The sequence below is a fragment of the Streptomyces sp. NPDC016309 genome (assembly GCF_043077235.1).
Taxonomy (GTDB): Bacteria; Actinomycetota; Actinomycetes; order Streptomycetales; family Streptomycetaceae; genus Streptomyces.
This window is the reverse complement of the sequence record NZ_JBIBSG010000003.1, coordinates 1-56,382: the sequence shown is the minus strand read 5'-3', so window position 1 is coordinate 56,382 and position 56,382 is coordinate 1. Positions and strand designations below refer to the sequence as shown.

General features: G+C 73.3%; 53 protein-coding genes and 1 riboswitch (1 of these 54 only partly in view). Of the genes, 20 read left to right on the top strand and 33 right to left on the bottom strand.

What is annotated here, in order from left to right:
• The 3 genes from ACF068_RS08110 to ACF068_RS08100 all read right to left on the bottom strand — a co-directional run.
• A protein-coding gene (locus ACF068_RS08110) for a DedA family protein (protein WP_392273849.1) crosses the window boundary here: on the bottom strand, positions 1-601 show its 5' portion. The gene continues 56 nt to the left of window position 1, outside the view; only the first 601 of its 657 coding nucleotides appear in the window; its start codon is at positions 599-601; its stop codon lies off the left edge, out of view.
• Positions 602-664: 63 nt separating this feature from the next.
• Positions 665-3,130: a beta-glucosidase gene (locus ACF068_RS08105; protein WP_392273336.1), complete on the bottom strand. Its 2,466-nt coding sequence runs from the start codon at positions 3,128-3,130 to the stop codon at positions 665-667.
• A 166-nt stretch (positions 3,131-3,296) separates the two neighbouring features.
• Positions 3,297-3,749, bottom strand: a complete 453-nt coding sequence (locus ACF068_RS08100) for a DUF4442 domain-containing protein (protein ID WP_392273335.1) — start codon at positions 3,747-3,749, stop codon at positions 3,297-3,299.
• A 106-nt stretch (positions 3,750-3,855) separates the two neighbouring features.
• Between ACF068_RS08100 and ACF068_RS08095 the strand changes: the two genes are divergently transcribed.
• Entirely contained in the window at positions 3,856-4,923 is a 1,068-nt protein-coding gene (locus ACF068_RS08095; protein ID WP_392273334.1) for a hypothetical protein, read from the top strand.
• Between the two features lie 57 nt (positions 4,924-4,980).
• Positions 4,981-6,297 carry an MFS transporter gene (locus ACF068_RS08090; RefSeq protein ID WP_392273333.1) on the top strand — a complete coding sequence of 439 codons (1,317 nt, stop codon included), beginning with the start codon at positions 4,981-4,983 and terminating at the stop codon, positions 6,295-6,297.
• On the opposite strand, the gene ACF068_RS08085 is transcribed toward ACF068_RS08090, so the two are convergent.
• Both ACF068_RS08085 and tuf read right to left on the bottom strand, forming a co-directional pair.
• The gene (locus ACF068_RS08085; RefSeq protein ID WP_392273332.1) at positions 6,259-7,104 is read right to left on the bottom strand and encodes a spermidine synthase; all 846 of its coding nucleotides are present in this window, start codon (positions 7,102-7,104) and stop codon (positions 6,259-6,261) included. The two genes, ACF068_RS08090 and ACF068_RS08085, sit on opposite strands and share 39 nt — an antisense overlap.
• Positions 7,105-7,205: 101 nt before the next feature.
• A complete protein-coding gene (tuf, locus tag ACF068_RS08080) occupies positions 7,206-8,393 on the bottom strand; it encodes an elongation factor Tu (RefSeq protein WP_392273331.1) in 1,188 nt (395 codons plus the stop codon).
• A 419-nt stretch (positions 8,394-8,812) separates the two neighbouring features.
• On the opposite strand from tuf, the gene ACF068_RS08075 reads away from it, so the two are divergent.
• A complete protein-coding gene (locus tag ACF068_RS08075; protein WP_392273330.1) occupies positions 8,813-9,517 on the top strand; it encodes a TVP38/TMEM64 family protein in 705 nt (234 codons plus the stop codon).
• Between the two features lie 95 nt (positions 9,518-9,612).
• Here ACF068_RS08075 and ACF068_RS08070 read toward each other — a convergent pair whose 3' ends face one another.
• Positions 9,613-10,782, bottom strand: coding sequence for a thiolase family protein (locus tag ACF068_RS08070; RefSeq protein ID WP_392273329.1), 1,170 nt, complete (start codon positions 10,780-10,782; stop codon positions 9,613-9,615).
• 162 nt (positions 10,783-10,944) lie between these two features.
• On the opposite strand from ACF068_RS08070, the gene ACF068_RS08065 reads away from it, so the two are divergent.
• From ACF068_RS08065 to ACF068_RS08055, 3 genes are all read left to right on the top strand, one after another.
• A complete protein-coding gene (locus tag ACF068_RS08065) occupies positions 10,945-11,400 on the top strand; it encodes a winged helix-turn-helix transcriptional regulator (RefSeq protein ID WP_392273328.1) in 456 nt (151 codons plus the stop codon).
• A 245-nt stretch (positions 11,401-11,645) separates the two neighbouring features.
• The gene (locus ACF068_RS08060; RefSeq protein ID WP_392273327.1) at positions 11,646-12,521 is read left to right on the top strand and encodes an undecaprenyl-diphosphate phosphatase; all 876 of its coding nucleotides are present in this window, start codon (positions 11,646-11,648) and stop codon (positions 12,519-12,521) included.
• A gap of 124 nt (positions 12,522-12,645) precedes the next feature.
• Entirely contained in the window at positions 12,646-12,825 is a 180-nt protein-coding gene (locus ACF068_RS08055) for a hypothetical protein (RefSeq protein WP_392273326.1), read from the top strand.
• 113 nt (positions 12,826-12,938) lie between these two features.
• Here the strand turns inward: ACF068_RS08055 and ACF068_RS08050 are convergent, their stop codons facing one another.
• Positions 12,939-14,966, bottom strand: a complete 2,028-nt coding sequence (locus ACF068_RS08050; protein ID WP_392273325.1) for a protein kinase — start codon at positions 14,964-14,966, stop codon at positions 12,939-12,941.
• An 82-nt stretch (positions 14,967-15,048) separates the two neighbouring features.
• Here ACF068_RS08050 and ACF068_RS08045 point away from each other — a divergent pair, with 82 nt between their 5' ends.
• The 4 genes from ACF068_RS08045 to lnt all read left to right on the top strand — a co-directional run bounded on the left by ACF068_RS08045 (position 15,049) and on the right by lnt (position 18,458).
• Positions 15,049-15,642, top strand: a complete 594-nt coding sequence (locus ACF068_RS08045) for a TetR/AcrR family transcriptional regulator (RefSeq protein ID WP_392273324.1) — start codon at positions 15,049-15,051, stop codon at positions 15,640-15,642.
• 368 nt (positions 15,643-16,010) lie between these two features.
• Positions 16,011-16,226, top strand: a complete 216-nt coding sequence (locus tag ACF068_RS08040; RefSeq protein ID WP_392273323.1) for a hypothetical protein — start codon at positions 16,011-16,013, stop codon at positions 16,224-16,226.
• 122 nt (positions 16,227-16,348) lie between these two features.
• Positions 16,349-16,807 carry a nuclear transport factor 2 family protein gene (locus ACF068_RS08035; RefSeq protein ID WP_392273322.1) on the top strand — a complete coding sequence of 153 codons (459 nt, stop codon included), beginning with the start codon at positions 16,349-16,351 and terminating at the stop codon, positions 16,805-16,807.
• A 55-nt stretch (positions 16,808-16,862) separates the two neighbouring features.
• Entirely contained in the window at positions 16,863-18,458 is a 1,596-nt protein-coding gene (lnt, locus tag ACF068_RS08030) for an apolipoprotein N-acyltransferase (RefSeq protein ID WP_392273321.1), read from the top strand.
• Here the strand turns inward: lnt and ACF068_RS08025 are convergent.
• Positions 18,379-19,287, bottom strand: a complete 909-nt coding sequence (locus tag ACF068_RS08025) for a Gfo/Idh/MocA family protein (protein ID WP_392273320.1) — start codon at positions 19,285-19,287, stop codon at positions 18,379-18,381. The two genes, lnt and ACF068_RS08025, sit on opposite strands and share 80 nt — an antisense overlap.
• Positions 19,288-19,297: 10 nt before the next feature.
• Positions 19,298-20,527 (bottom strand): FAD-dependent monooxygenase, encoded by a 1,230-nt coding sequence (locus ACF068_RS08020; RefSeq protein ID WP_392273319.1) that lies wholly within the window; start codon positions 20,525-20,527, stop codon positions 19,298-19,300.
• Between the two features lie 81 nt (positions 20,528-20,608).
• Here ACF068_RS08020 and ACF068_RS08015 point away from each other — a divergent pair, with 81 nt between their 5' ends.
• Together ACF068_RS08015 and ACF068_RS08010 are read left to right on the top strand one after the other, a co-directional pair.
• Complete coding sequence (locus ACF068_RS08015; protein WP_392273318.1) at positions 20,609-21,214, top strand: TetR/AcrR family transcriptional regulator; 606 nt, start codon at positions 20,609-20,611, stop codon at positions 21,212-21,214.
• Between the two features lie 63 nt (positions 21,215-21,277).
• Complete coding sequence (locus ACF068_RS08010) at positions 21,278-21,748, top strand: hypothetical protein (RefSeq protein ID WP_392273317.1); 471 nt, start codon at positions 21,278-21,280, stop codon at positions 21,746-21,748.
• A gap of 94 nt (positions 21,749-21,842) precedes the next feature.
• On the opposite strand, the gene ACF068_RS08005 is transcribed toward ACF068_RS08010, so the two are convergent.
• From ACF068_RS08005 to ACF068_RS07975, 7 genes are all read right to left on the bottom strand, one after another.
• On the bottom strand, positions 21,843-22,253 hold the full coding sequence (locus ACF068_RS08005; RefSeq protein ID WP_392273848.1) for a hypothetical protein: 411 nt from the start codon (positions 22,251-22,253) through the stop codon (positions 21,843-21,845).
• Between the two features lie 244 nt (positions 22,254-22,497).
• On the bottom strand, positions 22,498-23,181 hold the full coding sequence (gene ung / locus ACF068_RS08000) for a uracil-DNA glycosylase (protein WP_392273316.1): 684 nt from the start codon (positions 23,179-23,181) through the stop codon (positions 22,498-22,500).
• A gap of 318 nt (positions 23,182-23,499) precedes the next feature.
• Complete coding sequence (locus ACF068_RS07995) at positions 23,500-25,077, bottom strand: ABC transporter substrate-binding protein (RefSeq protein WP_392273315.1); 1,578 nt, start codon at positions 25,075-25,077, stop codon at positions 23,500-23,502.
• Between the two features lie 119 nt (positions 25,078-25,196).
• Positions 25,197-25,964, bottom strand: coding sequence for an SDR family oxidoreductase (locus ACF068_RS07990; RefSeq protein ID WP_392273314.1), 768 nt, complete (start codon positions 25,962-25,964; stop codon positions 25,197-25,199).
• A 16-nt stretch (positions 25,965-25,980) separates the two neighbouring features.
• A complete protein-coding gene (gene fabG, locus ACF068_RS07985) occupies positions 25,981-26,742 on the bottom strand; it encodes a 3-oxoacyl-ACP reductase FabG (RefSeq protein ID WP_392273313.1) in 762 nt (253 codons plus the stop codon).
• 145 nt (positions 26,743-26,887) lie between these two features.
• A complete protein-coding gene (locus ACF068_RS07980; protein WP_392273312.1) occupies positions 26,888-27,271 on the bottom strand; it encodes a DUF3037 domain-containing protein in 384 nt (127 codons plus the stop codon).
• A complete protein-coding gene (locus ACF068_RS07975) occupies positions 27,268-28,125 on the bottom strand; it encodes a HipA family kinase (RefSeq protein ID WP_392273311.1) in 858 nt (285 codons plus the stop codon). The genes ACF068_RS07980 and ACF068_RS07975 overlap by 4 nt, the downstream gene beginning before the upstream one ends.
• 34 nt (positions 28,126-28,159) lie before the next feature.
• Here ACF068_RS07975 and ACF068_RS07970 point away from each other — a divergent pair, with 34 nt between their 5' ends.
• Together ACF068_RS07970 and ACF068_RS07965 are read left to right on the top strand one after the other, a co-directional pair.
• Positions 28,160-30,292, top strand: coding sequence for a prolyl oligopeptidase family serine peptidase (locus ACF068_RS07970; RefSeq protein WP_392273310.1), 2,133 nt, complete (start codon positions 28,160-28,162; stop codon positions 30,290-30,292).
• A gap of 72 nt (positions 30,293-30,364) precedes the next feature.
• On the top strand, positions 30,365-30,841 hold the full coding sequence (locus ACF068_RS07965; protein ID WP_392273309.1) for a Rieske (2Fe-2S) protein: 477 nt from the start codon (positions 30,365-30,367) through the stop codon (positions 30,839-30,841).
• A 148-nt stretch (positions 30,842-30,989) separates the two neighbouring features.
• Here ACF068_RS07965 and ACF068_RS07960 read toward each other — a convergent pair whose 3' ends face one another.
• Positions 30,990-31,895 carry a LysR family transcriptional regulator gene (locus ACF068_RS07960; RefSeq protein ID WP_392273308.1) on the bottom strand — a complete coding sequence of 302 codons (906 nt, stop codon included), beginning with the start codon at positions 31,893-31,895 and terminating at the stop codon, positions 30,990-30,992.
• Between the two features lie 75 nt (positions 31,896-31,970).
• Between ACF068_RS07960 and ACF068_RS07955 the strand changes: the two genes are divergently transcribed.
• Positions 31,971-33,020 carry a DMT family transporter gene (locus ACF068_RS07955; protein ID WP_392273307.1) on the top strand — a complete coding sequence of 350 codons (1,050 nt, stop codon included), beginning with the start codon at positions 31,971-31,973 and terminating at the stop codon, positions 33,018-33,020.
• Between the two features lie 69 nt (positions 33,021-33,089).
• Here ACF068_RS07955 and ACF068_RS07950 read toward each other — a convergent pair whose 3' ends face one another.
• A complete protein-coding gene (locus tag ACF068_RS07950) occupies positions 33,090-34,424 on the bottom strand; it encodes an aminotransferase class I/II-fold pyridoxal phosphate-dependent enzyme (protein WP_392273306.1) in 1,335 nt (444 codons plus the stop codon).
• 23 nt (positions 34,425-34,447) lie between these two features.
• Between ACF068_RS07950 and ACF068_RS07945 the strand changes: the two genes are divergently transcribed.
• Positions 34,448-35,125 (top strand): pyridoxamine 5'-phosphate oxidase family protein, encoded by a 678-nt coding sequence (locus ACF068_RS07945; protein WP_392273305.1) that lies wholly within the window; start codon positions 34,448-34,450, stop codon positions 35,123-35,125.
• Positions 35,126-35,197: 72 nt separating this feature from the next.
• Here the strand turns inward: ACF068_RS07945 and ACF068_RS07940 are convergent, their stop codons facing one another.
• The gene (locus tag ACF068_RS07940) at positions 35,198-36,181 is read right to left on the bottom strand and encodes a DMT family transporter (protein ID WP_392273304.1); all 984 of its coding nucleotides are present in this window, start codon (positions 36,179-36,181) and stop codon (positions 35,198-35,200) included.
• 259 nt (positions 36,182-36,440) lie between these two features.
• Entirely contained in the window at positions 36,441-37,052 is a 612-nt protein-coding gene (locus tag ACF068_RS07935; protein WP_392273303.1) for a PadR family transcriptional regulator, read from the bottom strand.
• Between the two features lie 169 nt (positions 37,053-37,221).
• Between ACF068_RS07935 and ACF068_RS07930 the strand changes: the two genes are divergently transcribed.
• The gene (locus ACF068_RS07930) at positions 37,222-38,031 is read left to right on the top strand and encodes a PhzF family phenazine biosynthesis protein (protein ID WP_392273302.1); all 810 of its coding nucleotides are present in this window, start codon (positions 37,222-37,224) and stop codon (positions 38,029-38,031) included.
• Positions 38,032-38,106: 75 nt separating this feature from the next.
• Here ACF068_RS07930 and ACF068_RS07925 read toward each other — a convergent pair whose 3' ends face one another.
• Both ACF068_RS07925 and ACF068_RS07920 read right to left on the bottom strand, forming a co-directional pair.
• The gene (locus ACF068_RS07925; protein ID WP_392273301.1) at positions 38,107-38,886 is read right to left on the bottom strand and encodes a CPBP family intramembrane glutamic endopeptidase; all 780 of its coding nucleotides are present in this window, start codon (positions 38,884-38,886) and stop codon (positions 38,107-38,109) included.
• 101 nt (positions 38,887-38,987) lie between these two features.
• Entirely contained in the window at positions 38,988-40,514 is a 1,527-nt protein-coding gene (locus tag ACF068_RS07920) for a glutamate-cysteine ligase family protein (RefSeq protein ID WP_392273300.1), read from the bottom strand.
• A gap of 520 nt (positions 40,515-41,034) precedes the next feature.
• Between ACF068_RS07920 and ACF068_RS07915 the strand changes: the two genes are divergently transcribed.
• Positions 41,035-41,628, top strand: a complete 594-nt coding sequence (locus tag ACF068_RS07915; RefSeq protein WP_392273299.1) for a hypothetical protein — start codon at positions 41,035-41,037, stop codon at positions 41,626-41,628.
• Positions 41,629-41,877: 249 nt separating this feature from the next.
• The gene (locus tag ACF068_RS07910) at positions 41,878-42,084 is read left to right on the top strand and encodes a DUF5999 family protein (RefSeq protein WP_392273298.1); all 207 of its coding nucleotides are present in this window, start codon (positions 41,878-41,880) and stop codon (positions 42,082-42,084) included.
• Positions 42,085-42,143: 59 nt separating this feature from the next.
• Here the strand turns inward: ACF068_RS07910 and gcvP are convergent, their stop codons facing one another.
• A complete protein-coding gene (gcvP, locus tag ACF068_RS07905; RefSeq protein ID WP_392273297.1) occupies positions 42,144-45,029 on the bottom strand; it encodes an aminomethyl-transferring glycine dehydrogenase in 2,886 nt (961 codons plus the stop codon).
• A 183-nt stretch (positions 45,030-45,212) separates the two neighbouring features.
• Positions 45,213-45,312, bottom strand: a riboswitch (glycine riboswitch).
• Between the two features lie 115 nt (positions 45,313-45,427).
• Between gcvP and ACF068_RS07900 the strand changes: the two genes are divergently transcribed.
• Positions 45,428-45,793 (top strand): PRC-barrel domain-containing protein, encoded by a 366-nt coding sequence (locus ACF068_RS07900; RefSeq protein ID WP_392273296.1) that lies wholly within the window; start codon positions 45,428-45,430, stop codon positions 45,791-45,793.
• On the opposite strand, the gene ACF068_RS07895 is transcribed toward ACF068_RS07900, so the two are convergent.
• The 10 genes from ACF068_RS07895 to ACF068_RS07850 form a co-directional block, all read right to left on the bottom strand.
• Positions 45,721-47,286, bottom strand: coding sequence for a DNA polymerase IV (locus ACF068_RS07895; protein ID WP_392273295.1), 1,566 nt, complete (start codon positions 47,284-47,286; stop codon positions 45,721-45,723). The two genes, ACF068_RS07900 and ACF068_RS07895, sit on opposite strands and share 73 nt — an antisense overlap.
• Positions 47,287-47,346: 60 nt before the next feature.
• Positions 47,347-48,012 carry a MerR family transcriptional regulator gene (locus tag ACF068_RS07890; protein WP_392273294.1) on the bottom strand — a complete coding sequence of 222 codons (666 nt, stop codon included), beginning with the start codon at positions 48,010-48,012 and terminating at the stop codon, positions 47,347-47,349.
• Positions 48,013-48,358: 346 nt separating this feature from the next.
• The gene (locus ACF068_RS07885) at positions 48,359-48,832 is read right to left on the bottom strand and encodes a bifunctional nuclease family protein (protein ID WP_004002801.1); all 474 of its coding nucleotides are present in this window, start codon (positions 48,830-48,832) and stop codon (positions 48,359-48,361) included.
• Between the two features lie 53 nt (positions 48,833-48,885).
• The gene (locus ACF068_RS07880; protein ID WP_392273293.1) at positions 48,886-49,638 is read right to left on the bottom strand and encodes a MerR family transcriptional regulator; all 753 of its coding nucleotides are present in this window, start codon (positions 49,636-49,638) and stop codon (positions 48,886-48,888) included.
• A 17-nt stretch (positions 49,639-49,655) separates the two neighbouring features.
• Positions 49,656-50,588 carry an FHA domain-containing protein gene (locus tag ACF068_RS07875; RefSeq protein ID WP_392273847.1) on the bottom strand — a complete coding sequence of 311 codons (933 nt, stop codon included), beginning with the start codon at positions 50,586-50,588 and terminating at the stop codon, positions 49,656-49,658.
• A gap of 166 nt (positions 50,589-50,754) precedes the next feature.
• Entirely contained in the window at positions 50,755-51,600 is an 846-nt protein-coding gene (locus tag ACF068_RS07870) for a DUF881 domain-containing protein (RefSeq protein WP_392273292.1), read from the bottom strand.
• Positions 51,601-51,605: 5 nt separating this feature from the next.
• Positions 51,606-51,938 (bottom strand): small basic family protein, encoded by a 333-nt coding sequence (locus tag ACF068_RS07865; protein WP_031069011.1) that lies wholly within the window; start codon positions 51,936-51,938, stop codon positions 51,606-51,608.
• Entirely contained in the window at positions 51,935-52,864 is a 930-nt protein-coding gene (locus ACF068_RS07860; RefSeq protein ID WP_392273291.1) for a DUF881 domain-containing protein, read from the bottom strand. The genes ACF068_RS07865 and ACF068_RS07860 overlap by 4 nt, the downstream gene beginning before the upstream one ends.
• A 110-nt stretch (positions 52,865-52,974) precedes the next feature.
• Positions 52,975-55,470: a sugar phosphate nucleotidyltransferase gene (locus ACF068_RS07855; protein WP_392273290.1), complete on the bottom strand. Its 2,496-nt coding sequence runs from the start codon at positions 55,468-55,470 to the stop codon at positions 52,975-52,977.
• Positions 55,471-55,586: 116 nt separating this feature from the next.
• Positions 55,587-56,195 carry a CDP-alcohol phosphatidyltransferase family protein gene (locus ACF068_RS07850; RefSeq protein ID WP_073755560.1) on the bottom strand — a complete coding sequence of 203 codons (609 nt, stop codon included), beginning with the start codon at positions 56,193-56,195 and terminating at the stop codon, positions 55,587-55,589.
• Positions 56,196-56,382 lie beyond the last annotated feature (187 nt).

Below are 56,382 nucleotides of genomic sequence, written 5' to 3'. Positions count from 1 at the left end.
CCGCCTTCTTGGCGCGGTTCTTCAGGACCAGCAGCGACGTCAGGCCCACCAGGACCGCGAGGACCAGGCCCAGCCAGGAGAAGCGCTTCAGCCAGGCCTCGGCCACCACACCGACCGAGTAGATGACGGCCGTGGTGCCGCCCGCCCAGAGGATGCCGCCGAAGACGTTGGCGACGAGGAACTTCCAGTACGGCATGCGCAGCACGCCCGCGAGCGGCCCGGCGAAGATCCGCAGCAGGGCCACGAACCGCCCGAAGAAGACGGCCCACATGCCCCACTTCTCGAACGACCGCTCCGCCACCGCGATGTTGGCCTCGCCGAAGTGCTTGGGGAACTTGCCGCCCAGCCAGGCCAGCAGGGGCCGGCCGCCCTTGCGGCCGATGGCGTAGCCGATGGAGTCACCGATGATGGCGCCCGCCGTGGCGCACGCGCCCAGGACGTACGGGTTGATGTCGCCGTGCTGGGACGCGAGCAGGGCCGAGCTGACGAGGACGATCTCGCCCGGCAGCGGGATGCCGAGGCTCTCCAGCCCGATCACCACCCCCACCAGGATGTAGATGCTGACCGCGGGGACGGTCTCGAGCCACTCCTGGACGTGCAAAGCCGGTCCCTCCGTCGTCGTTCCGTGCTGCCCGGCGTGGCGCACGCCGGGCAGCCTACCTCTTCACGCCGGGAGGACCTCCGCCCGAGCGGTCAGCCGCAGGTCCCTGGCGGAGGTGCCCAGCCGGACGGTGCGGGTGCCCGTCCCGAGCACCCAGGCGTGCCGTGCCGGGTCCCAGGAGGAGAGCGTCCGGGCGGCGATGGGCACCGTGACGTGGCGGACCTGGCCCGGGCGCAGCTCGACGCGCCGGTAGCCGGCCAGGACGCGCTCGGGCTGGTCGAGGGCCAGGTCGGGCGAGGGCCCGGCGTAAAGCTGGGCGACGGTGACGCCGGTGCGCCGCCCGGTGTTGCGGACGGTGAAGCGGGCGGTGAGGCCGCCGCCGGGCGCGGGGGTCACGGCGAGCCCGGCGTAGGCGAAGGTGGTGTACGACAGGCCGTGCCCGAAGGGGAAGAGCGGCTCGACGCCCTCGGCGTCGTACCAGCGGTGGCCGGTGCGGATGCCCTCGGAGTACTCCTGGACGCCGCCGGCCCCGGGGTAGCGGCGCGGGTCGCCGGCGGTGGGGTGGCGGGTGTCGGAGACGGGGTAGGTCTGGGTGAGGCGGCCGCCGGGGTCGGCGTCGCCGAAGAGGACGGCGGCGGTGGCGGCGGCGCCCTCCTGGCCGGGGTAGTACATCTGGAGCACGGCGCCGGTGCGGTCCAGCCACGGCATGGTGACGGCGGAGGACGTGTTGAGGACGACGGTCGTCCGGGGGTTGGCGGCGGTCACCGCCTCGATGAGCGCCTCCTGGTGGCCGGGCAGGGCGAGCGTGGTGCGGTCGCGGCCCTCGGCGGCGTCCTCGTAGGCGAACAGCACCACCCCGTAGGCGGCGCGGGCCACGCGTACCGCTTCGGCGACGTCGGCGGCGCGGGTGGCGGCGGTGATGTGGCGCAGCCGGAAGAGCTGGCCCGCGTCCCCGCCGGGGGCGGTGACGCGCAGGGTGTGGCGTCCGGCGGCGAGGTGGAGGGTGCGGCGGCGGACCTTGAGGCCGTCGGGGGCGGTGGAGACGAGCCCGAAGCCGGCGAAGAGCTCGGCCTCGCGGTCCTGGGCGGCGAAGAGTTCGTTGCCGTCCACGTGGACCGTGGGGCGGGTGCCGCCGTAGTGGACGACGAAGGTCCACTCGTCGGGCGCGTCGAGGGTGAGCGTCCCTTCGTAGGTGTAGGTCTTCCCGGGGCGGACCCGCTGTCCCTCGAAGGACGCGCCGCGGACCGGGAGGGGCTTGCCGTAGAGGTCCTCGCCGAGGGCGTGGGTGACCCGGGCGTCGTCACCGGCGCGGGCGGTGAGCGCCCGGAGCGGGCTGTCGGCGCGGTCGGGGACGACATGGGCGCTGCCGCCGCCGCTGACGAACGGCACGGAGGCGGTGGGGCCGATGACGGCGACGGATCGGGCGGCGGGCCCGGTGAGCGGCAGCGTGGCGTGCTCGTTGCGCAGCAGGGTGGCGCCGGCGACGGCGACCCGGTACGCGAGGCGCGCCCCGGCGTCCCGGTCGCGGGCGGCGGGGCGGGCGGGCGCGGTGCCGTCGAGGAGGCCGAAGCGGTCCATGACGGTCAGGACCCGGTGTACGGAGCGGTCGACGGCGTCCTCGGGGACGGTGCCGTCCCGCACGGCCCGCCGGAGGGCGTCGCCGAACCAGCGGCCGGCGGGCATCTCCATGTCGAGGCCGGCGGTGAGGGCCGGGGCGGTGCTGTGGGTGGCGTCCCAGTCGCTCATGACGAAGCCGTCGAAGCCCCACAGGTCGCGCAGGACGCCGGTGAGCAGGTTCCGGTTCTCGCAGGCGTGGACGCCGTCGACCTTGTTGTAGGCGCCCATGACGGCACCGGTGCCGGCGGCGACGGCGGCCTCGAAGCCGCGCAGTTCCGTCTCGTGCAGGGCCTGTTCGCCGATGCGCACGTCGACGGTGGTGCGGTCCTTCTCCTGGTTGTTGAGGGCGAAGTGCTTGACGGTGGCGATCAGGCCCTCGTCCTGGATGCCGCGGATCTCCTCGGCGACCAGATCGGAGGTGAGGAGGGGATCCTCGGAGAAGGTCTCGAAGTTCCGTCCCGCGTACGGGGTGCGGATCAGGTTGACCATGGGCGACAGCAGGACGTCCTGGCCGAGTGCCCGGCCCTCGTGGCCGATGACGCGGCCGTACGCGTGGGCGAGGGCGGGGTCGAAGGCGCTCGCCAGCATCACGGGGGCGGGCAGGGCGGTGGCGCGGGCCCGGACGCGGACGCCGGCGGGGCCGTCGGCGAGGCGCAGTGGCGGGATGCCGAGCCGGGGCACACCGGGGATCCAGCCGGCCTGGCCGAGGCCGTTCGGGTCCTTGGCGCCGTGCAGGAAGGTGAGCTTCTCGTCGAGGGTGAGCCGGGCGAGCAGGTCGGCGGCGCGGTCACCGGCGCCGGGGGTCGCGGCGGCGCGGGCCCGGGCGGGCGGGGGGCCGGTGGTGGCCGCCGCGGCGGCGGCCGCTCCGGTGAGCAGGCGGAGCGTGGTCCTCCGCGAGACGTTTTCTGACATAGCCGCACTATGCGCCGCATATGGGGTTTTTCAGGCGACGTACGGCGGAACCGGGCCGCCCCCGCACCCGAAGAGGGGTGCGGGGGCGCCCTTCCACGCGCGCGTCCGACCACGCGCGCGTGCGACCGGGGCGGTGCGCGTCAGTACGCGACCGGGGCGGTGCGCGTCAGGAGTGGGGGCGCAGCGTCCAGGTGATGGTCATCTCACCCGTCACCGCGCCGTCCTCGCGGGTGATCGCGATGTGCACCGGGAACTCGGGGCGCTGTCCGGCGTCCAGTTCGGCGACGACCTCCGCCTTGGTGCGGCCGAGCGTGGCGGTGGCGGTGACGGGGCCCATGGCCAGCTTCTTGTAGCCGATCTCGGCCTTGACGGCGAGCGGTACGGCCCGGTTCATCTGGTCGCCGAACGCGCCGATGACGATGGCGCCGCTGGCGGACTCACCGAGGGTGAACATCGCGCCGGCGTGCGGGCCGCCGACGTGGTTGTGGAAGGCGTCCTGGTCCGGGAGGCGGAGCACCGCGCGCTCGGCGGTCGCCTCGAGGACCTCCAGGTTCAGGGTCTTGGCCATGGGAACGGTGGCCAGCAGCATGTCGCCGATGTTCGGCTGGGTCTCGGACATGAGCCGAAGTTACCAGGCAGTAGTAAGCGCGGGAACCCTCCCCCGGAGCCGGGCGCCGGGGGGCGGACGTGGCACCCGTCACCCCGTCCCTCTATGGTTACTCGCCATGTGGCCAGGACAGCAGCCGCCCGGGGGCGAGCAGAACCCGCAGGACCAGAATCCGTACCAGCAGCCGGGGTACCAGCAGCCCAACCCGTACCAGCAGCCCGGTACCCCGCCGCCGAGCGCTCCGCCGCAGCAGCCCGGGTACCCGGCGCAGTCCGGCCAGCAGCCGGGTTACGCCCAGCCCAACCCGTACCAGCAGCCGACGGCCCCGATGTACGGCGTGCCCGGCCCGCCCGTACCGCCGCAGCGCGACGCCGACGACAAACGGAAGACGACCGTCGTCGCGATCGTCGCGGCGACCGCCGTGATCGTCGCCGCGGGCGTCACCGGGTTCCTGGTGCTCGGGGACGACGACGAGAAGAAGACGACCGTCGGCGGGGATCCCAAGCCCTCGCAGACCACCGCCACCTCCTCCGCGCCCGCCCCGTCGCCGAGCGACAACCCGCGGGCCGGCTCCGCCGCGGCCAAGCCCACCGTCCCGGGCTGGAAGGTCGTCTACAACCCCAAGCGCAGCACCCAGTTCGACGTGCCCGCCGACTGGGAGGTCATCGGCGCGGGGACGAGCGTCGTGTTCGAGGACCAGAAGAAGAAGGACGGCAGCTCGGTAGAAGTGATGTCCGCACCGGCCGAGTACAAGGGCAAGTGGTGCACCGAGGACGCCAACAAGGACGGCCGCCAGGAGGAGACCGGGCTGGCCGTGGTCGGCACCAAGGGTGCGCAGGGGGCCAAGGACACGGCCGAGGCGGCATACACCACGGCCGGCAACTGGGTGTGGGCGGCCTACGCCCAGACCGAGCCCAAGGGGACCGTCAAGGTCACCAAGGCCGTCCCGTACACGACGAAGTCGGGGCTGACCGGGCACGTCGCCACGGCGACCGCCCTGAACACCAAGAAGGAGGGCAAGTGCGACACGGACGGCAAGTCCATCGCCTTCTCCTTCAAGAACTCCAAGGGCGACTTCGTGAGCTGGGTCCTGTACGGCGCCACCGGTGTGTCCGGCGAGCTGGACGACGCGACGATCCAGAAGATCCTCGGCACCGTGCGGCTGGCGCCCGACGGCGGGTCCTGACCGTCCCTGAGCGGAAACGGTTTGGCGTCGGGGGGCGGTGCCGGGGATAGTCTTCCGGTGAGCACTCCCGTCGCCGCGCCCCGCAGGCGCCCGCGTCCCCGGCGCCCCGAGTGGGCCGGACGCAACTACACCCTGCTGACCGCCGCCGCGGTCGTCACCAATCTGGGCACCCACGGCGCCCTGATCGCGGCGGCGTTCGCGGTGCTGGAGTCCGGCGGGGACGGCGGGGACGTGGGGCTGGTGGCGGCGGCCCGGACGCTGCCGCTGGTGCTGTTCCTGCTCATAGGCGGCGCGGTGGCGGACCGCTTCCCGCGCCACCGGGTCATGGTGGCCGCCAACGCGCTCAACTGCGTCTCCCAGGCGGTGTTCGCCGTGCTCGTCCTGGCGGGCGACCCGCACCTGTGGCAAATGATGCTGCTCACCGGCCTGTGCGGCACCGGACAGGCGTTCTTCAGCCCGGCGGCCGAGGGCATGCTGATGTCGAGCGTCGGCGGTGAACAGGCGAGCCGGGCGTTCGCGCTCTTCCGGATGGCGATGAACGGCGCCGGCATCGGGGGCGCCGCGCTCGGCGGCGCGATGATCGCGGCGTTCGGGCCCGGCTGGGTGCTCGCCGTCGACGCGGCGGCGTTCGCGGTGGCCGGCGCGCTGCGCGCGTTCCTCGACGTCGGCCACATCGCGGAGCGCCCACCCGGCGGCGGCCTGCTGTCCGACCTGCGCGAGGGCTGGGAGGAGTTCACCGGGCGGCCCTGGCTCTGGTCGATCGTGGCCCAGTTCTCGGTGGTCGTGGCGGTGGTCGCCGCGGCGGAGTCGGTGTACGGGCCGCTGGTCGCCGAGGACCGGCTGGGCGGCGCCCGGCCCTGGGGCCTGGCGCTCGCGGCGTTCGGCGCCGGCACCGTCGGCGGGGCGCTGCTGGCGATGCGCTGGAAGCCGCGCCGGCTGCTGCTGGCCGGCACCCTGTGCGTCTTCCCGCTGGCGCTGCCGTCGGCCGCCCTGGCGGTGCCGCTGCCGGTGGGCGGTCTGATCGCGGCGATGTTCGTGTGCGGTGTCGCGCTGGAGGTCTTCGGCGTCGCGTGGATGACCACGCTGCACCAGGAGATCCCGGAGGAGCGGCTGTCGCGGGTGTCCGCCTACGACTGGTTCGGCTCGACCGCGATGGTGCCGCTGTCGACGGCGCTGGCCGGACCGGCGGAGAGCCTGTTCGGGCGGTCCACGGCGCTGTGGGGGTGCGCCGCCCTGGTGGTGCTGGCGACGGCGCTGGTGCTGCTGGTCCCCGACGTACGGAACATGACCCGGCGTACGAAGCGGGTGACCGCGCGGCCGGACCTGCCGGTACCGTCAGCCGATAGTGAAGGCCCCGCCGGGCGGCTCGGGTGACGCGACGGCGTCCTCGTCCCGCACCACCCGCGCGTCGCCGGTGAACCGCGCCAGCGCCGGGCCGTGCTCCACCCGCGCCGGGAAGGCGTCGGCGGCCGTCAGCCGGGCCAGGCTCCCGGTGTCGAGTTCCCGCCGCGAGGCCACGAGCACGGCGTTGCCGAACCGCCGCCCGCGCAGAACGGCGGGCTCGGCGACCAGGGCGAGATGAGCGAACACGGCGGCGAAGGTGGCCAGTTGGGAGCGCAGGAACGTGAAGGGCGTGCCGTCCGCCAGATTGGCCACGTAGACCCCGTCCGGGCGCAGCACGCGCTCCGCGGCCCGCGCGTACGCGAGGGACGTCAGGTGGGCGGGCACCCGCGACCCGCCGAAGACGTCCGCCACCAGCACGTCCGCCGACCGCTCGGGCGCCGCCTCCAGCCAGGCGCGCGCGTCCGCGCCGTGCACGGTGACGCCGGAGCCGGGCGGCAGCGGGAGGTGCTCGGCCACCAGCGCGATGAGCCCCCGGTCCGCCTCGACGACGTCCTGGCGCGAGCCCGGGTGGGTCACCGCCAGCCGGCGGGGCAGGGTCAGCGCCCCGCCGCCCAGGTGCAGGACGTCCAGCGGCTGTCCCTCGGGCGCCGCGCAGTCGACGGCGTGGGCGAGCCGCCGGGCGTACTCGAACTCCAGGTGCGTCGGGTCGTCGAGGTCCACGTACGACTGCGGCGCCCCGTCGACCGTCAGCAGCCAGGCCCGGTCGCGGTCGACGTCGGGCATGAGCTTGGCGGTGCCGTGGTCCACCTCGCGGAGCACGGGGAGCGGTTCGTCCATCGGACCAGCGTAGGACGTGTCCCGGGCGTCCCGTGCGGCCGGGAGCGCCCGGCCCGCCCGCTCCCACCGGGGTGATCGCCGGTGGGAGCGGGCAGCGGATCTCACAGGACCTCGGTCACCGTCCCGGCGCCCACGGTGCGGCCGCCCTCGCGGACGGCGAAGCCGAGGCCCGGCTCCAGCGGGACGTCGCGGCCCAGCTCGACGGTCATGGTGACCGTGTCGCCGGGGCGCGCGACGGCCGCGTCGCCGAGGTGCACGTCGCCGACGACGTCCGCGGTGCGGATGTAGAACTGCGGCCGGTACCCGGTCGTGACGGGCGTGGTGCGGCCGCCCTCGCGCCCGGACAGGACGTACACCCGCGCGGTGAAGCGCCGGCTCGGGGCCACGCTGCCGGGCGCGGCGACCACGTGGCCGCGGCGGACCGCGTCCCGTGGGACGCCGCGCAGCAGCAGCGCCACGTTGTCACCGGCCTGGGCCGACTCCATCGGCCTGCCGAACGTCTCCAGCCCGGTGACGACCGTCTCCGTGCCCGCGCCGAGCACCTCCACCCGGTTGCCGACCCGGACCGTGCCGCGCTCGACGGCACCGGTGACGACCGTGCCGCGCCCGGTGATGGTGAGCACGTTCTCCACCGGCATCAGGAACGGCGCGTCCACGTACCGCTCGGGCATGGGCACATAGGTGTCCACGGCGTCCAGCAGCGCCTCGATGGCACCCGTCCAGCGCGGGTCGCCCTCCAGGGCCCTGAGCCCCGACACCCGGACGACCGGCAGGGCGTCCCCGCCGTACCCGTGGGCGGTGAGCAACTCCCGTACCTCCAGCTCCACGAGGTCGGCGAGCACGGCGTCCTCGCCGTCCTCGACCGCGTCGGCCTTGTTGAGGGCGACGACGATGTGGTCGACGCCGACCTGGCGGGCGAGCAGCACGTGCTCGGCGGTCTGGGGCATGATCCCGTCGAGCGCGGAGACGACGAGGATCGCCCCGTCGAGCTGCGCGGCGCCGGTGACCATGTTCTTGACGTAGTCGGCGTGGCCGGGCATGTCGACGTGCGCGTAGTGCCGGGTGTCGGTCTCGTACTCGACGTGCGCGATGTTGATGGTGATGCCGCGGCGCGCCTCCTCGGGCGCGCGGTCGATCCGGTCGGAGGGCACGTAGGAGGTGCCGCTGCCGGTGCGCTCGCTGAGCACCTTGGTGATGGCGGCGGTCAGGGTGGTCTTGCCGTGGTCGACGTGGCCCATGGTGCCGATGTTGAGGTGCGGCTTGGTCCGCACGTACGCCGTCTTGGACATGGCTGTTCGCGGTTCCTTCCCGGAACTCGAAGCGTTGAGGGGACCCCGCGGCCCGGCCGACCCTCCCCCTGCGGGGTCCGCCGGACGATCCGGGGAGGGTCAGCTTCGGGCGCCGTCGAGGATCAGGAGCGCCGGGGTGACGGCAGCCTTCGGCGCGTCCGCGACAGCGGACGGGCTCGAGTGGAAGGCGTACCGGAACATGGGCCGATCATGGCGCAGCCGGGTGGGCGTGGTCGACCGGTTTTCGGGGCGCCCGGGAGGGCGGTGCCCCTGGGGCGCCCGTGGCGGTGGGCGGGGCCGTGGGCGGGCGTTACGGATGCGCGAGACGGGTGCGCGAGGCGGGCGTTACGGATGCGCGAGACGCGTACGTGAGGCGGGCGTTACGGCGATCACCGGGCCGCGTCGGTTAGTCTCCCCGGATGCTCGACCCCGTCACCAGGCCCCAGGCCGGTCTCGCCGTCCGCTGCTCCCGTGTCCTGCTGTCGCCCTGGTCGCGGCTGTCGCTACTGCTCGCGCTCCTGGCGTCGGCGGCGGTGACCGTGGTGCTGTACGAGCCACAGCGGCTGCTGTCGGCGGGCTGGCCGCCACAGGTCGGCGGCGCGGGCGCGGTGGTGCTGTTCGCGCTGGCGTACGGGCTGTGCACCGCCGCCTTCGTGCCGCGGCCGATCCTGAACCTGGCGGCCGGCGCGCTGTTCGGCTCACAGGCGGGGCTCGCGGCGGCGGTCACCGGGACGGTGCTGGGCGCGGGGATCGCGTTCGGGCTCGGCCGGGTGCTGGGGCAGGACGCGCTGCGGCCCCTGGTGCGGGGGCGCTGGCTGGAGGCGGCGGACGGGCAGTTGAGCCGGCACGGGTTCCGTTCCATGCTGGCGATCCGGCTGTTCCCGGGGGTGCCGTTCGCCGCCGCCAACTACTGCGCCGCGGTGTCGCGGATGGGCTACCTGCCGTTCCTGCTGGCCACGGGGCTGGGTTCGGTCCCCAACACGGCGGCGTACGTGGTGGCCGGGAGCGAGGCGGCGTCGCCGACCTCGCCCGCCTTCCTGTTCGCCATGGGGTTCATCGTGCTGAGCGGGCTGGGCGCGGCGACCGTCGCCTGGTGCAAGCGCCACCGCCTGCGCGCCCGCTAGACCGCCGTCAGCCCGGCCCACCGGCCCACCGGCCGGCGGTGGTCGGTGGGCGGCGGCGGGCGGGAGCCGGGGGGCCGGGGTGCGGTGTCCGGGGGTCACACCGCTTCGAGGATCATCGCGTTGGCCAGTCCGCCGGCCTCGCACATCGTCTGGAGGCCGTAGCGCGCGCCGCGTTCCCGCATGGCGTGGACGAGGGTGGTCGTCAGCCGCGTGCCGCTGGCGCCCAGCGGGTGGCCGAGCGCGATGGCGCCGCCGTGGACGTTGACCCGGTCGAGGTCGGCGCCGGTCTCCTGCTGCCAGGCGAGGACGACGGCGGCGAAGGCCTCGTTGACCTCGAACAGGTCGATGTCGTCGAGCCGGAGCCCCGCCTTGCGCAGCACCTTCTCGGTCGCGGGGATCACCCCGGTCAGCATCAGCAGCGGGTCGGAGCCGGTGACGGCGAAGCTGTGCAGCCGGGCGAGCGGGCGCAGCCCCAGCGCCCGGGCGGTGTCGCCGGCCATGACGAGGACGGCCGACGCCCCGTCGTTGATGGGGCTGGCGTTGCCCGCGGTGACGGACCAGTCGATCTGCGGGAACCGTTCGGCGAAGGCCGGGTCGTGGTACGCGGGCCGCAGGCCGGCCAGGACCTCCGTGGTCGTGCCGGGCCGGACGCACTCGTCGCGCCGGAGGTCCGCCAGGGGCGCGACCTCGGCGTCGAACAGCCCGTCCTCCCAGCTCCGGGCGGCGCGCCGGTGCGAGGTCACCGCGTACTCGTCCATCGCGGTGCGCCCGATGGACCACTTGGCGGCGATCAGTTCGGCGCTGATGCCCTGCGGGACCAGGCCCTCGGGATAGCGGGCGGCGACACCGGGGCCGAAGGGGTCGGCACCGGGCGGCACGTTGGACCACATGGGGACACGGCTCATCGACTCGACCCCGCACGCGACGACGATGTCGTACGCCCCCGAGAGCACGCCCTGGGCGGCGAAGTGGACGGCCTGCTGGGAGGAGCCGCACTGGCGGTCCACGGTGGTCGCGGGCACCGAGTCGGGCAGTCCGGCGCCGAGCCAGGCGTACCGCGTGGTGTTCATGGCCTGCTCGCCGACCTGGTCGACGCAGCCGCCGATGACGTCGTCGACGAGGACGGGATCGATGCCGCTGCGCTCGACGAGCGCGCGGAGGGTGTGGGAGAGCAGTTCGACGGGGTGGGTTCCGGCCAGGGCCCCGTTCCTCTTGCCCTTGCCGATGGGGGTCCGGACGGCCTCGACGATGACGGCGTCGCGCATGGGTACGGCTCCTCGCTCGCGGGAGGTGAGTTGGAAAACTGGACCAACACTCATCGGTAACATAGCTGAGTGGGTTGGGAAATCCAACCCATGCCTTCTAGGCTGGCCGCCGGAAGGGACACCCACCCGGGAACAGCCCCGTGGCCGGCACGGAGGAGCCGCATGAAGGACCCACGCCCCTGCTCGATCGCGGACACCCTGGCGCTGGTGGGCGAGAAGTACTCGCTGCTGGTGCTGCGCGAGGTGTTCCTGGGCGTACGCCGCTTCGACCGGATCGCCCGCAACACCGGCGCCCCGCGCGACATCCTCACCGCCCGCCTCCGCCGCCTCGTCGGGGCGGGCATCCTGGAGAAGGTCCCGTACAGCGAGCGCCCCCAGCGCTTCGAGTACCGCCCCACCGACGCCGGGCGCGACCTCCATCCCGTGCTGCTCACCCTCATGGCCTGGGGCGACCGGCACCTCAACGACGAGCCGCCGACCGTGGTCGAGCACTCCTGCGGCGCCCGGCTCGACCCGGTCGTGGTCTGCCGCCACTGCGGCGAGGAGGCCCACGGCGACGGCCTGACCCCGCACGTGCGGGCTGCCGGCTGGACCACGGCGGGGCCGGTCGAGTCCTGAGTCCGGCCCTGGAGCCGGCCCGGCGGAGACGGGGCCGGAACCTGCCCGGGCCCGGGGAGACCGGGGCGGGTCCCGCGGCCGGATCCTGTGGCCGGGTCCTGGCCGTCGCCCTGTGACGGGGTCCCCTGGCCGGGTCCTGTGACCGGTCCATTCATCTGAGGGCTGTACGCTGCGCACCGACCGGCCGTCGATCAACGGCCGCCCCCCATTGACCGCACGAGCACCTTCGGGACGGCCGTAGCCCCATGAATTGGTTCGAATCACTCATCCTCGGGCTCGTCCAGGGGCTGACGGAGTTCCTCCCCATTTCATCCAGCGCGCACTTGCGCCTCACCGCGGCCTTCGCGGGCTGGCACGACCCGGGCGCTGCCTTCACGGCGATCACCCAGATCGGCACGGAGACGGCCGTCCTCATCTACTTCCGCAAGGACATCGCGAGGATCGTCTCGGCCTGGTTCCGCTCGCTGACGAACAAGGAGATGCGCGGCGACCACGACGCCCAGATGGGCTGGCTGGTGATTGTCGGCTCGATCCCGATCGGCGTGCTGGGCGTCACGCTCAAGGACCACATCGAGGGCCCGTTCCGCGACCTGCGGCTGATCGCGACCACCTTGATCGTGATGGGCGTCGTGCTCGGCATCGCCGACCGGCTGGCGGCCCGGGTCGAGGAGGGCGGCCGGCACCGCGCCGCCCCGGAGCGCAAGACGCTGCGGGACCTGGGCGTCAAGGACGGCCTGATCTTCGGCATGTGCCAGGCGATGGCGCTGATCCCCGGTGTCTCCCGGTCCGGCGCGACGATCAGCGGCGGCCTGCTGATGAGCTACACCCGCGAGGCGGCGGCACGCTACTCCTTCCTGCTCGCCATCCCGGCGGTACTCGCGTCCGGCCTCTTCGAGCTGAAGGACGCCAGCGAGGGCGGTCATGTGTCGTGGGGCCCGACGATCTTCGCGACGATCATCGCCTTCGGCGTGGGGTACGCGGTGATCGCGTGGTTCATGAAGTTCATCACCACCAAGAGCTTCATGCCGTTCGTGATCTACCGGATCCTGCTGGGCCTGGTGCTGCTCGCGCTGGTGGGGATGGGTGTCCTCAGCCCGCACGCGGGCGAGTCGGCGGGCTGACCGTCCCCCCGCCCGGAGGACGGGGCCCGGCGGCGCGAGCTTCGTCACACACCGTTCGGGAGCTTCGTCACAAAGTGGCCGACGAGTGGGGGGATCGGCGGAGGGTCCGCCTACGCTGGATGCCATGACCCGATCCCCTGCCGAGCTGCCCACCCCGGATGCCGACGCGCTGAACGCGGCGATCCGTGAATTGTGGGCGCGTTCTGGCGGGCAGCTCTCGGAGGACGAGCAGCGCATCTACAGCGCCCTGGTCGTCCAGTGGGCCCGGACGTCGCAACAGGGCGACATCGCCCGGGCCGCGTAGGGCCACCCGCCGGGCCGCCCTGCCCCAGAGGCCGCCACGCCTGGCCTCCTCCGCCGTGCGTCGCACGACGGAGGAGGCCGCTCACCGACCCGGCCCGACCGACAGGACACGACCTAGGTCTGTCCCGTCCAGCGCTGCGACGCCTCCCCCGCGCACGTCTTCGTCACCAGTCCGCTGCTCATGCCCAGGTCGAGGCAGCCGCCGCCGTAGTCGCTGCGGAGGCTGCCGCCCGAACCGCTGCGCCACAGCCGGCCGATGTCCTGCGCGCAGTCACCCACGAAGACGGCCTGGCCCAGCCCGTTCGAGTACAGGCACTGGCCGGTCTGTTGGTTGACCAGCCTGAAGCTCCCGCCCGAGGTGCTCCGCACCGTCCACCGGGCGGTCGAGTCGGCGCAGTTGCCGTGGTCGGCCGCGCCGTAGACCTGGGTGACGCACCTGCCGTTGTCGCCGTTGCGGTAGCGGAGAGTGCCGGACGCCGGGGGCGCGGACGTTCCTCCGCCGGACGTGCTCGTGCCGGACCCGCCGGACGTGCTGGTGGAGGAGCCGCCGGACCCTCCGGTGCCGCCGGCGCTCGTGCCGCTGGTGCCGCTCGTGCCGCCGGACGTCGCCGTGGAGCCGCCCGAGGTGCTCGTACCCGATCCGCCGGACGCCGGGGACGTTCCGCCGGACCCGGCTCCCCCGGCGCCCCCGGCCGGGACCCCGCCCGCCGTACCGGCCGCGCCCGCCGCGACCGCTCCGGGCGGCACGGCCCCGGCGCTCCCGGCGCCCCCGCCGGGCGTCTTCCCGGCCGGTGAGGTGCCCGGCGAGGCCGCGGGGGACGCCGTGCCCGCCGGGGCCCCGCCCGCCGCCGACGGGGGCGGCCCGCCCCGCGCCGGGGCGGAGGCGGACGGCGAGACCGGGCCCTCGGCGCGGGGCGCGGACGTGTGGGGCAGGAGCTGGACGGCGAGTGTCGTACCGCCCACCACCACGACCACCGGGACGGCGGCCAGCAGCACGCGGGTGCGGCGGCTGCGTTCGGGCCGCGCCGCTGCCGCCGCCTTCGGCGCCCGATCCGGTTCCGGCGCCCGCTCCGGCTCCGGTTCCGGCTCCGTCTTCCGGTCGGGCGCTCGGTCGGGCGCCCGACCGGGGGCCGCGTCCGGGGCGGTGTCCGGGCCCTGGGCGGGGTCCGGGCCCTGGGCGGGGTCCGGCCCGCTGGTGAGCGGGAGCGTCGGTACGTCGATCCGCCGCACGTCCGCCGCGAAGGCGGCCCGCTCCGAGAGGACCGCGGTGACGGCCTCCGGCCAGAGCGGGGCGGTGAAGGGGCCGCGCCGGGCGGCGGTCGCGAGGAGTCCGGCGGCGGTGGGGCGCCTGTCCGGGTCCTTGTCCAGGCAGGCCGCGACCACCTCGGCGAGGTCCGGCTCCCGTTCCCGCAGCGGCTCCAGATCGGGCTGCTCGTGCACGATGCGATACAGCACCCCGTGCCCCGACTCGTTGCCGAAGGGCGGCCGGCCGCACGCCGCGTACGCGAGGACCGACCCCAGGGCGAACACGTCGGTGGCGCCGCTCAACCGGCGCGAGCCGGAGGCCTGTTCGGGCGCCATGTAGGCGGGCGTCCCCACGACCATGCCGGTCCTCGTGAGCCGGCTCTGCTCGGCGGCCCGGGCCACACCGAAGTCGATCAGTGTGAGGCCGTCCAGGGTCAGCATGACGTTGGACGGCTTGAGGTCCCGGTGCACCATGTCCAGCGCGTGTACGGGCGCGAGGGCGGCGGCCGCCTCGCGGAGCAGCAGCCACAGCGCCCGGGCGGGCAGGGGGTCGCCGTTCAGCTCGACGGCCTCGCGCAGGGTGAGCCCGGGGACGTACGCGGTGGCGAACCACGGCGGGCGCGCGGCACGGTCGCCGGCGATCAGCGGCGCGGTCGCCCCGGCGGGCAGCCGGGCGATGTTGTCCAGTTCGTGCCCGAAGCGGCGCAGGAAGTCCGCGTCCTCCCCGACCACGGAGGCCAGTAACTGCTTGACGGCGACGTACCGGCCCTCATGGACGCCCAGGTACACCCGCCCCATGCCGCCGGCCCCGAGCCTGCCCGCCAGCGGGATCGGACCGATCCTGCGCGGGTCGTCCGTCTCCAGCGGCTCGGCGCCGCTCCCCCTCAGCTCCACCACGTCAGCCCCGTACGATATTGGAATCAGTTTCTAGAAAGTCGCTCTGGAAATCTACTCCGGACGGAGCCCCGAAAGGAACCTCGTGAGCCCCAAGCAGCAACGCGGTGAGGTGACCGCCGATCTCCTCCTGGACGCCGCGTTGCGCGTCTACTCCGCCGAGGGCGAGCGGGGCGTCACCGTCGCCGCCGTCACCCGGACGAGCGGGGTCAGCCTGGGCAGCCTGTACCACCACTTCGGCAGTATCGACGGCCTCGTCGCGGCCCTGACGCACCGCTGGCTGGGGCGCCTGCTGGAGGAGCTGGCCACCGCCCTCCTGGGCGCGGACAGCGCCCGCGCGGGTGTCCGCGCCCTCGTCGAGGCCTACCTGGGGTTCGTCCGGGAACACCGGGCCGCCGCGCTGCTGCTGCACTCCTCCACGGCCGACCGCCACGGGATGGCCAGGGGCCAGGAGCTGCGCGACACCCAGGAGGCCCGGCTCTCGGCCTTCGCCCAGTGGATACAGCCCCGTGTCGAGTCGGGCGAACTCGCGCCACTGCCGCTGCCGTTGATCGAGTCCCTGGCCCTCGGCCCGGTCGTCGCCGTGGCCCGCCGCTGGCTCTCCGGCATCGAGGACGTCGATCTCGACGAGGCCGCCCGGGACCTGCCGGAGCGCATCTGGCGGTCCCTGGCCCCATGACGGCGCCCCGGCGGAGGCGGCGGGTCCGGGTGCCGTGACGGCGGGGGCACGGGCGGGGCCGGGCCTGGCGGCGGGGAGCGGCCGGGCACGGGTGGCGGAAAGCGGCCGGGCATGGGCGGGGGCCGCCGGCAGGGGGGGTGACCGGCGGCCCCGATGCCCGGGTCCTCCGTCCCGAACACGTACGACAGAGCCTGCCGCGCGCCGGGGGTGGGCACGAGGGCGCACGGCGCATATATGCATGCGTTCCGTTCACACCCCGTGTGATTCGCGGGCACGCGTCCGGGCCCTGGCCCCGGGAGGCCGCCCGGAGGAGCGGGCCGCGCGGCGCCCGGGCTGCGATCACCCGCCGTACGGCGCACCCTGGTCCCATGGCCTGGCAGACACCCGTCGTCGTGCACCGCCCCTCCCCCGGCGGCGGACGGCGCGTGACCGTACGGGGGCAGATCGTGGGACTGGCCCACAACGACGCGGACCTCGTCGAGTTCCTGCGCCGTTCCGGGCTGGACGAGGCGGACATCTCCCTGGACGACCCCCATCTGGTGGAGTGGCGCGGCGGGCGGGCCCACCATTGGGAAGCGGCCTGAGGAACGCCCGGAGGACGCCCGGAGGACGCCGGGAGGACGCCGGGAGGACGCGGGGAGGACGGCCCCGGACGGGGCGGTGCACGGCTCTTGGCCCGCGGCCGCCGCTGCCCGACACTGAGGCGATGACGCAGCGCGTGGACCTCGCGACCGTGATGGACCGGCTGGCCATCGACGAGCTGATCACCCGGTACGCGGTGGCCGTGGACGACGCCGACTGGGGCGCCTACCGGGGGCTGTTCACCGAGGACGGCCACGCCGACTACCGGGCCGCGGGCGGTGTCGCCGGACGGGCCGGTGAGGTGGCGGACTGGCTGGCGGAGACGATGGCGCACTTCCCCGTGCGGCAGCACCTGATCGTCAACCGGCGGGTGACCATCGAGGACCTGGGCGGCTACCCGGGCGACCGCGCCCGGGCGTTCGCCGACTACGTGAACCCGATGCGGATGACGGCGGGGGACGACGTCGTCTCGGGCGGGCGGTACGCGTTCGCCATGGCGCGCACCGGGGGCGGCTGGCGGCTGAGCACGGTGGTGGTGCACGAGAAGTGGCGGCGCACCGGGGGCGTACTGTCGGCGGAATGACCCGCTCCCGCACACTGGAGGCGTCAGCGGGCCCCTGGGCGCGAGGAGGCGCGGTATGCGGATTCCAGTGGGCCGGCCGGGTGGTGGGGCGGGTGCGCCGCTGTCCCCGTGGTGGCGCGGTACGGCCGCGGCGGCCGCCGGGGCGCTGCCCGCGGCGGCCTTTCCGGCGCCGTCCCTGTGGTGGTGGGCGTACCTGGCGCTGGTGCCGTGGATGCTGCTGGTCCGTACGGCTCCCACCGGGCGCCGGGCCGCGCTGGACGGCTGGCTGGGCGGGGTCGGTTTCATGCTGGCCGTGCACCACTGGCTGATGCCGAGCCTGCACGTGTTCATCCTGCTGCTGGCGGCGCTGCTCGGGCTGTTGTGGGCGCCGTGGGGGGTGCTGGTGCGCCGGATGCTGGGCGGGGCGCCGTCCCCGGCCCGGGGCGCGGCCGCGCTCGCCGTCGTCCCGTCGGGCTGGCTGATGGTGGAACTGGCCCGGTCCTGGGAGGGCTTGGGCGGTCCGTGGGGGCTGCTGGGCGCCAGTCAATGGCAGGTGCCGGCCGTGCTGCGGGTGGCCGCGGTGGGCGGGGTGTGGCTGGTGAGCCTGCTGGTGGTGGCGGTCAACACGGCGGTGGTCCTTCTGGTGGCGGTCCCCTCGCTGCGCCGCGCCGCCGTGGCCGGCCTGGTGGTGTGCGGGGTCGCCGTGGGGGCGGCGGCGCGGTGGGTGCCGGGCCCGGAGCCGGCCGGGCGGGTGCGGGTGGGCGTGGTGCAGCCCGGTGTCATCGGCGGGGCGGACGGTCCGGAGCGGCGGTTCGACCGGGGCGAGGAGCTGACGCGGGAGCTGGCCGGCCGGGACGTGGACCTGGTGGTGTGGGGCGAGAGCAGCGTCGGTACGGACCTGGCGGCCCGGCCCGGGTACAGCGCCCGGCTGGCGGCGCTGGCGCGCGAGGTCGGCGCCCCGGTGCTGGTGAACGTGGACGCGCGCCGGTCCGACCGGCCGGGCATCTACAAGAGCAGCGTCCTCGTCGGCCCGGAGGGCATCACCGGTGACCGGTACGACAAGATGCGGCTGGTGCCGTTCGGAGAGTACGTCCCCTTCCGGTCGCTGCTGGGCTGGGCCACCTCCGTCGGCAAGGCGGCGGCCGAGGACCGGCGGCGCGGCGAGCGCCCGGTGGTGATGACGGTCGGGGAGCGGGGCCCGCGGGTGGGCCCGCTGGTCTGCTTCGAGTCCGCGTTCCCCGACATGAGCCGGCACCTGGCCCGGGAGGGGGCGGAGCTGCTGGTGGCGCAGTCGGCGACGTCGACGTTCCAGGAGAGCTGGGCGCCGGGTCAGCACGCGTCGCTGGCGGCGCTGCGGGCGGCCGAGACGGGGCGGCCGGTGGTGCACGCGACGCTGACCGGGGTGAGCGCGGTGTACGGCCCGGACGGCGGGCGGGTGGGGGCGCCGCTCGGCACGGAGGTGAGCGGGGCCGCCGTGTACGAGGTCCCGCTCGCCGGGGCGACTACGCCGTACGTCCGGTTCGGTGACTGGGCCGTGTACGCGGCGGTGGCCGTGCTGGCCGCGCTGTGCGCCGCCGGGGCCGGCCGGGTGGTCAGGCGGCGGCCTGCTCCAGGCACTCCCGTACCACCCGCTCGCACAGCTCGTGGGTCGCGAGTGCGTCCCGGGCGCTGAGCGTCCTTCCGGCCCGTACGGCGTCGAGGAAGGCGTGCACGGTCTGCTCGATGCCGCGCTGGCGGGCGACCGGCACCCAGTCGCCGCGCCGCCGGACACTGGGCTGGCCCTTGTGGTCGACGACGTCGGCGAGGTTGAGGACCTGGCGCTTGGTGTCCTGGCCGGACACCTCGAGGACCTCCTCGGTGGAGCCGTTCATGCGGTTCATCATGCCGATGGCGGTGAAGCCGTCCCCGGAGAGCTGAAGCACCACGTGGTGCAGCAGCCCGTCGCGGATCCGGGCGCGTACGTCGGTGTTCTCGACCTGGCCGGGCAGCAGGAACCGGAGGGTGTCCACGACGTGGATGAAGTCGTCCAGGACGAGGGTGCGCGGGTCCTCGGGCAGGCCGATCCGGTTCTTCTGCATGAGGATCAGCTCGCGCGGGTGGTCCGCGCACTGGGCGTAGGCGGGGGCGAGGCGGCGGTTGAAGCCGACGGCGAGGCCGACGCCGCGCCGCTCGGCGAGTTCCACCAGGCGGCGGGACTCGTCGAGTTCGTACGCCAGCGGCTTGTCGACGTACGTGGGCACCCCCGCCTCCAGCAGGCGGGTGACGATCTCGGCGTGCACGGACGTCGGGGCGTGCACGAACGCGGCGTCGGGGCGGGCGGCGAGCAGCGCGTCCAGGTCGGTGTGGCACCGGCCGGCGGGCACGTGGTAGGTCGCGGCGACCCGGGTGAGGGTGGCGGGGGTGCGGGTCTGGAGGTGCAGTTCGGCGCCGGGGACGGTGGCGAGCACCGGCAGGTAGGCCTTCTGCGCGATGTCGCCGAGTCCGATGCAGCCGATCCTCACAACGCTCTCCCTATCGCCGTACGCCACCGTCGTCGTGCCGGCGCGCCCGGTCAGAATACGTGTGCTGGGGCGGCCGCCAGTCGGCGATGCCGTCGAACGCGCGCAGGCCGAGGCCGGGGGCGAGGCGGACGAGGCCCATCAGCGTCTCGCGGAGGGCGACGACCGGGGCGCTGGTGCGGGTCAGCAGCCGGGCCACGCGCGCGGAGGTGCGCACGACTCCGGTGGTGCGGGGCACCCGGGCGGCCGAGTACGCGGCGAGGCCGGCGCCGGTGTCGTGGTGGGGCGCCAGGTGGTGGGCGAGCACGATGGCGTCCTCGATGGCCTGGTTGCCGCCCTGGCCGAGGGTGGGCGCCATGGGGTGGGCGGCGTCGCCGAGCAGGGCGGTCCGGCCGCGGTGGAAGGCGGGCAGCGGGGTGGTGAGGTGGCGGATGTCGTGCCGGAGGACCTGGTCGGGGGTGATGGTGGCGAGGATCTCGGGGATGGGGTCGTGCCAGGCGCCGAAGCGGCGCACCAGCTCCGCGCGTTCGTCGTCGCGGGCCCGCCCGCCGGCCGGGGCGACGGCCGCCGCGTACGCGTAGACACGGCCGTCCTTGAGCGGCTGGGTGCCCCACAGTGCGCCGCGCCCCCAGGACTCGTGCGGGGCGAAGGGCCGGCGGGGGGCGGGCACGACGACGCGCCAGCTCGTGAGTCCGGTGTACTCGGGCGCGGGGTGGGCGGGGAACAGGACGGGGCGTACGGCCGAGTTGATGCCGTCGGCGCCGACCACGAGGTCGGCCTCGATGTCGCCGTCCGGGGTGGTGACCACGGCGCGGTGCCCGGTGGCGGCCGTTCCGGGGTCGGTGAGCGTGGCGGGGGCGCCGGTGCGGACGGTTCCGTCCGGGAGGCGGGCGGCGAGGGTGTCGATGAGCGTGGCCCGGTGGACCACGACCAGCGGGCCGCCGTACCGCTCGGCGGCGGCCCGGGCGTCGGTGCGGGCGAGCCAGCGGCCGTGGGCGGTGCGCATGCCGCCGTCGCCCTGCCAGGCGGCCAGGGCGCGGATCTCGTCGCCGAGGCCGATGACGTCGAGGGCGCGCAGGGCGTTGGGCGCGAGGCCGATGCCGGCGCCGACGGGCCGCAGCGACGGGGCGCGCTCCAGGACGGTGACGTGCCAGCCGCTCCGGTGCAGGGCGACGGCGGCGGTGAGTCCGCCGATGCCGCTGCCGACGACGACGGCACGGGGCGTGACGGTGCGCTTGTCCATGACTCCTCCGAGAGTCGGAACTACATCTGTAGTGACGCCATCAAGGTACTACGGATGTAGTGAGGGCGGTAGGTTGGGGTCATGACCGCACGTGCCGACCTGATCGCCGACGCCGCACTCGCCCTGCTCGCGGAGCGGGGCATGCGCGGGCTGACCCACCGCGCCGTGGACGAGGCCGCCGGACTGCCCCAGGGCTCCACGTCCAACTACGCCCGCACCCGCCAGGCGCTGCTGGAGGCGGCGGTGCGGCGGCTCGCCGACCGGGAGGCGCAGGTGCTGTCCCTGGAGGGGATGCCGGCACCGGGCGAGGGGATCGACGGACTGCTGGACGCCCTGTCCCAGACCTTGCACCGCTACCTGACCGGCCACCGCGAGCTGCTCGTGGCGCGGTACGAGCTGGGCCTCGAGGCCACCCGGCGCCCCGAGCTGCGGACGTTCTACGACGAGACCGGGCGCCGGTTCCGGGAACCGCTGACCGCGCTGATGCGGGCGGCCGGGTCGGTGCGGCCGGAGCGCCACACCCTGTCCCTGGTGGCCTGGTGCGAGGGGATGCTGTTCTCCGTCGCGGTGGGGACGTTCCACACCGCCGTCCCGACCGTCGCGGAACTGCGCGCCGGCTTCGGCGAGTTGCTCGGCGGCATGCTCGGTGACCGGCCGGCCGCGCCCATCACCCGTGCGGAGCAATAACGGCCGGTAGGGATCCCCAAGCGCCCGGTCACCCCGCAGAGTTGCGGGGTGCAACGAACGAGAATGACAGCGAAGGTCCTGGTGACCGTGGCCGTGGCGGCCGTTTCCGGTTGCGTGTCGGTGGACCAGGGGCCGCGCCCCGTACCGGCGGCCCCGGAGGCGAGCGGGGCGGCGCGCCAGGACGTGGCGCCGCAGATCGTCGAGGGCCCCGCGCGGGAGGCCCTGGAGGCCGCGCTTCCGCCCCCCGTGACGCCGCCCGCCCCGCGCGGGCGGCCTGCCGCGGCCGGGCCCCACCACGGCGCCCCGGCCGCCGCCGCGCCGTCCGCGCCGCCGCGCGCCACGCCGCGGGCCGAGCGCCCGGCCCGGGTCCCGTCACCGGAACGGCTGCGCGACCAGCTCCCCCGGATCCGGCCCCCCGCGGTGCCGGCCGTCCCGGACACCGTCCCCGACGTCTGCGCCCTCGGCCGGAGCTACGGCGGCTGGGACCCGCACAGCCGCCAGGCCCAGCTCTGCCGGGAGGCCTACGGCCACTGACGCCACCCGCCCGCCCGACCGGCCCCCGGCCCGGCGCGGCCCGTGGAGTCCCGCTCGGCCCACCCGCGGGCTCCCGCCCACCCGCGGGCCCCGCTCAGTCGGCGGCCAGGCGGCGGGCCAGGCGGGCGATGGCGGCGCGGACGGCGTCGCCGTAGCCGTCGTCGGCCAGGGTGACCGAGGCGGCGCGGGCGCGGTCCAGGTGGATCCGCGCCACCTCCGGGCGCCGCAGCCCGGCGTAGTCGGCCGCCAGGTCGAGGTGCAGCGACGGGTACAGGGCCCGCAGCTCCGCGCGGGGCTCGCCCGTCGCCTCCTCCGCCGCGGTCAGCGCCCGCAGGTCCCAGGCCAGCTCGTCGTAGGGGTCGTCCTGGGCGTCGGCCATGCAGTGCGCGAGCGTGCACCGCTGCACCGGGTCGCCGTCGGGGCCGAGCCGCCGCCACAGCGCACCGAAACGATTGCGCGCCTCCTCCCGGTCACCGCCATGGAGCAGCATCATGGTCTGCCCCATCCTGGTGAGGACCGCCTCCTCCGGCGCGTCCGACGCGTCCTGCTGCTGCTCCCGCACTGCGGCCTCCGCTCGTCCGTCGGCGACCCGGCCCGGGAGCCGGGAGCCGGCGAAGTCCCGGAGGCCGGTGTTCCGACGCTGGGTCGTGTCCGCAAAGTCTCGCCCGGCCCGCGGCGTCCCGCACGCACTGCCGCCGTGTGGCCGTCCGCCGGCCGGCCGGTCGTCCCGAGCGCGGCGGCCGGACCGGTCAGCCCAGGTCGGGGATGCGCCAGTCGATGGGGTCGTGCCCCTGGTCGGCGACGGCCTTGTCGATCTGCGTGAAGGGACGCGAGCCGAAGAACTTCTTCGCGGACAGCGGCGAGGGGTGCGCGCCCTTGACCACCACGTGTCGGGTCTCGTCGATCAGCGGCAGCTTCTTCTGCGCGTAATTGCCCCACAGGACGAACACGGCCGGGTCGGGCCGCGACGCCACGGCGGTGATCACCGCGTCCGTGAACTTCTCCCAGCCCTTGCCCTTGTGGGAGTTCGCCTCGCCGGCCCGGACCGTGAGCACCGCGTTGAGGAGCAGGACGCCCTGCTCGGCCCAGGGCATCAGATAGCCGTTGTCCGGGACCGGGTGGCCGAGCTCCTCCTGCATCTCCTTGTAGATGTTGCGCAGCGAGGGCGGGGTCTTGACGCCGGGGCGCACCGAGAAGCACAGGCCGTGCCCCTGGCCCTCGCCGTGGTACGGGTCCTGACCCAGGACGAGGACCTTGACCTTGTCGTACGGAGTGGCCTCCAGGGCGGCGAACACCTCCTCGCGCGGCGGGTAGACCGGCCCCTTGGCCCGCTCCTCCTCGACGAACTCGGTGAGCAGCTTGAAGTACGGCTTCTGCAGCTCGTCGCCGAGGACGCCGCGCCAGGACTCGGGCAGCATGTCGGTGTCGGTCACGTCAACAACCTCCGGTGGGGTGATCGCCTTGTCTGTTCACAGAACTTACCGGTGACCACTGACAACGGACCCGCCGGATGATCTTCCGACGGAGGAACGGGCGGACGGACGGCCGGGATACCGGCGGAAGGACGGCGGAAGGACGGCCGGGATACCGGCGGAAGGCGGGCGGGATACCGGCGGAAGGACGGCCCCCTCCTCGACGCCGCGCCGGGAGGGCGGGCCTCCAGGGCGTACCGGGAGAACGCGGACCGGCCGGGCGGTGACCCCGCGCGGGGCCGCCGTCCGGCCGGTCCGTTCCTGGCCCTCCGGGCCGTACTACCAGCTCGTCTTGCGCTGGAGCTCCCACATCTGCATGACCGTCTGCGGGTCCAGCGCCCGCTCGCCGCCCGCGATCTCCTCGCTCGCGGCGATGTAGAGCTTGCCCTGCCACAGCGGCAGCAGCCGGACGTCGTCCACGAGGATCTGCTGCGCCCGCTCGAACTCCTCCGTGACCGCGCCGCGGTCGCTGACCTTGCGGGACTTGGGCAGAAGCTGGTCGGTGATCTCCGGCCGGACGTACGGCGTGTTCAGCACGTTCTCCTTGCCGACGAACGGGGCGATGAAGTTGTCCGGGTCCGGGAAGTCGGGGAACCAGCCTCGTCCGAACGCCGGGTACTCACCCTTCTGGTAGCCCGCCTGGAACTCCTTCCAGGGCTTGCCCTGCACGGTGACCCGGAACAGCCCGGACGCCTCGAGCTGCCGCTTGAGCTCCTTGAACTCCGGCTCCGTGCCGGAGCCGTAGCGGTCGGTGGTGTACCAGAGCGTCAGCTTGACCGGCCCGTCGACACCCGCCTCGCCCAGCAGCTTCTTCGCCTTGGTGACGTCCGGCTCGCCGTACCGGTCGAAGAAGGCGGTGGTGTGGCCCGCGATGCCCTTGGGGACCATGGAGTACAGCGGCTCGGCGGTCCCCTGGTACACCTTGGCGACGAGCGCGTCACGGTCGACGACCTGGGCGATCGCCTGCCGGACGGCGAGCTTGCTCACGGAGGGGTCCTCGGCGTTGAACACCAGGTAACGGATGTCGGCACCGGTGGACTCGACGAGCTGGAGGCCCTCGTTCTCCGGCTTCTTCTCCTCGAGCTGGACGACCTCCTCCGCGGTCAGACCGCGGTAGGTCGCGTCGATCTCCTTCTTCCGCAGCGCGCCGACCATCGCCTCGGACTCCTTGAAGTACCGGATGGTGACGGCGTCGTTCTTGCGGTTGGCGAACCCCTTGTAGGTGGTGTTCCGGGTCAGCTCGGCCTGGGCGCCCTCCTGGTAGGAGTCCAGCACGTACGGGCCGGAGCCGGTGACCTTGCCGTCCTCGCGCAGCGCGTCCGCGGGGTACTTCCCGGGCGGCACGATGGACATGGCCGGGGTGGCCAGGATGAACGGGAAGGTGGCGTCGGATTCCTTCAGGTGGAACGTGACGAGCGTGTCACCGCTGGTGACGATCTTGTCGAGCGATCCGAGGAGCGGGGCGGGGCCGCCCTTCGCGTTGATCGTGCGGATCCGGTCGATCGAGTGCTTCACGGCGGCGGCGTCGAGCTTGGCCCCGTCGGAGAAGGTCAGCCCGTCCTTGAGCCGGCACTCGAAGACTTTGCTCACGGTGTCGGTGAATTTGCATTCGGCCGCGTCCGGCTGGGGCGTCGCACTGCCGGTGGGGAAGCTCAGAAGGGTCTGGAAGACGTTCCGGTAGAGCTCCCAGGAGTTGTCCCAGGCCGCAGCGGGGTCGAGCGTGGTGGGCGCGCTCGTCGTGCCGACAACGATCTTGTTCTCCCCATCGGCGTCATCGCCCGAAAAGAGGCTGCATCCCGCCAGCAGGGATATGGACGCAAGGGCTGCAGCCGCCTGCAGACTGGTCCGGTTGAACACGTGCGCACGCTCCTCGTTCAGCCATGGGTCGGCCGACCATACCGCAGTGCCCCGCCAGGTCAATGAGGTGGCCGGGCGGGGCACTTACCGCATTAAACGGTCAATCGGCAAAAAGGGGATCAGCCGACTCCGGCATTGAGGAAAATTCCGCCGTCAACGACCAGGGTCTGGCCGGTGATCCAATCCGACTGGCCGGAGGTGAGGAATGCGGCGGCCCCGCCGATGTCCTCGGGCACACCGAGCCTGCCCAGCGGATACGCGGCAGCGGCCTCCGCTTCCCGGCCCTCGTAGAGCGCCTGGGCGAATTTCGTCTTGACGACGGCCGGGGCGATCGCATTGACCCGGACTTTCGGGGCGAATTCGTGCGCGAGCTGGAGGGTCAGATTCACCATGGCGGCCTTGCTCATGCCATAGGCGCCGATGAAGGGCGAGGGAGCGATACCGGCGACCGACGCGATGTTCACGATCGCACCGCCGTTGTCCTTCTGCCACGCCCTCCAGGTCTGCTGGGCGAACCCGAGCGCCGAGATGACGTTGGTCTCGAAGACCTTGCGCGCCACGTTCAGGTCCAGCTCGGCCATCGGGCCGAAGACCGGGTTGGTGCCGGCGTTGTTGACCAGGAAGTCGACGCGGCCGAAGGCCTCCATGGTGCGCTCCACGGCGAGCGCCTGGTGCGCCTCGTCGTGGGCCTTGCCGGCGACGCCGATCACCCGGTCGGCGCCCAGCCTCTCCACGGCCTCCTTGAGCGCGTCCTCGCCGCGCCCGGTGATGCACACCCGGTCGCCGCGGGCGACGAGCGCCTCGGCCACGCCGTACCCGATGCCGCGGCTGGCGCCCGTGACGAGGGCGACCTTGCCCGACAGCGGGGGCAGTTCTGTTGCGGTCATGTCCGTCACTTCCTCGTCAGTTGAGCGGGCCGCCGGCCACGTACATGACCTGGCCGGAGATGAAGCCGGCGTCGTCGCCGGTGAAGAAGGCGATCGCGTGGGCGACGTCCTCGGGCCGGCCGACGCGCTGGACGGGGATCTGGGTGGCGGCGGCGGCCTGGAACTCCTCGAAGCCCATGCCCACGCGCGCGGCGGTCTGCGCGGTCATCTCGGTGACGATGAAGCCGGGCGCCACGGCGTTGGCCGTGATGCCGAACTTGCCGAGCTCCTTGGCGAGGGTCTTGGTGAAGCCCTGGAGGCCCGCCTTGACGGCGGAGTAGTTGGCCTGGCCGCGGTTGCCGAGCGCCGAGGACGAGGAGAGGCTGACGATCCGGCCGAAGCCCGCGTCGACCATGTGCTTCTGGCACGCCTTGGCCATCAGGAACGCGCCCTTGAGGTGCACGTTCACGACCATGTCCCAGTCGGACTCGCTCATCTTGAAGAGCAGGTTGTCGCGCAGCACGCCCGCGTTGTTGACGAGGATCGTCGGCGCCCCGAGCTCGGCGGCGACGCGCGCGACGGCGGCCTCCACCTGGGCGCCGTCGGAGACGTCGCAGCCGACGGCGATGGCCCTGCCGCCCGCCGCGGTGATCTTCTCGACGGTGTCCTTGCAGGCCGCCTCGTCGAGGTCGAGTACGGCGACGGCGCGGCCCTCGGCCGCGAGCCGGACCGCGGTGGCCGCGCCAATGCCCCGCGCGGCCCCGGTCACGACGGCGACGCGCTGCTCGGTGGTGGACATGCTGGTTCTCCTCGCCCTTGGATCCCGGATAAGCGGTTCGACCGGCACGTCCATGCCGGTGAGCGACCGCTTAGTACCTTCAGCAGACGAGACGCTAGAGACCCTGGCACCCGGTGTCAACGGCCCACCGGGTGCGCCCGGTCACTCAGCGCACCAGCAGGTCGAGCAGCCGCTCCGCCTCGCCCGAGGGGTCGGCGGTGAGCCCGGTGTGCACGGGCCCCGGCTGGACGACTGTGGAGCGCGGCGCGATCAGCCAGCGGAAGCGCCGCCCGGCGTCGTCCCGCGCCGCCTGGCCGGCCCGCTCGCCGCCCGCGCAGACCCCCTCGACGGCGTGCAGCGCGGCCCGGACGCCGGTCACGTCGGCGTGCGGGTCGAGCGCGCGCAGCTTGGCCTCGTCGAGGTGCGTACGGGCGCACACGAAGGCCTTGGCGCGGCAGTAGACCACCACGCCCGCGTTGAAGCACTCGCCGCGCTCGACGCGCGGGACGACGCGCAGCAGCGCGTACTCGAAGACGTCGCGGTCGGTCACTTGCTGCTGTCCTTCGTGCGGTCCTGCTTGGTGGGGTGCGGCCAGGGGGCCAGGTGGTCGGTGAGCCAGCCGGGTGCCTGGGACGGCCGCCGCCCGGTCCGCTCCCCGAGGGTGATCCGTTCGTGGATGGTGGCCGCGCGCGGCAGCAGCGCCTCGACGTAGGCGCGGCGCAGCGCGTCGGCCGTGTCGAAGCCCGGCTCGTCGACCAGCCACTCGTCGGGGACGTCGGCGGCCACCTCGGTCAGCAGGTCCTCGGTGACCAGGGGGGCGAGCTCGGCCGCCGCGGCGGCGACGTCGGGCGCGAAGGGGGCGAGGACATGGTCGGAGGCGTCGTACGGCTTGGCGGCGGAGGCCCGGGCGCCCGGCCAGTTGTGGTGCCAGATCATGGTGGCGCCGTGGTCGATCAGCCACGGCTGTCCGTGCCAGACCAGCATGTTGGGGTTGCGCCAGGACCGGTCGACGTTGTTGATCAGCGCGTCGAACCAGACGACCCGGCCCGCCTCCTCCGGGTCCATCGTGTAGGCGAGCGGGTCGAACCCGATGGAGCCCGGGAGGTAGTCCATACCGAGGTTCAGTCCGCCGCTCGCCTTGAGCAGCTCCTGCACCTCCTGGTCGGGCTCGCCGAGTCCGATGACGGGGTCGAGCTGGATGGTGACCAGCTCCGGGACGCGCAGGCCGAGCCGGCGGCCCAGCTCGCCGCAGACGACCTCGGCGACGAGGGTCTTGCGGCCCTGGCCCGCGCCGGTGAACTTCATGACGTACGTGCCGAGGTCGTCGGCCTCGACGATCCCGGGGAGGGAGCCGCCCTCACGCAAGGGCGTGACATAGCGGGTCGCTGTGACTTCGGAGAGCATCCCCCCAGGTTACGTCCCTGTCATGATCTGCCCCATGACCACGACCGACACCCTGAACGTCCCCGCTTTCCCGCGCCAGTTCGCCCGTACGCGCCGCTTCTCGCTCGGTGTTCCGGGCGCGTTCACCGTGTCCCCGGACGGCGCCCGGGTGCTGTTCGTGCGCACCGGCTCGGGCTCCGACCCGGTGGGGCGGCTGTGGCTGTACGAGGACGGGGAGGAGCGGCTCCTGGCCGATCCCGCCGCCCTGGAGGGTGCCGGCGAGGAGGACGTGCCGGTGGCGGAGCGGGTGCGGCGGGAGCGCGCCGGGGTGATGTCGACCGGGGTGGTGGGGTACGCCGCCGACCGGCACGCGCGCGTGGCGGTGTTCGCGCTGGGCGGCGCGGTGTGGGCGGTCCGCACCGGTGGCGGTGCGCCGTGGCGGGTGCCCACGGCGGGGCCCGCCGTCGACCCGAGACCCTCGCCGGACGGTTCGCTGGTGGCGTACGTGACGGGGGGCGCCGTGCGGGTGGTCCGCACCGCCGACGGGGCGGAGGACCGGCTGCTGGCCGCGCCGGAGGGGCCGGAGGTCACCTATGGGCTGTCGGACCACGTGTCGGCCGAGTCGGTGGGGCGGTCGCGGGGGTACTGGTGGTCGCCGGACGGGGACGCCCTCCTGGTGGTCCGGACGGACCACGCGCGCGTGGGGCGCTGGTTCCTCGCGGACCCGGCCGATCCGGCCCGGCCGCCGCGCGCCGTCCGCTACCCGGCGGCCGGCACCCCCAACGCGGAGGTGTCCCTGTGCGTCCTGCGTCTCGACGGGCGCCGGACACCGGTCCTCACACCGGCGAGCGCCGCGCCCACGACCCATCCCCCGGGCGACTGGACGGACCGGGCGTTCGAGTACGTCACGGCCGCCGGCTGGGACGGGACCGGCCCCTTCGCCGAGGTCCAGACGCGCGACCAGCGCACGACCGAGCTGCTGGCCGTCGAACCGGACACGGGCGTGACCCGCCCGCTGGTGCGCCGGACGGACCCCGCCTGGGTGGAGCTCACCCCGGGCGTCCCCGCCCGGACCGGCGGCGGGGTTCCGGTGGTGACCGTGGTCCGGGACGACGTGCGGGGACTGCGGATCGGGAACGTGCCGAGCCCGCCGGGGCTCCATGTCCGCGCCGTCCTGGGCACCGTGGGCGAGCGGGTGTTCCTCACCGCGGGCGAGGACCCCGCCGAGACCCATGTGTGGGCGTACGCACCCGGCTCCGGGTTCCGCCGCCTCAGCCGGGAGCCGGGGGTCCACACGGCGGCGGTCGGCGGCGACACCGTCGTGCTGGACAGCCGCACGCCGGACGGGCGCGCCGTGACCGTGCTGCGTGGCGGTGAGCCGGCCGGGACCATCCGCGTGCTCGCCGAGACGCCGCTGGTCACCCCGCGCCCCGTCCACCTGTCGCTGGGCGTGCGGGAGCTGCGCTCGCACCTGTACCTGCCGTCCTGGCACGCTCCCGGCTCGGACCGGCTGCCCGTGCTGCTCAGCCCGTACGGGGGCCACGGACTCCAACTGGCCGTGCGGGCCCCCGGCTGGCCCGGGGCGGTGGCCCAGTGGTTCGCCGAGCAGGGCTTCGCGGTGCTCGTCACGGACGGGCGCGGCACGCCGGGGCGCGGCCGGGCGTGGGAGACGGCTGTCCGCGGCGACCGGCTGACCGCGCCCCTGGAGGACCAGGTCGACGCGCTGCGCGCGGCCGCCGGGCGGTACCCGGACCTGGACCTGGGACGGGTGGGCATCCGGGGCTGGTCGTACGGCGGTTACCTGGCGATCGGCGCGGTGCTGCACCGCCCGGACGTGTTCCACGCGGCCGTCGCGGGCGCCGCGCCGACCGACCGGCGCCTGTACGACACCCACTGGGAGGAACGGTTCCTCGGTCACCCGGACGTGCTGCCGGAGCAGTACGAGCGGTCCTCCCACGTGCCGTACGCCCATCGGCTGTCACGGCCGCTGCTGTTGATGCACGGGTTCGGCGACGACAACGTGGTGGCGGCCCACACCCTGCGGTTCTCCACCGCGCTGCTGGCGGCCGGACGGCCGCACAGCGTGCTCCCCCTGCCCGGTGCGACACACCGGGACACCGGGGTGGACGTGGTGAGCGGCCGGCTGAGGGCGGAAGCGGAGTTCCTGAGAAGCTCCCTGAGCGGGTGAACACCCCCCGCCGCCCTCCCGTACTCCCCCATGACACGCAGACGCCCGACACCCAGGGAAGGGGATGCCGGAATGACCGGATCGCAGGGGAGCAGCGGGGCAGTGGCCCGCCGTACCGTCGTCGCGGCCGCGAGCGGGGCCGGCCTGGCCGCCGTGCTCACCGCGTGCGGGGGGTCCGACACGCAGGCCGCCTCGGCAGGCGACGCCCAGGCGGGCGGGAGCCCGACGGGCGCGGCCGCCGCCACGGGCGGGACGGGGGGCGGCGGGGGTCAGGTGCTGGGGAAGACGACGGACGTCCCCGAGGGCGGGGGCATGGTCTTCGGCGCGGTCGTGGTGACCCAGCCGAAGGCGGGCGAGTTCAAGGCGTTCTCGTCGAAGTGCACGCACGCGGGCTGCGCGGTGAAGGAGGTCGCTAACGGGGTGATCAACTGCCCGTGCCACGGCAGCAAGTTCGACGCGACCGACGGCAGCGTCAAGGCGGGCCCGGCCACCATGCCGCTGGCGCCCGCGTCGATCACGGTCGAGGGCGACTCGATCAAGCTCGCGTGAGGCCGGGGCCGGCCGCGGCACGGCCCGGCCGGCCCCGGCGGGCCGGGCGTCCACCGGGACCACCACCGGGTGGCCCGGGCACACGGCGCCGAAGACGGTGTCGGGTCCTGGGACTTCCTCAGGCTGACGCCGGCGGGCCCCTGACCCGTCAGCCGCCGGCCGACCGGCCGACCTCGCGCAACGCCTCCACGGCCGCCCTGATCGAGGGCCGCCGGTCGGCGTCCGCGCGCCAGACCGCGTAGATGTGCCGCCGCATCTGCTGCCGCACGGGCACGAGGGCGACACCCTCCGGGACGGCCCCGCGCCCCAGACGCGGCGTGACGCACACGCCGAGGCCCGCCTGGATGAGGGCGAGCTGGGTGTGGTGCTCCCCGGCCAGGTGCGCGATACGGGGTTCGACGCCCTTCGACCGCAGCGTGAACATCAGCCACTCGTAGCAGAACTCGCCCTCCGGCCAGGACACCCAGTCCTCGTCCGCGAGCTCCTCCAGGTCCACCTCCGCCCGCCCGGCGAGCCGGTGCCCCGCGGGCAGCGCCACGTCGGCGGCGTCGTCCAGCAGCTCCGCCCTGGCCAGGCCGGCGGGGACGGGGAGCCGCTTGTTGCTCCAGTCGAGCACGACGGCCAGGTCCATGTCCCCGCGCAGGACCTGGCGCACCCCGTACTCGGGCTCCAGCTCGCTGGTGCGGACGACCAGGTCCGGGTGGTCTCTGCGCAGGGCGGAGATCGCCCCCGGGAACAGCCCCCGTGCCGCCGTGGGGAACCCGGCGAGCCGCACCTCGCCCACCACCTGGCCGCGCTGGGCCTCGATGTCCGCCTGGGCCAGCTCCACCTGGGACAGGATCCGCGCCGCGTGGTCGGCCAGCAGCAGCCCCGCGTCGGTCAGCCGCACGCCCCGTCCGTTCTTCGCGACGAGTTGCTGTCCGACCTCCCGCTCCAGCTTGGAGAGCTGCTGGGAGACCGCCGAGGTGGTCACGTGCAGCCCGTCCGCGGCCCCGCTCACCGAGCCGTGGCGGGCGAGAGCGTCCAGGGTGCGCAGGCGCTCCAGATTCAACATGTAAGCAATGCTAAGCGAAGGCGCACAGAAAATCTCGCTTGTGCTACGAGGATCTTCCGGGCCATGGTGTCGTTCATGAGCGCCGCCACCGCACCCTCCCACCCCACGCCGCCCACCCCCGCGGCGGACTCCCCTTCCCCCGACCCCTCCCCCGAGTCCTCCACCAAGCACCCGGGAGCCTCCACCGGAAGCTCCGCGGCTCCGGCCCCGGCCGCGCCGCCCGGGCGCCGCCGCGCCCTCGACTGGCGCGTCCGTTTCGGGCTGCTCTCCCTCATCTGGGGCTTCAGCTTCCTGCTGATCAAGGTGGGCACCCAGGCGTACGCCCCGTTCCAGGTGACCTTCGGGCGTCTGCTGTTCGGTACGGCGGTGCTCGCCGTCGCCATGGCGGTCAAGCGCGCCGGGCTGCCGCGCGGCGCCCGCACGTGGGGTCACCTGGCGGTGGCCGCGTTCTTCCTCAACGCGCTGCCGTTCTCCCTCTTCGCGTACGCCGAGCTCACCATCCCCTCGACGCTGGCCGGCATCTGCAACGCCACCTCCCCGCTGTGGGGCATGGCGCTGTCGCTCGTCGCCCTGTCCGAGGACCGGCCCACGCGCCGCCGGGTGGCGGGCCTGGGGATCGGCTTCCTCGGCGTGCTCACCGTCCTCGGGGCCTGGCAGGGCTTCTCGGGGCTGGACGCGACCGGCACCGCGATGGCGCTGCTGGCCTCGCTCAGCTACCCCATCGGCTGGATCTACGTCCGCCGTACGCTCGCGGGGCGCAGCGAGTCGCACCTGGCCCTGACCGGGGCGCAGCTCTTCCTGGCCACGCTGCAACTGGCCGTGGTGACACCGCTGTTCACGTCCTGGCCGTCGTCCTTCCCGGTCGCTCCGCTGCTCGCGGTTGTCGCCCTCGGGGCGCTGGGCACCGGTCTGGCGGTGCTGCTCCAGTACGGGATCGTCGCCGAGGTCGGCCCGACCACGGGCCAGATGGTCACGTACTTCATCCCGGTCATCGCCACCGCGGCGGGCGTGACGCTCCTGGACGAGGCGCTGACCTGGAACACCCCGGTGGGGGCACTGGTCGTGCTGGCCGGAGCGGCGCTCACCCAGAGCCGCCCGAAGGCCGGCCCGCCGCGCCGCGGCTGACGACGGCGGCGTACGGGACCGCGGCTGACGACGACGTACGGAACCGCCCGGCCGCCCGGCCGGACGGGATCAGCCGTGGCTGCGCGCCTCCACCGGGCCGACCGCCGCGGCCACCGCGTCGGCCAGCGGCTCCAGGTCCGCCAACGGCAGCCCCGAGACGGTGAGCCGCACGCCGGGGCCGGCCGCCATCCGGAACCGGGCACCCGGCGCCACCGCCCACCCCGCGTGCAACAGACGGGCCACCGCGCCGGTCTCGTCGGCCACCGGCACCCAGACGTTCATCCCGCTGCGCCCGTGGGCCTCGACGCCCCTCCTCGCCAGGGCCGCCACGAGCGTGTCGCGCCGCTCCGCGTAGGCCGCCGCCACCGCGCCCCGGTCCACCGCGCCGGTCTCCCACAGGTGCACCACCGCACGCTGCAACAGGCGGCTCACCCAGCCCGGCCCGAGGCGCTGCCGCCCCTGCACCCGGTCGATGGTGACCGGGTCGCCGGTCAGGGCCGCGACCCGGAGGTCGGGCCCGTACGCCTTGGCGACGGACCGCACCATCACCCAGTGGTCCGTCACCCCGGCCAGCGGGTGCAGCGGCACGTCGACGAAACCGTGCCCGTGGTCGTCCTCGATCAGCAGCACGCCCGGGTGGCGGGCCAGCAGCCGCCGCAGCTCGGCCGCCCGCGCCCGGCCCAGCGCCGCGCCGGTCGGGTTCTGCGCCCGGTCGGTCACGACGAGCGCCCGGGCCCCCGCGTCCCGCAGGGCCCGCTCCACGGCGTCCGGCAGGGGGCCGTCGTCGTCGACGGCGACCGGCACGGGCTTGAGCCCGAGCGCCGACACCAGGTCCAGGAGGGCGCCCCAGCCGGGGTCCTCGACCGCCACGGCGTCCCCGGGCCGCAGGTGGACGTTCAGCACGCGCTCGACGGCGTCCAGCGAACCGGACGCCACGGCGACCGGGCCGTCCGGCACGCCGTCGGCGTCCAGCGCCGCCCGGGCGAGCCGCGCGAAGTCCCCGTCCACCGCCGGCCGCCCGTAGAGCCCGGGCTCCTCGGCGTCACGCCGCGCCGCGGCCGCCAGCGCCTCGCCGAGCGGGGGCAGCAGGGCCGGGTCGGGGTTGCCCTGCCCCACGTCCCGTACACCCGCCGGCGCGTCGATCCGGAGCGACCCGCGCGCGGTGGTGGCGGGGCGCGGCCGCACCCGACTGCCCCTGCGCCCGGCCGTCTCGATCACACCGCGCTCGCGCAGGGTGCGGTAGGCGGCCGCGACCGTATTGGGGTTCACTCCCAGAACCGCCGCCAACTCCCGCATGGGCGGCAGGAGTTGACCCGGCTCCAGTCCTCCCGAGCTGACCCCCCGCTCGACACTGGCGGCGATCTCCGATGCGCGGCGGCCGACGATCCGATACTCTCCTAGCACAAACGAGATTATGCACTAGTGCAATGGAGAGCGCAATGCCGCAGGACACCACCGACTACCGGCCCACCGACCGCACGGTCCCCACCCGCTCCCGGGACCGCGCCTCGTACGACCGCGAACTGGTGCACGCGATACTCGACGAGGCGTACGTCTGCCACCTCGGGTTCGTCCGCGACGGCGCACCGGTCGTCCTGCCCACGCTGTACGGACGCGTCGGCGAGCGCCTCTACGTCCACGGCTCCACCGGCTCGCGTCCGCTGCGCATGGCGGGCCAGGCCGACCCGGGCCTCGCCGTCTGCCTGACCGTCACCCACGTCGACGGCCTGGTGCTGGCCCGCTCCGCCTTCCACCACTCGCTCAACTACCGCTCGGTCGTGGTGCACGGCATCGCCCACCAGGTCACCGACCCCGAGGAGAAGCGCATCGCGCTCGACGCCCTCGTCGACCACGTCGTCCCGGGCCGCTCCGCGGACTCCCGCCCGGCGAACGCCAAGGAGCTCGCCGCGACCGCCGTCCTCCGCCTGGACCTCGACGAGGTGTCCGCCAAGCTCCGCACCGGCGGCCCCAACGACGAGCCTGAGGACCTCGCGCTCCCCCACTGGACCGGCGTCGTCCCACTGGCGACGGCCTACGGGACCCCGGTGCCGGCCTCCGACCTGGATCCGTCCGTGCCCGTGCCCGACTACGTCACCGCACTCTGACGCGGGGAGGCCGGGGCGGCGGGGCGGGGCGCCGGGGGCGCGGCCACCCGCCGCTGACGGGCGGTCCGCCCGCTAAGGGGCGGCCCGTCCGGCCGCCACCTCGTCCTCGGGCAGCACGTGGTCCGACCCGGCCACCGGACCGGAAGGCGCCTTGGGCGTGGACGACTGGGCGATGAAGGCCCCCACCAGCACGACCGCGCCGCCCAGCACCTGCGGCCCGGACAGGTGCTCCTCCAGCAGCACCCACGCCAGGACGGTCGCGATCACGGCCTCCAGGCAGGCGACCACGCCCGCGACCTGCGGGGAGAGCCGCCGGACGGAGATGACGCCGGTGACGTACGCGAGGACGGTGGCGATCAGCACGATCCAGCCGAGCAGCAGCCACGCCGGCATCGTGGACCCGCCCATGTCGGCGGTGCCGCCCAGCAGGGACCAGTCGATGCCCCACGGGCGGGCGATGACGGTGAGGACGAGCGAGCCGAAGAGCAGGCCGTAGGCGATGACGCCCAGCGGGTCGGCCGGCTCCGCTCCGTCGCCGCCGTGGTCCGAGAGGACGAAGTAGCCCACCTGGCAGCAGGCGGCGCCGAGGGCGAGCACCAGGCCGAGCAGGTCGAAGCGCAGCCCGGACCACACCTCCACCACGCACGCGAGCCCGCCGACCGCGAGGACCACGCCGACCGCGGCGGCCCGGGTGACCGCCCTCCGCTGCACGAACCGCACCCAGCCGAGCACCAGCGCGGGCGCCAGGTACTCGATGAGCAGTCCGACACCCACGGGGACTCGCGAGATGGCGGCGAAGTAGCAGGCCTGGACGCCCGCCACGGCGAGCAGGCCGAAGCCGGCGAGCAGTGCGGGCCTGGTACGCAGCAGGTCGCGGTGGCGCCAGGCGACGGGCAGCATCACGAGCGCGGCGCCGGTCGCCCGCAGCCACACCAGTTGGAGCGGGTCGAGCCCCGCCTCGATCAGCGGCTTGGCCGCGACACCTGATCCACCGAAAGCGAAGGCCGATGCCAGGGCGAGTCCCAGGCCGGCGCTTCTCCCCTGAGACGCGTGCATCGGCACATCATGGCAGCGTCGCGTCAGGAGCGTAAAGGCCGTGACACCTGTTGAGACGGCTCCTGGATCCGCCGGAACGCGCGCCCCCCCACCGGGACCACGGCGCCGACGGCCGGCGGAACCAGGCGGACGTGAGGCTCACGGGCTTCCCGGCCGAGGCGGCCCGGACCGTCGCCGCGGGGCGGACGGGGGACGGCGGAACGACGGAGGGTCCCGCGGCCGGTGCCGTGGGACCCTCCGTCGTTCCGCCGCCGGCGGCTCAGTGCTCGTCGGCCAGGATCAGGTAGAGCTTCTTGCGGGCGTCGTTGATGACGGTCAGCGCCTTCCGCCGCTGGTCGGCGTCCCCGGTCTTCCAGACCTGCCCGAAGGCCTCGAGCAGCCCGAAGCCGGCCTGCCGGACCTCCTGCACGGCCTCCCAGTCGACGCCGCGCCCCGCCTCTTCCCACGGGGCGTCCGCGCCCGCTTCGGCCTCGGCGCGCCCCTCGTCGGTGAGCGTGAACAGCTTCTTGCCGCCGTCGCTGCGGCTGGCGATCAGGCCCTCGTCCTCCAGCAACTGGAGCGTCGGGTAGACCGAGCCGGGGCTGGGCCGCCAGGCACCGCCGCTGCGCTCGGCGATCTCCTGGATCATTTCGTAGCCGTGCATCGGGCGGTCCTTCAGCAGGGCGAGGATCGAGGCCCGGACGTCACCGCGCCGCGCTCGTCCACGGCCGCCGCCCCGGCCGCGGCCGCCACCGAAGGGGCCGCCGCCGAACGGCCCGCCGCCGAAACCCGGCCCGAACGGGCCGAAGGCGCCTCGCCGCCCGTCGAACTCCCCGTGGCGCTCCCCACCCCGGCCCCGATGGCCGGGTCCACAGTTCCCGTGCGTACGCATCTCGCACGCTCCTTCCATCGTTGATCTGTCGCGATGCGTCAACGATATATCGGAATAGTTCGTCGGGCAACACCCCTCGAACGGGCCGGACGGCCGGATCCCCCGGAAGAGGCCGCCCACCACGGATTGGCCTTGGTCCCGAGGGCCGCGGCGGCCCTACGGTCGGCCCATGCGGATTCGAATCGTCGACGCCTTCACCGATCGCCCCTTCTCCGGCAACCCGGCCGGCGTCCTGCTCCTGGACGCCTTCCCGGACGACCACCGGCTCCAGCAGGTCGCCGCGGAGGTCAACCTCTCCGAGACGGCCTTCGCCCACCCGCTGCCCCCGGGCGGCGAGGCCGACTGGGCGCTGCGCTGGTTCACGCCGGTCGCCGAGGTCGACATGTGCGGCCACGCCACGCTCGCCACCGCGCACGTCCTGCACAGCACCGGGCGTGCGACCGGCACCGTCCGCTTCGCCGCGCGGTGCGGCCCGCTCTCCGCCACCGCGGCCCCGGACGGTTCCCTCACGCTGGACTTCCCCACCTCGACACTGACGCCCGTCCCCGCCCCGGACGGCCTGGCCAAGGCGCTGGGCGCGGACGTGGTGTCCGTCCACGACACCGCCGCCCACATCGGTGACCTGCTGGTCGAGCTGCCGGACGAGCGGTCCGTACGGTCCCTCGCACCGGACTTCGCCGCCCTGACCACCCTGTCGGACCGGGGCGTCATCGCCACGGCCGCCGCGGACGACCCAGGTCGCGGGTACGACTTCGTCTCCCGCTGCTTCTTCCCGGCACTCGGCATCGACGAGGACCCGGTGACCGGCAGCGCGCACACCGCTCTCGCGCCCTTCTGGTCCGCGCGCCTCGGCCGTGACGAGCTGACCGGCCTCCAGGGCGGGGCCCGGACCGGGCTGGTGCGCACGGCGCTGCGGGGCGGGCGGACGCTGCTGACGGGTGACGCCGTGACGGTCATCGAGGGCGACCTGCTGGTCTGAGGCCGCACCGCGCGGGCCCCGGCACGACGAAGGGGCGTACGGACACCTCCGTACGCCCCTTCGTCCCACCGCGCCTCACGCCGTGGGCAGCCACCCCACCCGGCCCGCCAGGACCGCGTACCCGACGAACGCCACGATGTCGAGCAGCGCGTGCGCCACGACCAGCGGCCCCACCCGGCCCCACCGCCGGTAGAGCAGCACGAAGACCACGCCCATCACCATGTTGCCGATGAACCCGCCGATGCCCTGGTACAGGTGGTACGAGCCCCGCAGCACCGAACTGGCCGCCAGCGACGCCCCGGGGCTCCACCCGAGCTGGTCCAGCCTCCGCAGCAGGTAGCCGACGACGATGACCTCCTCCAGTACGGAGTTCTGGACCGCCGACAGGATCAGCACCGGGTACTTCCACCACACCTCGGGCAGCGCCTCGGGCACCACGGTGAGGTTCGCCCCCGCCGCCCGCGCGGCCAGGTAGAAGGCGAGTCCCGCGCTGCCGATGCCGGCCGCGACCAGCGCCCCGCGCCCCAGGTCCGGCCACGGCCGGCTCCGGTCGAAACCGATGGCCCGCAGCCCCGCGCCCTCGCGGGTCAGCAGGTGCGCCACCAGCGCGACGGGCACCAGCGCGGTCGCGATCCCGAAGAGCTGCCAGGCCAGGTCCAGCCAGGGCCGCCCCGGTGCGTACGAGCCGTTGAGCGTCGCCGCCTGGTCCTTCAGCCCGCCCGGTTTCGTCAGCGACCCGATGAAGCTGATCAGCGCGGACACCCCGCTCGCCCCGAGGGAGAGGGCCAGGACGAGCACCGTCTCGGACCGCAGGGTCCGTACCCCCACGCTCTCCGCGGGAAGAGATCCAGCCACGTACGCGCACCTGCCTCGGGTCGACCGTCTGGGACGTCACAGCTTGCCCGACGGTCGCGCCGCCGACCCGGCCGGGGCCCGCGCGACGGCCTCCCCTGCCCTCAGCCCTCCAGTCGCGCCGAGGGCTCCCCGGGGAAGCCGACCGGCCAGGTGTGGACCGGGTGCCCCTGGCGCATCAGCCGGCAGTACTGCCGGGTGGTGGCGGCCAGCGCCGCCTCCCGCCCGAGCCCGGCCTCCAGCGCCCGGTGGAACGTCTCCACCTGCCAGGAGGCGCCGTTCACCCTGCGCTTGCAGCGCTCCTCGATGATCCCGAGGTAGCGCCTGCGGTCGGTGGGCTCCACTCCCCACGCGTCCAGGCCCGCGGCGGCCAGCGGCAGCAGCTCGTCCCGCACCAGCTTCACCGCCGGCACCGTGGTGACCCCGCCGCCCCGCCCCGGTCGCGGCCAGCGCAGCTCGGCCTCGATGCCGTACCGGCAGGCCGCGTCGAAGTTCGCGGCGGCGTCCTCGAAGGAGAGACGCCTCCACACCGGCCGGGCCTCCTCGGCGAGCGCGCGCACCAGGCCGTAGTAGAAGGCCGCGTTGGCGAGCACGTCGTCCACGGTCGGGCCGGCCGGCAGCACCCTGTTCTCCACGCGCAAGTGCGGCACGCCGTCCACGACCCCGTACACCGGCCGGTTCCAGCGGTAGACCGTGCCGTTGTGCAGCGCGAGTTCCGCGAGGGCCGGGACGCCGCCCTCGTCCAGGACGCGCAGCGGCTCCTCCTCGTCGCAGATCGGGAGCAGCGCGGGGAAGTACCGCACGTTCTCCTCGAACAGCTCGTACGCCGACGAGACCCACCGCTCCCCGAACCAGGTGCGCGGCCGTACGCCCTGGGCCTGGAGCTCGGGCGGGCGGGTGTCGGTGGCCTGGGTGAACAGCGGCGGGCGGGACTCGCGCCACAGCTCCCGGCCGAACAGGAACGGGGCGTTGGCCCCCACCGCGATCTGGACTGCGGCGATGGCCTGGGCCGCGTTCCACACGTCGGCGAAGCGCTCCGGGGTGACCTGGAGGTGCAGTTGCACCGAGGTGCAGGCCGCCTCCGGGACGATGGAGCTCGCGGTGCAGCTCAGCCGCTCCACGCCCTCGATGTCGAGGGTGAAGTCCTCGCCCCGCGCGGTCACTATCTCGTCGTTGAGCAGCCGGTAGCGGTCGACGTCCGAGAGGTTCGCCGACACCAGGTCGTCCTGGGCCAGCGTGGGCAGGATGCCGATCATCACGATGCCGGCGTCCACCTCCTGCGCCTTGCGGTGCGCGTACGCCAGGCCGGTGCGCAACTCCTCGGCGAGCTGGTCGAAGACGCGGCCGCCGAGCCGGTGCGGGGCGATGTTCACCTCAAGGTTGAACATTCCGAGTTCCGTCTGGAAATCCCGGCTCGCGATCCTCTCCAGCACCTCGGCATTCATCATCCGCGGCATGCCGTCGGCACCCGCCAGATTCAGCTCGATCTCCAGCCCCACGAGATTGCGTGGCCGGTCGAACCTCTTGTCGGCAAGGAGTCGCTCCAGTCCCGTCAGGCACTCCTGGAGTTTCCTGCGGTACCTCTGCCGATCGGACAGGTCGAAGCCGCCTGCCGCGATCTTCTCCCCCATCGAAGTGTCCCTCCTCGAGTGGGCGGCGCGCGGCATCCTCCGCTCGCGTCACGGACGATAATGCCCAGCCGGACTGATCTGTAACGCCCACATCGGCAGGCCGTGGACGGTAGGCTGGTTACGATGTTTGTCCGGCACATTCCGGAGGCATGAGGCAGCGGGCGGTTACCGCCTCCGGCACCGGGTCCGGGCCCGCGGGACCCGGCCGGCGGACGGTGGAAACGGCGGCGCCATTCGGCCTACCGCGTGCCGGACAACGCCGCTGGCAGTGGCCTCGGGCCCCGCGGGAAATCCACAGATACCTCGCGAATTGAAGACCCGATTCGGCCTTGTCGGCAATATCGCCGACGGCTAGCGGAAACATCGCGTGAACACGTGTCGTATAAACTCCGCGACGAGGCAGAGAGTCGAGTCCGGCCACGGCCCGTCGGCCCTCCGGCACCCTCTGACCCCGAAGCTGACACTGCCGTCCGCACCCTCCCCCGCATCACCCTGTCTCTTGACTGAGAGGCGACCCACCATGCCGCTCCATGTCTCCCCGGCCCCCGCGGCTGCCCTGCGCAGTGTCCTCGCGGCGCTCGGCTCGCCCGCCGTCCGCGAGGCCCACACCCCCGCTCTCCGGTCCGTCCAGGGACCGCTGAGCCCCGAACTCCCGCTGCCCGTCCACGTCCTGGACGTCCGCGACCAGACGGTCCCGCCCGTCGGCGCACCGCGTACCCGGCTGACCGGCTGGCGATTCCAGATCCGCAACGGCGACCGGGCGGTCGCCGCCGCGGACACCGTCCTGACGCCCGACGGCTGGGCCTTCTCCCATTTCTTCGAGGGCCCCTACCTGGTCTCGACGGAGCGGGCGCTGCGCCAGGCCGAGACGATGGCGACCCGGCACCAGCCGCGCCTGCTGTCCGTACCCGACCTGTACATGCTGACGCTGTGGCTGCACGCCGATCCGGAGGCCGACCCCGCGGCCGGCGCCCCCGCCCCCGGGGACCTGCTGGTGCCGCTCGCGCCCGCGCCCCCGGGGATCGCCTCGCACCTGCCGTACCGGGTCGCCGACCTGCTGCCCGTGCTGACCCTGCGACTGGTGCCGCCTCCGTTGCTGGAGTCAACGGCGTGACATCACCCCGGTCCGATCGGACTAGCCCGCTGGGGCCATGCCGAACCACCCGAAGGGACAGTGGGGTTGAGCTGAACCATCCACGCGGGTGACACGTCATTAAGCAGTAGGAAGCGCTGCCGCGAAATCCCTGCGGATTGACGCCCGTGGGGCAACACTGGGAACGGACCGACCGACAAACGGGGGGCGGCCATGAACACCGCATCGAGCCGCAGGACACACACCACACCGCAGCGAAAGAACCGACCCATGTGCCAGCACCAGCCAGCCTGTCCGACCGCCGACTCCGCCGACAGGGAGGCGGCCCGCCTGGTGGCCCACCACCCGGAACAGGGCTGGAGCCTGCTGTGCAACGGCGTCCTGCTCTTCGAGGACACCGGTGAACTGCTGCCGGACGGCAAGATCATCGCGCCGCACCGGCCGCTGAGCGCCGCGAAGGTCGTGACCGCCGCCTGAGGCACCGCACGACGAAGGGCCGGTACGGGAAACCCCGTACCGGCCCTTCGTCATGGCGGTCAGTTGTCGTACTCGTCCAGCGGCGGGCAGGAGCAGACCAGGTTGCGGTCGCCGAACGCGCCGTCGATACGGCGCACCGGCGGCCAGTACTTGTCCGCGGCGGAGACACCGGCCGGGAAGACGGCCTCCTCACGGCTGTACGCGTGCGTCCACTCGCCGCCCAGCGCCGCCGCGGTGTGCGGGGCGTTGCGCAGCGGGTTGTCCTCGGCGGGCCACTCGCCCGACCCGACCTTCTCGATCTCCGCGCGGATCGCGATCATCGTGTCGCAGAACCGGTCGAGCTCGGCGAGGTCCTCGCTCTCGGTCGGCTCGATCATCAGGGTGCCGGCCACCGGGAACGACATGGTCGGCGCGTGGAAGCCGTAGTCGATCAGCCGCTTGGCGATGTCGTCGACGCTGACGCCGGTCGCCTTGGAGATCGGCCGCAGGTCCACGATGCACTCGTGCGCCACCAGCCCGGCCGGGCCGGTGTACAGCACCGGGTAGTGCGGCTCCAGGCGCTTGGCGATGTAGTTGGCGGCCAGCACGGCCACCTGCGTCGCCCGCTTCAGGCCCTCGCCGCCCATGAGGCGGACGTACGCCCAGGAGATCGGCAGGATGCCGGCCGAACCCCACGGCGCCGCCGAGATGGGGCCGACGCCGGTCTCCGGACCCGCGGCGGGCTGGAGCGGGTGGTTGGGCAGGTACGGGGCGAGGTGCGCCCGGACGCCGACCGGACCGACACCGGGGCCGCCACCGCCGTGCGGGATGCAGAACGTCTTGTGCAGGTTGAGGTGCGAGACGTCGCCGCCGAAGTGGCCCGGCTTGGCGAGGCCCACCAGCGCGTTGAGGTTGGCGCCGTCGACGTACACCTGGCCGCCGGCCTCGTGGACCTGGGCGCAGATGTCCGCGACGTGCTCCTCGAACACGCCGTGCGTGGACGGGTAGGTGATCATCAGTACGGACAGCTCGTCGCGGTACTGCTCGATCTTGGCGCGCAGGTCCTCGACGTCGATCTCGCCGTCGTCGGCGGTCTTGACGACCACGACCTTCATCCCGGCCATCACGGCGCTGGCGGCGTTGGTGCCGTGCGCGGACGAGGGGATCAGGCAGACCGTGCGCCGGGTGTCGCCGTTGGCGCGGTGGTAGGCGCGGACGGCGAGCAGACCGGCCAGCTCGCCCTGCGAACCCGCGTTGGGCTGGATGGAGACCTTGTCGTAGCCGGTGACCTCGGCGAGACGCTCCTCCAGCTCCTGGATCAGGGTCAGGTAGCCCTGCGCCTGGTCGACCGGCGCGAAGGGGTGCATCTGGCCGAACTCGGTCCAGGTCACCGGCTCCATCTCGGTGGTCGCGTTCAGCTTCATGGTGCAGGAGCCGAGCGGGATCATGCCGCGGTCCAGCGCGTAGTCACGGTCGGCGAGCTTGCGCAGGTAGCGCAGCATCGCGGTCTCGGACCGGTGCGCGTGGAAGACCGGGTGGGTGAGGTACGCGTCGGAGCGCAGGCGCTCCGCCGGCAGCACGTCCGCGGTGGCGGAGTCCAGCACCTCGATGTCGCCGGACACGCCGAAGGCGTCCCACACGGCGGCGAGCTGGGCGCGGCCGGTGGTCTCGTCACAGGCGGCGGAGACGTGGTCGGCGTCGACGAGACGGAGGTTGACCCCGTTCTCGCGGGCGGCGGCGACGACGTCGGCGGCCCGGCCCGGAACCCGGGCGGTGACCGTGTCGAAGAACGTGCCGTGGACGACCTCGACACCGCCCGCACGCATGCCCTCGGCGAGGAGCGCCGCGTACCGGTTGACGCGCTGGGCGATCTGCTTCAGCCCGTCGGGGCCGTGGTAGACCGCGTACATGCCGGCCATGACGGCGAGCAGCACCTGGGCGGTGCAGATGTTGCTGGTGGCCTTCTCGCGGCGGATGTGCTGCTCACGGGTCTGGAGGGCCAGGCGGTACGCCTTGTTGCCGTCCGCGTCGACGGAGACGCCGACGAGCCGGCCGGGCAGGCTGCGGGCGAAGGTCTCGCGCACGGCCATGTAGCCGGCGTGCGGGCCGCCGAAGCCCATCGGCACACCGAAGCGCTGGGTGGTGCCCACGGCGATGTCGGCGCCGAGCTCACCGGGCGAGGTGAGGAGGGTCAGCGCCAGCAGGTCGGCGGCGACCGTGACGATCGCGCCCAGCTCGTGCGCCCGGTCGATGATGGGCTTGATGTCCCGTACGGCACCGGAGGCGCCCGGGTACTGGAGCAGGACGCCGAAGACACCGCGCTCGGCGACCTCGGCCGGGATGCCCTCGCTCACGTCGGCGACGACGACCTCGACGCCGGTCGGCTCGGCGCGGGTCTCGATGACGGCGATGGTCTGCGGCAGGGCGTCGGCGTCGACCAGGAAGACGCCGTTCTTGACCTTGCCGACGCGGCGGGCCAGCGACATGGCCTCGGCGGCGGCGGTGCCCTCGTCGAGCAGCGAGGCGCCGGAGGTGGGCAGCCCCGTCAGGTCGGCGACCACGGTCTGGAAGTTGAGCAGCGCCTCCAGGCGGCCCTGCGAGATCTCCGGCTGGTACGGGGTGTACGCGGTGTACCAGGCCGGGTTCTCCATGACGTTGCGGAGGACGACCGGCGGGGTGAAGGTGCCGTGGTAGCCGAGGCCGATCATGGGCGCCAGGACCTGGTTGCGGTCGGCGAGCGAGCGCAGCTCGGCCAGGACCTCGGCCTCGGTGCGCGCGGCGGGCAGCCCCAGCGCCTCGGCGCTCTTGATCACATCCGGCACCGCGGCAGCCGTGAGCTCGTCGAGCGAACCGTAGCCGACCTGCGCGAGCATCTTGGCTTGGGCCTCTTCGTCGGGCCCGATGTGCCGCTGCTCGAACGGGATGCCCTGTTCGAGTGCGGAGAGCGGAATGCGGTTGGCGGTCATTGGCGGAGGCCTCCTGGTCGATACGACCTGCGAGGGGCACCACGGCGCGGGTGCCCGGACGGCCTCCCCCTCTGTCATCTCAACCTGAGAGCTTCACCGGACCTCCCCATGGCGGGGCGGGCCGGCTTTCACCGTCGGTGAGAGCGGATGCCGTCCGACGCCCGCCCTGCTTTCCAGAGTGACCTCGTCCGTGCGGTACCGGGTGCCTGAGAGATTCCGGGGAGGATTTGCTCCTTCGGCGCCTCCGAAAGGTTTCTCCGGAGGACTCTCCCGCACGGGGTCAGCGGCCGTCTGCCAGCCTACCAGCGCGGTCCCGGCCCGATCCCTCGAGTGGCCGACGTCACCGAAGTGCACTTTCGTAGTGTTGACAGAGCCGGTTGCGACCCGTTGGAGGGACCGTGCAGACCGATATCGATCCGCGCAGCCTGATCGGCCGCAAGGCCTTCGATCGCAACGGCCACAAGATCGGCACCGTCGACGAGGTCTACCTGGACGACGCGACGGGCGCACCGGAGTGGGCCGCCGTCCGCACGGGCCTGTTCAGCCGGGACGCCTTCGTGCCCCTGGACCCCAGCGAGCTGGCCGAGGACGGTCTGCACGTCCCCTTCGACCGCGGCCTGATCAAGGACGCTCCGGACTTCGGCGTGGGCCGGCACCTGTCGCCGGAGCAGGAGCTCCAGCTCTACCACCACTACGGGCTCGCGCTCCCGCCGCCGCCGTCCACGGACCGCGACTTCGGCAAGGTCGCCGGCCAGGAGGACTGACCCGCCACGAGCGGCAGCGGGTCCGACGGCTCCAGGTCCGGGTCGTCGGACCGGAACGTGCGCACCCGCCCGGGCGCCGACCCGGGTTCCTCGAACCGCACGGTCACCCGGCCCAGCCCGCTGCCCTGCACCCAGCCCGCGCCGTACGCGGCGTGCCGCACGTCCTGGCCCGCCGACCACCGCCGCGCCTCCGGCTCCGCCGCACCCGGCTCCCCCGCCGCGGCGCCCGCACCCGGCAGCGGGGCCCCCGCGGCCGTCCCGCCGGCCACCGCCCCGGGAGCAGGCGGCCCCTCGCCGTGCGTGCCCCCGCCGCCGGCGCCCGCCGCGCCGGAACCGGTGGCGTCCGCGCCCACCGCCGCCACGCGCTCCGCGGCCCCGCCCTCCGACGGCCCCGGCTGCCCCTCCGCGGCCGCCCGCTCCGCCGCGGCCTGGGCGAACAGGTCCTCCTGCGTGTAGTCCGCCAGCCCCGTGACCCCGACGCCCAGCAGCCGCACCCCGCCCGTGGTGTCCACCGCGTCCAGCAGCCGCGCCGCGGCCTCGCGCACCACCACGGGGTCGTCCGTCGGGCCGCGCAATGTCTCCGACCGGGTCAGCGTGGAGAAGTCGTACCTCCGCACCTTGAGCACCACCGTCCGCCCCGACCGGCCCGCGCCGCGCAGCCGCCGCACGCACCGCTCGGCCAGCCGCTCCACCTCCGTCCGCACCCGCACCCGGTCGTGCAGGTCCACGTCGAAGGTGTCCTCCACGGACACGGACTTGGCGTCCCGCTCCGCCACCACCGGCCGGTCGTCGTATCCCATGGCCATCCGGTACAGCGACTCCCCGTGCGCCTTCCCCAGCAGCCGTACCAGCTCGTCCTCGCCCGCCGCCGCCAGGTCCGCCACCGTCGTCATCCCCGCCCGCCGCAGGTGCTCCCCGGTGGCGGGCCCCACCCCCGGCAGGATCCGCACCGACTTGGGGTCCAGCAGTTCGCGCTCCGTCCCGGGCTCGATCAGCACCAGCCCGTCCGGCTTGGCCTCCTCCGAGGCGATCTTCGCGATCATCTTGGAGCCGGCCAGCCCGACGGAGCCGGTCAGTCCGGTCACCGCGCGGATGTCCCTGCGCAGCCGCTCACCGGCCTCCCGGGCCGTCTGCGCGTCATGGGCCGAGCCACCGGCCTCCAGGTCTACGAAGGCCTCGTCGAGGCTCAGCGGCTCCACCAGGGGCGACAGCCCCCGCAGCAGTTCCATGACCTGGTCGCTCACCGAGCGGTAGAGCGAGAAGCGCGGCACCAGGTACGCGGCGTTCGGCGCCAGCCGCCGCGCCTGCGCCATCGGCATCGCCGAATGGACCCCGAACCGCCGCGCCTCGTACGACGCGGTGGCGACGACCCCGCGCGGTCCCAGCCCGCCGACCACCACCGGCTTGCCGCGCAGACTCGGCTTCGCCGCCTGCTCGGCGGCCGCGAAGAAGGCATCCATGTCCAGATGCAGGATCGTCGGCGCGGCTCTCACACCACTGATGCTGCCGCACACCACTGACAATCGCCCGCACACCCGTGCGGAACGCGGCGGTCAGACGGCCCGGTCGCGACGCCTGCGCGCCAGTTCGTCGGAGGGGTTGTGCCGCACCAGGGTCTCGCCGGTGTCGACGCGCTCCCCGTGGAGCTGCGACAGCGCCGCCTCCACGTCCCGCCACACCACGCCCACGGCGATCCCGAAGACGCCCTGGCCGCCCTGGAGCAGATCGACGACCTCGTCCGGCGAGGAGCACTCGTAGACGGTGGCGCCGTCGCTCATGAGCGTCATGCGCTCCAGGTCGCCGACGTCCCGGGCGCGCAGGTGCTGCACGGCCGCGCGGATGTTCTGGAGGGCGACCCCCGTGTCCAGGAACCGCTTGACGATCTTGAGGACGACCACGTCCCGGAAGCTGTAGAGCCGCTGGGTGCCGGATCCGTACGCGGGCCGCACGCTCGGCTCCACCAGCCCAGTACGGGCCCAGTAGTCGAGCTGCCGGTACGTGATGCCCGCGGCCGCGCACGCGGTGGGGCCCCGGTAGCCGATCGTTTCCGGGGCCTCGTCGGCCCCTTCGCCCGGGTCTGCCGCCACGGCGTCGGCACCCGCGCCACCGGCCACTCCCGCCGGGAACCGGTCGGCCGTGCTCCCGTAGAGCGGATACGGCCCGCTCGTCCCCAGACTTCGTCCGGGGAGGCCCCCAGTCGCACCGTCGCCGCTGCTCATCACGCCGACCCTCCGTCCTTGACCTGCCATCTCGACGGTAGGCAGTCGCCAGGGGTGCGTCAACGATCGCCACACTCGGCACGCCGAGTGATAATCACCCTGAGAGTGGTTTCTCGTATCCCGAATACGGGTAGAGATGGCCGAATGGGCGGAAAGCCCTCACCTCGGACCCCGATCGGCGCTCCCCGGACCACCCCGCGAACGTCCGTTCGCGGACGGCGGGCGACGCGCAGGGCCGACCCCGACGGCCCCTCGGCGGGCATCCCCCCGAGGGCCGCACCACCGGCAGGACCACCGGCCTCCCGGAGCCACGGCCGTACCACGCCGGCTCACCGGGCCGTAGGCCTCACTGGCTGCTGGTGCCGAAGTCCTCGGGCGAGATCTGGTCGAGGAACTCGCGGAACTTCTCCACCTCGTCCTCCTGCTCGTCCGGGATGGCGATCCCCGCGTCGTCGAGGACGCCGTCGCTCCCGTAGATCGGAGTCCCGGTGCGCAGGGCCAGCGCTATGGCGTCGGAGGGCCGGGCGCTCACCTCCACCCCGCTGGCGAAGACCAGCTCCGCGTAGAAGACCCCTTCGCGCAGATCCGTGATCCGGACCTCGGTCAGCTCCTGGCCCACGGCCTCGAGGACGTCCTTGAAGAGGTCATGGGTGAGCGGCCGGGCGGGAGCCATGCCCTGCTGGGCGAAGGCGATCGCCGTCGCCTCTCCCGGACCGATCCAGATCGGGAGGTACCGGTCGCCTCCCACTTCACGCAGGAGCACGATCGGCTGGTTGGACGGCATTTCCACCCGGACACCGACAACATCGAGCTCGTTCACATTGCAACCCTAGGACGTGCCGGACCGGTTTGGATAGTCGGGCTCTGTCAAGATCAGTGCAAGCGGACGCCGAGAGCCGTCTGAACCAGGGCCGCGTGCAGCCGCACGGACAGCGCCGCCAGCTCCTTCACGGTCGCCTCGGCATGGGCCCTGGTCTGCGGGTTCCTGTGCCTGCGCAAGGGCGCCACGACCTGTTCGACCAGGCCCGCCTCCCGCTCGGCGGCGGCCTTCACCGCCCGCAGGTGCCTCGGTTCGAGACCGAATCTGCCCAGATCCGCCACCAGCCTGGCGACGGTGACCGCCTCGGCGTCGTACCCGCCGTCCACGCCCTGCACGACGAGCCCGTACGACTCCCATTCGGCCAGCTCGTCCTCCCCGGCCCCCGCGGCGGCCAGGAGCTCCGCCCGGCCCACCCGGGCGGCGGTCGGCCGGTCCTCCGCGGGCGGCTCCCAGAGGTCCCCGTCCTGGGGCTCGCGCTGCGGTCCGGGAGCGGCCGGGAGCTCCACGCGCTCACCGCGCTCCACGGCGTCCAGATGCTCCCGGATCACCTTCAGCGGCAGGTAGTGGTCCCGCTGCATCCGCAGGATGCGCGCCAGCCGCTCCACGTCCCGCGGGCTGAACTTCCGGTACCCGGAAGCCGTCCGCCGCGGCTCGACGAGCCCCTCGGCCTCCAGGAACCGGATCTTGGAGATGGTGACCTCGGGGAACTCCTCGCGCAGCTGGTTGAGCACCGTCCCGATGCTCACCAGCTGATCGGCCGCCCCGGCGGTGCCGTTGCCGGCACCGCCCGTCGTGGTTCGCAGCATGGGCCTCCCCTGCCGGGTCACACGCCCCGCTGGCTCGCGTAGAAGACCAGCCGGTACTTGCCGATCTGCACCTCGTCACCGTTCGCCAGCGGGACCGAGTCGATCCGCTCACGGTTGACGTAGGTGCCGTTGAGGCTGCCGACGTCGGAGACGGTGAAGCTGCCGTCGGGCGACCTGCGGAACTCCACGTGGCGCCGCGACACCGTCACGTCGTCCAGGAAGATGTCGCTCTGCGGGTGCCGCCCCGCCGTGGTCAGGTCGCTGTCCAGCAGGAAGCGGCTGCCCGAGTTCGGACCGCGCCGCACCACCAGGAGCGCCGAGCCGAGCGGCAGCGCCTCGACGGCCGCCTGGGCCTCGGGCGACAGCGACGGAAGCTGCGTCTGGCCGGTGACCTCGGAGTCGTACGCCTCCAGGCCGGAGATCGAGATCGTCGACGTCGTCTCGGACGCGCGCTCCGCCGGCGCTCCGCCGCGCAGCGGCGCGCCGCAGTTGGAGCAGAACCGGCTCGCCTCGGCGTTGCGGTGCCCGCACCTCGTACACACCGGCATGGACGAATCCTCCTGCCGCGGCTGGCCCGCGTGGGCGTTCGTCGCGTACGGGTCGGAGGCAAACCCTCCACCCGCACTCGAGGTTGATGGTTCCCCGAAACCTATGCGGCCGGAACCGGCAGGGTCAACAGACGCGCCCTGGCCCCCCGGAATGTCACCACCCGCCACCTCGTCACGGAAGAGCGGGCGCTCGCCACCCTGCTCCTCACCCTGGCCATGGCGCGGCGCGCGATGCCTGGCGTTGCCGCCGTCCTCGCGTGCGCTCTTGCCGAACAACTTCGCAAACAACTTCACGGGCGATTCCCCTTGAACGAAACAGACCCGCCCGTGGGGCAGGACGAACCCTGAATGAACACACCTGCCGACCCGGACACCATCACAACGTCCGTATCCTCCGGACAGTTTCCATCACGCGCCACGTATGTGGTGCGCCGACCCCCCGCAACCCGCCACTCCCGCGCCCGTCTTCCGGTTCCCGCCGTACGTCCGCGCATGCCGGACCGCTTTCCGCGCCCCGGCCCGTCACCGAGGACGGGTTCTCGCCGCATGTCCCCCATGTACCCCCGCCTCACTGCGATGACGACCGAGCGTAGTCAGGCCGCTCCGCCGGTCGCAAGGCGTCCACGACGATCTTCTGCGACCGGGTGACCGTAGCGGTGGCCTGCTCCTTCTCCAGCGTCTGGACGACGCCTCCCGGGATGTTCAGCGCCGGTTCGAGGTCCTGGGGCTTGCCGATGACCTTGAAGCGGTAGGGCGCCTTCACCTTCCGGCCGTCCACCTCGATGTCCCCCGCGTCACCGGAGAAGTAGGTGTCGGCGACGACCCGGACGCCGTTCACCTGGATCGCCTCGGCGCCCGCGGCCCGCAGCTCCTGGATCGCGTCGAGCAGCATGTCCGACTCGACCGCACCGGCACCGTCGTCGATGGTCAGCGTGATGCCGGGACCCTGGGCGGCCACGGTACCGGCCAGGACGCCGAGCTGCCGCTCCTTTTCCAGCGTCTGCTTGCGTGCCTCTTCCGCCTGGTCGGAGCTGTTCTCCAGCTCGGTGCGCTGGTCCTCCAGGCGTGCCTTCTCGTCCTCCAGGCGCTGCGTGCGGTCGTCGAGCTCGTCCAGGATCCGCACCAGGTCCTCCTGGCGCGCGCCCCGCAGTGCACCGGTGTCGCTGGTCGACCGGACCTGGATGGCCAGGCCCAGCCCCAGCCCGAACAGCAGGACGGCCACGATGAGTTGCGCTCGTGTGACGCGCGGGGGCCACAGCCCGGCCGCCAGCCGCTGCCGCCCGGTCCTGGCCTCCGCCGTCGCCTCCTGCCCGGGGGCGGGGTCGGGGGCGGGCGTGGGAGTGGGGCCGGCGCCGGGGGCGGGGTCGGGGGTGGGGGTGGGGGTGTTGTCGGGTGTCTCTTCGTGGTTGCTCATCGGCCTCACGCCCGGAACACGTGCCGCCGGATGGCGGCCGCGTTGGAGAAGATCCGGATGCCGAGCACGACGACCACGCCGGTGGAAAGCTGCGCGCCGACGCCCAGCTTGTCGCCGAGGAACACGATCAGCGCGGCCACGACCACGTTCGACAGGAAGGAGACGACGAAGACCTTGTCGACGAAGATCCCGTCGAGCATGGCCCGCAGGCCGCCGAACACCGCGTCCAGGGCGGCCACGACGGCGATCGGCAGGTAGGGCTCGACCACCGCCGGTACCTCGGGCCGGACGAACAGTCCGACCACGACTCCCACGACGAGGCCCAGTACGGCGATCACGATGTGCCCTTCCCTGTGTCGGCCGTGCCCTGCCCGTCACCCGTCCCGGGCCCGGTGTCGCTCGGCTGTGCTGTACGTACGATCAGGCTCGGCGCCGCCGGCAGGCGCACCTCGCCCTGGTCCGAAATGCTGGTGCGGATACCGAAGTTCTCCTGGAGCACGCTCAGGTACTGCCCGTCGGCGCTGTCCTGGAACGCCGTGCGGAGCTTCTTTCCGTCCCCGACCGCCAGCACCGTGTACGGCGGCACCAGTGGTTTGTTGTCGACCAGTATGGCGTCGCCCGCCGCGCGGATGGCCGACAGGGCGGTCAGCCGCTGTCCATTGATGGCGATGGCCTCCGCGCCCGCCTGCCACAATCCGTTGACGACCCGCTGCATGTCGCGGTCCCGGACCCGGCCGGTGTCGGCGAACCCGCTCGATTCCCGCGGCCCGCCACCACCCTCGTCGGTGCCCTTGGCGTCGTCCACGACCAGTCGCACGCCCGGTCCCCGGACCGGCGTCGCCCCGGACAGCAGCGCGACAAGCTGCCCCTGGTCCCCGCCGTGCTGCTCCAGGGCCTTGCGCTGCCGCTCCCCCACCTCGGTGCGGAGCGACTCGATGTCCTTCTCCAGGCGGTCCGCCGCCGAGGTCTCCGACCCGATGCGGTCGATCAGCTCCTCGCGCTCCTTCGCCACCACCGGTGCCGATATCTGCGCCTGCGCCGCGCCGAGGGTGACCACGAACGCGGCCAGTACCAGCCCGGCCGCCAGTCCCAGTTTCGCGCGGACTGTACGGGGCAGGCCGCCGCCCTCGGCGGCCTTGCGGGCCGAGGCCTCCGCGTACCCGTCGTCCAGCGCGTGGTCCATCACATTGGTCAGCAGCGACATGGACGCATCGGGACGCGGAGGCGGGGAGCCGGTGCTCCGATCGGGGGGCTGCTGCGACATGCCGCACATCGTCGCACGTCGGAGGGGCTACCGCCGAATGGCCCCACCGGTGAGCCGGAAGGCGCCCTGGACGCGCCTTCCGGCTCACCGTTCGGTCCCGCCCGGACGCGTCAGCGGCCGGCGCTGTCCACCACGGCGGCCCACTCGTCCAGCAGTGCCTCTGCGGACGCGTCGTCCGGGCCCTCCGCCCACAGATGGGTGACGGCTTCCGCCGGGTCGGGCAGCACCATCACCCACCGGCCGTCGGCCTCGACGACGCGGACGCCGTCGGTCGTGTCCACGTGCCGGTCCCCGGCCGCCTCCACGACCCGCCGCATGACCAGACCCTTGACGGCCCACGGCGTCGCCAGGTCCCGCTTCAGCACGTGCGCCCGCGGGATGCGCGCGTCGATCTGGCTGAGGGTGAGCTGGGTACGCGCCACCAGCCCGATCAGCCGCACGAACGCCGCCGTACCGTCGAACACGCTGCTGAACTCGGGAACGATGAAGCCACCCCGGCCGTCGCCACCGAAGATCGTCGACTCCTCGCGGCCGACCCTGGTGAGGTCGTCCGGCGAGGTCGTCGTCCAGTCGACCTGGGTGCCGTGGTACGCCGCCACCTGCTCGGCGATCCTCGTGGTCGTCACCGGAAGGGCCACGCGCCCGCTGCGCCGCTCGGCGGCCACCAGGTCCAGCATCACCAGCAGCGCCCGGTCGTCCTCGATGATCCGGCCGCGCTCGTCGACCAGCGACAGCCGCTCGCCGACCGTGTCGAACCGGACACCGAACGCCGCCCGCGCCGACGCCACTATCTCGCCGAGCCGCACCAGCCCCGCACGACGGGACTCGGCGGACTCGGTGGGCCGCGACTCGTCCAGGCCGGGGTTGATCGTCAGTGAGTCGACACCGAGCCGCCCCAGGAGGCTGGGCAGGACGAGTCCCGCGCTTCCGTTGGACGCGTCGACGACGACCTTGAGGCCGGCGTCGGCGACGCCGGTCGTGTCCACGTTCCGCAGCAGCGATCCGGTGTACGAGTCGAAGACGCTGGACGGGAAGCTGAGGTCGCCGATCTCGCCGGGGAAGGCGCGCCGGTACTCCTGGCGTGCGAACACCCGGTCCAGCTTGCGCTGCCCCGCCTGCGACAGGTCGGCGCCCCGCTCGTCGAAGAACATGATGTCCACCGAGTCGGGCACACCCGGCGTCGTCCGGATCATGATGCCGCCGGCACTGCCCCGGGCGGTCTGCTGTCGTGCCACGGGCAGCGGGACGTTCTCCAGGTCGCGTACGTCGATGGCGCTGGCCTGGAGCGCGGAGATCACCGCCCGCTTGAGCGCCCGCGCGCCCCGGGAGTGGTCACGCGCCGTGGTGACGGTGGCCCCCTTCTTCAGCGTCGTCGCGTACGCCCCCGCCAGCCGTACCGCCAGCTCAGGGGTGATCTCGACGTTCAGGATGCCGGAGACGCCGCGCGCGCCGAAGAGGTGCGCCTGTCCACGTGATTCCCAGATCACCGAGGTGTTGACGAATGCGCCGGCCTCGATGGTCTTGAACGGATAGACCCGGACATTGCCCTGCACGATCGATTCTTCACCGACGAGGCATTCGTCGCCGATGACGGCACCGTCCTCGATGCGGGCGGCCCGCATGATGTCGGTGTTCTTGCCGATCACACAGCCCCGGAGATTGCTGTGCTGGCCGATGTAGACATTGTCGTGAACCACGGCCTTGTGCAGGAACGCGCCGCTCTTCACGACCACGTTCGATCCGACGACCGTGTGCTCGCGGATCTCGACTCCGGCTTCGACCTTGGCGTAGTCCCCGATGTAGAGGGGCCCGCGCAGGACGGCGTCCGGGTGTACCTCGGCGCCTTCGGCGACCCAGACGCCCGGGGAGATCTCGAAGCCGTCCACTTCGACGTCGACCTTGCCCTCGAGCACGTCGGCCTGTGCCTTGACGTAGCTCTCGTGCGTGCCGACGTCCTCCCAGTAGCCCTCGGCGACATAGCCGTAGATCGGCTTGCCTTCCTTCATGAGCTGCGGGAAGACGTCTCCGGACCAGTCGACCGGAACGTCCGCCTCGACGTAGTTGAAGACCTCCGGCTCCATGACGTAGATGCCGGTGTTCACCGTGTCGGAGAAGACCTGACCCCAGGTGGGCTTCTCGAGGAAGCGCTCCACCTTGCCTTCCTCGTCCACGATGGTGATACCGAACTCCAGCGGGTTCGGCACCCTCGTCAGACAGACGGTGACCATCGCGCCCTTTTCCTTGTGGAAACGGATCAGGTCGGTCAGGTCGAAGTCGGTGAGCGCATCACCGGAAATGACGAGGAACGCGTCGTCCTTCAGTGCGTCCTCGGCGTTCTTGACGCTTCCCGCAGTACCGAGTGGCTTCTCCTCGTTGGCATAGGTCAGTTCCATGCCGAGTTCTTCGCCGTCGCCGAAGTAGTTCTTTACGAGCGACGCGAGGAACTGTACGGTCACAACGGTCTCATTGAGCCCGTGCCGTTTGAGCAGCCTCAGCACGTGCTCCATGATCGGCCGGTTGGCCACCGGCAGGAGCGGCTTGGGCATGCTCGAGGTCATGGGGCGAAGGCGGGTTCCCTCGCCACCGGCCATTACGACGGCCTTCATGTCGGAAGCGTCCTCCTTGCAGAGATGACGGTCAAGCCGACTTCACCCGTCCGGGACAGTGTCCTCTTACGTCGAACAGGTACTGGCAATCACTGCACCGCACCGGACAGACGGGCTCAATCGGCCACGGTATCCGCCTTGACAAGTCGGCGGACCTGGACCACATAGAGGATCCCTGCCCACCAATAGAGAGTTGTACCCCATCCGGCGAACGCCCACCCGAAAACTTCAGCGAGTGACGAAAGCCAGCCCGTCCCGTCACTGAGCAGGAGGAGCGGGAAGGCGTACATCAAGTTGAACGTCGCCGCCTTGCCGAGGAAGTTCACCTGCGGCGGCGGATACCCGTGCCGGCGGAGGATTCCCACCATCACCAAGAGCATCAGCTCGCGGGCCAAAAGCGCCACGGTCAGCCAGAGCGGCAGGATCTCACGCCATGTCAGACCGAGCAGGGTGGAAAGGATGTAGAGCCGGTCGGCCGCCGGGTCCAGGAGTCGACCGAGGCTGCTGATCTGGTTCCAGCGCCGGGCCAGCTTGCCGTCGAGGTAGTCGCTGACCCCACTGAGCATGAGGACGAGCAACGCCCAGCCGTCGCTCTTGGGCCCGCCGAACTCAGGGCGGAGGATCAGCCACAGGAACAGTGGCACCCCAGCGAGGCGAGCCATGCTGAGGATGTTGGGGATGGTGAGGACCCGGTCCGTCTGAACGCGAGTCTCCTGTACCTCCACCCGGGGCCTCCTGGGAAACGTGCCAACGATGCCCCCTGACTTTACCGTCAGCCGGAAGGGGCCGGCGCACAGGGGTGTCGGGCCTCCGCGTGAACGCAGAAAAGCCCCGCACCAGAAGGTGCGGGGCTTTCCCACAATAATTGTTCGGCGGCGTCCTACTCTCCCACAGGGTCCCCCCTGCAGTACC

Coding starts and splice junctions, on each gene's coding strand:
- gcvP (WP_392273297.1), bottom strand. CDS start 45,029: ATGACCGCCAACCGCATTCCGCTCTCCGCACTCGAACAGGGCATCCCG.
- ACF068_RS08060 (WP_392273327.1), top strand. CDS start 11,646: ATGAATTGGTTCGAATCACTCATCCTCGGGCTCGTCCAGGGGCTGACG.
- ACF068_RS07860 (WP_392273291.1), bottom strand. CDS start 52,864: ATGTCGCAGCAGCCCCCCGATCGGAGCACCGGCTCCCCGCCTCCGCGT.
- ACF068_RS07975 (WP_392273311.1), bottom strand. CDS start 28,125: ATGCTCTCCGAAGTCACAGCGACCCGCTATGTCACGCCCTTGCGTGAG.
- ACF068_RS07960 (WP_392273308.1), bottom strand. CDS start 31,895: ATGTTGAATCTGGAGCGCCTGCGCACCCTGGACGCTCTCGCCCGCCAC.
- ACF068_RS08010 (WP_392273317.1), top strand. CDS start 21,278: ATGACAGCGAAGGTCCTGGTGACCGTGGCCGTGGCGGCCGTTTCCGGT.
- ACF068_RS08005 (WP_392273848.1), bottom strand. CDS start 22,253: ATGGGGCAGACCATGATGCTGCTCCATGGCGGTGACCGGGAGGAGGCG.
- ACF068_RS07870 (WP_392273292.1), bottom strand. CDS start 51,600: ATGAGCAACCACGAAGAGACACCCGACAACACCCCCACCCCCACCCCC.
- ACF068_RS07990 (WP_392273314.1), bottom strand. CDS start 25,964: ATGACCGCAACAGAACTGCCCCCGCTGTCGGGCAAGGTCGCCCTCGTC.
- ACF068_RS08100 (WP_392273335.1), bottom strand. CDS start 3,749: ATGTCCGAGACCCAGCCGAACATCGGCGACATGCTGCTGGCCACCGTT.
- ACF068_RS07880 (WP_392273293.1), bottom strand. CDS start 49,638: ATGCTGCGAACCACGACGGGCGGTGCCGGCAACGGCACCGCCGGGGCG.
- ACF068_RS08095 (WP_392273334.1), top strand. CDS start 3,856: ATGTGGCCAGGACAGCAGCCGCCCGGGGGCGAGCAGAACCCGCAGGAC.
- ACF068_RS08075 (WP_392273330.1), top strand. CDS start 8,813: ATGCTCGACCCCGTCACCAGGCCCCAGGCCGGTCTCGCCGTCCGCTGC.
- ACF068_RS07890 (WP_392273294.1), bottom strand. CDS start 48,012: ATGAGCAGCGGCGACGGTGCGACTGGGGGCCTCCCCGGACGAAGTCTG.
- ACF068_RS08085 (WP_392273332.1), bottom strand. CDS start 7,104: ATGGACGAACCGCTCCCCGTGCTCCGCGAGGTGGACCACGGCACCGCC.
- tuf (WP_392273331.1), bottom strand. CDS start 8,393: ATGTCCAAGACGGCGTACGTGCGGACCAAGCCGCACCTCAACATCGGC.
- ACF068_RS08105 (WP_392273336.1), bottom strand. CDS start 3,130: ATGTCAGAAAACGTCTCGCGGAGGACCACGCTCCGCCTGCTCACCGGA.
- ACF068_RS07930 (WP_392273302.1), top strand. CDS start 37,222: ATGCGGATTCGAATCGTCGACGCCTTCACCGATCGCCCCTTCTCCGGC.
- ACF068_RS07935 (WP_392273303.1), bottom strand. CDS start 37,052: ATGCGTACGCACGGGAACTGTGGACCCGGCCATCGGGGCCGGGGTGGG.
- fabG (WP_392273313.1), bottom strand. CDS start 26,742: ATGTCCACCACCGAGCAGCGCGTCGCCGTCGTGACCGGGGCCGCGCGG.
- ACF068_RS07940 (WP_392273304.1), bottom strand. CDS start 36,181: ATGCACGCGTCTCAGGGGAGAAGCGCCGGCCTGGGACTCGCCCTGGCA.
- ACF068_RS08020 (WP_392273319.1), bottom strand. CDS start 20,527: ATGGACAAGCGCACCGTCACGCCCCGTGCCGTCGTCGTCGGCAGCGGC.
- ACF068_RS07970 (WP_392273310.1), top strand. CDS start 28,160: ATGACCACGACCGACACCCTGAACGTCCCCGCTTTCCCGCGCCAGTTC.
- ACF068_RS07955 (WP_392273307.1), top strand. CDS start 31,971: ATGAGCGCCGCCACCGCACCCTCCCACCCCACGCCGCCCACCCCCGCG.
- ACF068_RS08015 (WP_392273318.1), top strand. CDS start 20,609: ATGACCGCACGTGCCGACCTGATCGCCGACGCCGCACTCGCCCTGCTC.
- ACF068_RS07915 (WP_392273299.1), top strand. CDS start 41,035: ATGCCGCTCCATGTCTCCCCGGCCCCCGCGGCTGCCCTGCGCAGTGTC.
- ACF068_RS08070 (WP_392273329.1), bottom strand. CDS start 10,782: ATGCGCGACGCCGTCATCGTCGAGGCCGTCCGGACCCCCATCGGCAAG.
- ACF068_RS07965 (WP_392273309.1), top strand. CDS start 30,365: ATGACCGGATCGCAGGGGAGCAGCGGGGCAGTGGCCCGCCGTACCGTC.
- ACF068_RS08055 (WP_392273326.1), top strand. CDS start 12,646: ATGACCCGATCCCCTGCCGAGCTGCCCACCCCGGATGCCGACGCGCTG.
- ACF068_RS07855 (WP_392273290.1), bottom strand. CDS start 55,470: ATGAAGGCCGTCGTAATGGCCGGTGGCGAGGGAACCCGCCTTCGCCCC.
- ACF068_RS07945 (WP_392273305.1), top strand. CDS start 34,448: ATGGAGAGCGCAATGCCGCAGGACACCACCGACTACCGGCCCACCGAC.
- ACF068_RS07920 (WP_392273300.1), bottom strand. CDS start 40,514: ATGGGGGAGAAGATCGCGGCAGGCGGCTTCGACCTGTCCGATCGGCAG.
- ACF068_RS07910 (WP_392273298.1), top strand. CDS start 41,878: ATGTGCCAGCACCAGCCAGCCTGTCCGACCGCCGACTCCGCCGACAGG.
- ACF068_RS08065 (WP_392273328.1), top strand. CDS start 10,945: ATGAAGGACCCACGCCCCTGCTCGATCGCGGACACCCTGGCGCTGGTG.
- ACF068_RS08040 (WP_392273323.1), top strand. CDS start 16,011: ATGGCCTGGCAGACACCCGTCGTCGTGCACCGCCCCTCCCCCGGCGGC.
- ACF068_RS08035 (WP_392273322.1), top strand. CDS start 16,349: ATGACGCAGCGCGTGGACCTCGCGACCGTGATGGACCGGCTGGCCATC.
- lnt (WP_392273321.1), top strand. CDS start 16,863: ATGCGGATTCCAGTGGGCCGGCCGGGTGGTGGGGCGGGTGCGCCGCTG.